The sequence below is a fragment of the Vreelandella hamiltonii genome, from assembly GCF_014651775.1.
GTDB lineage: Bacteria > Pseudomonadota > Gammaproteobacteria > Pseudomonadales > Halomonadaceae > Vreelandella > Vreelandella hamiltonii.
Map to the genome: position 1 here is coordinate 1 of NZ_BMXN01000021.1, position 57671 is coordinate 57671.

52 protein-coding genes, 1 tRNA gene, 1 other RNA gene and 1 pseudogene (1 of these 55 running past the window's edge) are annotated in these 57671 nt (G+C 60.5%); 37 read left to right on the forward strand and 18 right to left on the reverse strand.

Translation table 11 applies throughout. The annotated features are described in order from the left end of the window. Positions 1-204 precede the first annotated feature (204 nt). The 3 genes from IE091_RS14620 to IE091_RS14635 all read left to right on the forward strand — a co-directional run bounded on the left by IE091_RS14620 (position 205) and on the right by IE091_RS14635 (position 4383). Entirely contained in the window at positions 205-1458 is a 1254-nt protein-coding gene (locus IE091_RS14620; protein WP_189463980.1) for an IS256 family transposase, read from the forward strand. 1271 nt (positions 1459-2729) lie between these two features. Beyond that, positions 2730-3359: a hypothetical protein gene (locus IE091_RS14630; RefSeq protein WP_189463981.1), complete on the forward strand. Its 630-nt coding sequence runs from the start codon at positions 2730-2732 to the stop codon at positions 3357-3359. A gap of 34 nt (positions 3360-3393) precedes the next feature. Then, positions 3394-4383, forward strand: a complete 990-nt coding sequence (locus IE091_RS14635; protein WP_189463982.1) for a hypothetical protein — start codon at positions 3394-3396, stop codon at positions 4381-4383. A 56-nt stretch (positions 4384-4439) separates the two neighbouring features. Here the strand turns inward: IE091_RS14635 and IE091_RS14640 are convergent, their stop codons facing one another. Next, positions 4440-5201, reverse strand: coding sequence for an SDR family oxidoreductase (locus IE091_RS14640; RefSeq protein WP_081193327.1), 762 nt, complete (start codon positions 5199-5201; stop codon positions 4440-4442). Positions 5202-5361: 160 nt separating this feature from the next. Between IE091_RS14640 and IE091_RS14645 the strand changes: the two genes are divergently transcribed. The 4 genes from IE091_RS14645 to IE091_RS14660 all read left to right on the forward strand — a co-directional run bounded on the left by IE091_RS14645 (position 5362) and on the right by IE091_RS14660 (position 8920). After that, positions 5362-5844 carry an FxsA family protein gene (locus tag IE091_RS14645; RefSeq protein ID WP_189463983.1) on the forward strand — a complete coding sequence of 161 codons (483 nt, stop codon included), beginning with the start codon at positions 5362-5364 and terminating at the stop codon, positions 5842-5844. Between the two features lie 229 nt (positions 5845-6073). Beyond that, entirely contained in the window at positions 6074-6367 is a 294-nt protein-coding gene (locus IE091_RS14650; protein ID WP_016913703.1) for a co-chaperone GroES, read from the forward strand. Positions 6368-6431: 64 nt separating this feature from the next. Further along, on the forward strand, positions 6432-8075 hold the full coding sequence (gene groL / locus IE091_RS14655; RefSeq protein ID WP_016913702.1) for a chaperonin GroEL: 1644 nt from the start codon (positions 6432-6434) through the stop codon (positions 8073-8075). Positions 8076-8185: 110 nt separating this feature from the next. Further along, complete coding sequence (locus IE091_RS14660) at positions 8186-8920, forward strand: RNA methyltransferase (RefSeq protein ID WP_189463984.1); 735 nt, start codon at positions 8186-8188, stop codon at positions 8918-8920. A gap of 71 nt (positions 8921-8991) precedes the next feature. Here IE091_RS14660 and IE091_RS14665 read toward each other — a convergent pair whose 3' ends face one another. Continuing rightward, complete coding sequence (locus IE091_RS14665; protein WP_016913700.1) at positions 8992-10338, reverse strand: Na+/H+ antiporter family protein; 1347 nt, start codon at positions 10336-10338, stop codon at positions 8992-8994. 295 nt (positions 10339-10633) lie between these two features. Between IE091_RS14665 and IE091_RS14670 the strand changes: the two genes are divergently transcribed. The 7 genes from IE091_RS14670 to IE091_RS14695 all read left to right on the forward strand — a co-directional run bounded on the left by IE091_RS14670 (position 10634) and on the right by IE091_RS14695 (position 15837). Further along, positions 10634-12025, forward strand: coding sequence for a GntP family permease (locus IE091_RS14670; protein ID WP_189463985.1), 1392 nt, complete (start codon positions 10634-10636; stop codon positions 12023-12025). 63 nt (positions 12026-12088) lie between these two features. Further along, positions 12089-13297 carry an MFS transporter gene (locus IE091_RS14675; RefSeq protein WP_081193335.1) on the forward strand — a complete coding sequence of 403 codons (1209 nt, stop codon included), beginning with the start codon at positions 12089-12091 and terminating at the stop codon, positions 13295-13297. Then, on the forward strand, positions 13294-13422 hold the full coding sequence (locus tag IE091_RS18585) for a hypothetical protein (RefSeq protein ID WP_254893766.1): 129 nt from the start codon (positions 13294-13296) through the stop codon (positions 13420-13422). The genes IE091_RS14675 and IE091_RS18585 overlap by 4 nt, the downstream gene beginning before the upstream one ends. A 103-nt stretch (positions 13423-13525) precedes the next feature. After that, positions 13526-14293 (forward strand): DUF1538 domain-containing protein, encoded by a 768-nt coding sequence (locus IE091_RS14680; protein WP_016913696.1) that lies wholly within the window; start codon positions 13526-13528, stop codon positions 14291-14293. Then, positions 14290-15078: a Na,Li,K/H(+) antiporter subunit UmpB gene (gene umpB, locus IE091_RS14685; RefSeq protein ID WP_081193337.1), complete on the forward strand. Its 789-nt coding sequence runs from the start codon at positions 14290-14292 to the stop codon at positions 15076-15078. The genes IE091_RS14680 and umpB overlap by 4 nt, the downstream gene beginning before the upstream one ends. Continuing rightward, complete coding sequence (locus IE091_RS14690) at positions 15068-15427, forward strand: P-II family nitrogen regulator (RefSeq protein ID WP_016913694.1); 360 nt, start codon at positions 15068-15070, stop codon at positions 15425-15427. Before umpB ends, IE091_RS14690 begins: the two co-directional genes overlap by 11 nt. Before the next feature lie 2 nt (positions 15428-15429). Next, positions 15430-15837, forward strand: a complete 408-nt coding sequence (locus IE091_RS14695) for a CBS domain-containing protein (RefSeq protein WP_016913693.1) — start codon at positions 15430-15432, stop codon at positions 15835-15837. On the opposite strand, the gene IE091_RS14700 is transcribed toward IE091_RS14695, so the two are convergent. From IE091_RS14700 to IE091_RS14710, 3 genes are read right to left on the reverse strand one after another with little or no spacing between them, the layout of a single operon-like run. After that, on the reverse strand, positions 15834-16763 hold the full coding sequence (locus IE091_RS14700) for a metal ABC transporter permease (RefSeq protein WP_308428140.1): 930 nt from the start codon (positions 16761-16763) through the stop codon (positions 15834-15836). The two genes, IE091_RS14695 and IE091_RS14700, sit on opposite strands and share 4 nt — an antisense overlap. Positions 16764-16777: 14 nt before the next feature. Next, on the reverse strand, positions 16778-17602 hold the full coding sequence (locus IE091_RS14705; protein WP_189463986.1) for a metal ABC transporter ATP-binding protein: 825 nt from the start codon (positions 17600-17602) through the stop codon (positions 16778-16780). Positions 17603-17608: 6 nt separating this feature from the next. Next, the gene (locus tag IE091_RS14710) at positions 17609-18529 is read right to left on the reverse strand and encodes a metal ABC transporter substrate-binding protein (RefSeq protein ID WP_100730582.1); all 921 of its coding nucleotides are present in this window, start codon (positions 18527-18529) and stop codon (positions 17609-17611) included. Between the two features lie 152 nt (positions 18530-18681). Between IE091_RS14710 and mntR the strand changes: the two genes are divergently transcribed. The 6 genes from mntR to IE091_RS14740 all read left to right on the forward strand — a co-directional run bounded on the left by mntR (position 18682) and on the right by IE091_RS14740 (position 23890). Continuing rightward, entirely contained in the window at positions 18682-19158 is a 477-nt protein-coding gene (gene mntR, locus IE091_RS14715) for a manganese-binding transcriptional regulator MntR (RefSeq protein ID WP_026001669.1), read from the forward strand. A gap of 75 nt (positions 19159-19233) precedes the next feature. Further along, positions 19234-20082, forward strand: a complete 849-nt coding sequence (locus IE091_RS14720) for a MurR/RpiR family transcriptional regulator (protein WP_189463987.1) — start codon at positions 19234-19236, stop codon at positions 20080-20082. A gap of 289 nt (positions 20083-20371) precedes the next feature. Then, the gene (locus IE091_RS14725; RefSeq protein WP_189463988.1) at positions 20372-21409 is read left to right on the forward strand and encodes a TRAP transporter substrate-binding protein; all 1038 of its coding nucleotides are present in this window, start codon (positions 20372-20374) and stop codon (positions 21407-21409) included. 18 nt (positions 21410-21427) lie between these two features. Then, the gene (locus IE091_RS14730; protein ID WP_189463989.1) at positions 21428-22000 is read left to right on the forward strand and encodes a TRAP transporter small permease subunit; all 573 of its coding nucleotides are present in this window, start codon (positions 21428-21430) and stop codon (positions 21998-22000) included. After that, positions 21997-23145, forward strand: coding sequence for a TRAP transporter large permease (locus IE091_RS14735; protein WP_189463990.1), 1149 nt, complete (start codon positions 21997-21999; stop codon positions 23143-23145). The genes IE091_RS14730 and IE091_RS14735 overlap by 4 nt, the downstream gene beginning before the upstream one ends. A gap of 4 nt (positions 23146-23149) precedes the next feature. Next, positions 23150-23890, forward strand: coding sequence for an aspartate/glutamate racemase family protein (locus tag IE091_RS14740; RefSeq protein WP_229800856.1), 741 nt, complete (start codon positions 23150-23152; stop codon positions 23888-23890). On the opposite strand, the gene IE091_RS14745 is transcribed toward IE091_RS14740, so the two are convergent. From IE091_RS14745 to IE091_RS14755, 3 genes are all read right to left on the reverse strand, one after another. After that, positions 23891-24676 (reverse strand): DUF3750 domain-containing protein, encoded by a 786-nt coding sequence (locus tag IE091_RS14745; RefSeq protein WP_189463991.1) that lies wholly within the window; start codon positions 24674-24676, stop codon positions 23891-23893. A gap of 162 nt (positions 24677-24838) precedes the next feature. Continuing rightward, an RNA gene (ffs, locus tag IE091_RS14750) (signal recognition particle sRNA small type) lies at positions 24839-24935 on the reverse strand. 45 nt (positions 24936-24980) lie between these two features. Next, a tRNA-Met gene (locus IE091_RS14755) sits at positions 24981-25054 on the reverse strand. 206 nt (positions 25055-25260) lie between these two features. Between IE091_RS14755 and betI the strand changes: the two genes are divergently transcribed. The 11 genes from betI to IE091_RS14810 all read left to right on the forward strand — a co-directional run bounded on the left by betI (position 25261) and on the right by IE091_RS14810 (position 40049). After that, the gene (betI, locus tag IE091_RS14760; RefSeq protein WP_479694288.1) at positions 25261-25869 is read left to right on the forward strand and encodes a transcriptional regulator BetI; all 609 of its coding nucleotides are present in this window, start codon (positions 25261-25263) and stop codon (positions 25867-25869) included. A gap of 10 nt (positions 25870-25879) precedes the next feature. Continuing rightward, a complete protein-coding gene (gene betB / locus IE091_RS14765; RefSeq protein ID WP_189463993.1) occupies positions 25880-27349 on the forward strand; it encodes a betaine-aldehyde dehydrogenase in 1470 nt (489 codons plus the stop codon). 55 nt (positions 27350-27404) lie between these two features. Continuing rightward, complete coding sequence (betA, locus tag IE091_RS14770; protein WP_189463994.1) at positions 27405-29108, forward strand: choline dehydrogenase; 1704 nt, start codon at positions 27405-27407, stop codon at positions 29106-29108. Positions 29109-29304: 196 nt separating this feature from the next. Beyond that, positions 29305-31791: an acyl-CoA dehydrogenase gene (locus tag IE091_RS14775; protein ID WP_189463995.1), complete on the forward strand. Its 2487-nt coding sequence runs from the start codon at positions 29305-29307 to the stop codon at positions 31789-31791. Between the two features lie 439 nt (positions 31792-32230). After that, positions 32231-33331 carry an ABC transporter ATP-binding protein gene (locus tag IE091_RS14780; protein ID WP_189463996.1) on the forward strand — a complete coding sequence of 367 codons (1101 nt, stop codon included), beginning with the start codon at positions 32231-32233 and terminating at the stop codon, positions 33329-33331. Then, entirely contained in the window at positions 33324-34427 is a 1104-nt protein-coding gene (locus IE091_RS14785; protein WP_189463997.1) for an ABC transporter ATP-binding protein, read from the forward strand. Before IE091_RS14780 ends, IE091_RS14785 begins: the two co-directional genes overlap by 8 nt. Further along, positions 34417-35304 carry a carbohydrate ABC transporter permease gene (locus IE091_RS14790; RefSeq protein ID WP_039178292.1) on the forward strand — a complete coding sequence of 296 codons (888 nt, stop codon included), beginning with the start codon at positions 34417-34419 and terminating at the stop codon, positions 35302-35304. The genes IE091_RS14785 and IE091_RS14790 overlap by 11 nt, the downstream gene beginning before the upstream one ends. A gap of 1 nt (position 35305) precedes the next feature. Beyond that, positions 35306-36199, forward strand: a complete 894-nt coding sequence (locus IE091_RS14795; RefSeq protein ID WP_039178294.1) for a carbohydrate ABC transporter permease — start codon at positions 35306-35308, stop codon at positions 36197-36199. Positions 36200-36212: 13 nt separating this feature from the next. Beyond that, positions 36213-36485 carry a DUF2160 domain-containing protein gene (locus tag IE091_RS14800; RefSeq protein ID WP_039178296.1) on the forward strand — a complete coding sequence of 91 codons (273 nt, stop codon included), beginning with the start codon at positions 36213-36215 and terminating at the stop codon, positions 36483-36485. Positions 36486-36570: 85 nt separating this feature from the next. After that, positions 36571-38310: an ABC transporter substrate-binding protein gene (locus tag IE091_RS14805; RefSeq protein WP_189463998.1), complete on the forward strand. Its 1740-nt coding sequence runs from the start codon at positions 36571-36573 to the stop codon at positions 38308-38310. A 92-nt stretch (positions 38311-38402) separates the two neighbouring features. Further along, positions 38403-40049, forward strand: coding sequence for a glycerol-3-phosphate dehydrogenase/oxidase (locus tag IE091_RS14810; protein WP_189463999.1), 1647 nt, complete (start codon positions 38403-38405; stop codon positions 40047-40049). A gap of 86 nt (positions 40050-40135) precedes the next feature. On the opposite strand, the gene IE091_RS14815 is transcribed toward IE091_RS14810, so the two are convergent. The 7 genes and pseudogenes from IE091_RS14815 to IE091_RS14845 form a co-directional block, all read right to left on the reverse strand. Further along, complete coding sequence (locus IE091_RS14815; protein ID WP_039178304.1) at positions 40136-40360, reverse strand: hypothetical protein; 225 nt, start codon at positions 40358-40360, stop codon at positions 40136-40138. 529 nt (positions 40361-40889) lie between these two features. Then, a complete protein-coding gene (gene glpK / locus IE091_RS14820; RefSeq protein WP_189464000.1) occupies positions 40890-42374 on the reverse strand; it encodes a glycerol kinase GlpK in 1485 nt (494 codons plus the stop codon). Positions 42375-42509: 135 nt separating this feature from the next. Beyond that, complete coding sequence (locus IE091_RS14825) at positions 42510-43268, reverse strand: DeoR/GlpR family transcriptional regulator (RefSeq protein WP_016913669.1); 759 nt, start codon at positions 43266-43268, stop codon at positions 42510-42512. A gap of 103 nt (positions 43269-43371) precedes the next feature. Continuing rightward, positions 43372-45203: pseudogene (locus IE091_RS14830) on the reverse strand (SLC13 family permease). 182 nt (positions 45204-45385) lie between these two features. Beyond that, a complete protein-coding gene (locus IE091_RS14835) occupies positions 45386-46195 on the reverse strand; it encodes an enoyl-CoA hydratase-related protein (RefSeq protein WP_039178312.1) in 810 nt (269 codons plus the stop codon). Continuing rightward, positions 46192-48363, reverse strand: coding sequence for an acetate--CoA ligase family protein (locus tag IE091_RS14840; protein ID WP_039178315.1), 2172 nt, complete (start codon positions 48361-48363; stop codon positions 46192-46194). The genes IE091_RS14835 and IE091_RS14840 overlap by 4 nt, the downstream gene beginning before the upstream one ends. A gap of 55 nt (positions 48364-48418) precedes the next feature. Beyond that, a complete protein-coding gene (locus IE091_RS14845; protein ID WP_039178479.1) occupies positions 48419-49228 on the reverse strand; it encodes an enoyl-CoA hydratase/isomerase family protein in 810 nt (269 codons plus the stop codon). A gap of 180 nt (positions 49229-49408) precedes the next feature. Here IE091_RS14845 and IE091_RS14850 point away from each other — a divergent pair, with 180 nt between their 5' ends. Further along, positions 49409-50305, forward strand: coding sequence for a MurR/RpiR family transcriptional regulator (locus IE091_RS14850; protein ID WP_189464001.1), 897 nt, complete (start codon positions 49409-49411; stop codon positions 50303-50305). A gap of 21 nt (positions 50306-50326) precedes the next feature. On the opposite strand, the gene IE091_RS14855 is transcribed toward IE091_RS14850, so the two are convergent. After that, the gene (locus tag IE091_RS14855) at positions 50327-51304 is read right to left on the reverse strand and encodes an NADPH:quinone reductase (RefSeq protein WP_189464002.1); all 978 of its coding nucleotides are present in this window, start codon (positions 51302-51304) and stop codon (positions 50327-50329) included. A gap of 244 nt (positions 51305-51548) precedes the next feature. Between IE091_RS14855 and IE091_RS14860 the strand changes: the two genes are divergently transcribed. Next, complete coding sequence (locus IE091_RS14860) at positions 51549-52313, forward strand: glycerophosphodiester phosphodiesterase family protein (protein WP_189464003.1); 765 nt, start codon at positions 51549-51551, stop codon at positions 52311-52313. Positions 52314-52315: 2 nt separating this feature from the next. Beyond that, positions 52316-53176 (forward strand): deoxyribonuclease IV, encoded by an 861-nt coding sequence (gene nfo / locus IE091_RS14865; protein WP_189464004.1) that lies wholly within the window; start codon positions 52316-52318, stop codon positions 53174-53176. Here the strand turns inward: nfo and IE091_RS14870 are convergent. After that, positions 53146-53733, reverse strand: coding sequence for a helix-turn-helix domain-containing protein (locus IE091_RS14870; RefSeq protein ID WP_039178328.1), 588 nt, complete (start codon positions 53731-53733; stop codon positions 53146-53148). The genes nfo and IE091_RS14870 overlap by 31 nt on opposite strands. 147 nt (positions 53734-53880) lie before the next feature. On the opposite strand from IE091_RS14870, the gene IE091_RS14875 reads away from it, so the two are divergent. Next, the gene (locus IE091_RS14875) at positions 53881-55107 is read left to right on the forward strand and encodes a benzoate/H(+) symporter BenE family transporter (RefSeq protein WP_308428141.1); all 1227 of its coding nucleotides are present in this window, start codon (positions 53881-53883) and stop codon (positions 55105-55107) included. A gap of 57 nt (positions 55108-55164) precedes the next feature. On the opposite strand, the gene IE091_RS14880 is transcribed toward IE091_RS14875, so the two are convergent. Continuing rightward, on the reverse strand, positions 55165-55614 hold the full coding sequence (locus IE091_RS14880; RefSeq protein WP_189464005.1) for a hypothetical protein: 450 nt from the start codon (positions 55612-55614) through the stop codon (positions 55165-55167). A gap of 251 nt (positions 55615-55865) precedes the next feature. On the opposite strand from IE091_RS14880, the gene IE091_RS14885 reads away from it, so the two are divergent. After that, positions 55866-57596 (forward strand): proline--tRNA ligase, encoded by a 1731-nt coding sequence (locus tag IE091_RS14885; RefSeq protein WP_189464006.1) that lies wholly within the window; start codon positions 55866-55868, stop codon positions 57594-57596. 10 nt (positions 57597-57606) lie between these two features. Then, a protein-coding gene (locus IE091_RS14890) for a transglycosylase SLT domain-containing protein (RefSeq protein WP_189464007.1) crosses the window boundary here: on the forward strand, positions 57607-57671 show its beginning. Its footprint extends 496 nt past the window's final position; the window shows 65 of its 561 coding nt (coding positions 1-65); it begins with the start codon at positions 57607-57609; its stop codon lies beyond the right edge, outside the window.

Here is a 57671-nt window from a genome sequence, read left to right on the forward strand (position 1 = left end):
CAACAGAGCTTCATGGCGAGCCGCAGCATTCTCAAGCTCCATCTCGGCGATGCGCCGATTATCTCCCCGCCCCTGATCAAGGGTAGAGGCCAACTCCGCCTCTGCGAGTTAAGCTCAAGTCTGGTGTATGGGAGGAGATAGGAAGGGTGGCGTATCCTGTTGATTGATCACGACCAAGATCTCAACCAACAGAGTGGATACGCCATGACCGATTCTACCCTCCGGGCTCTTTCACAACCAGAACCCCAGGTCGCTGACCCGCTGCACGAGCTGCTGCGCCAAGGCGCCCGTGACTTGATTGCCAAGGCTTTCGAGGCCGAACTGGCTACCTTCTTGGCGCAGTATGCCGATCATCGGCTCGACGATGGCCGCCAGGCCGTGGTCCGCAACGGGTACCTGCCCGAGCGTACGGTCCAGACTGGCATCGGGGATGTCAGCGTGCAGGTGCCCAAGGTGCGAGACCGCAGCGGTGGAGGCGCTCGCTTTAATAGCAGCCTGCTGCCCTCCTACCTGAAGCGGGCCCGCAGCATCGAGGAGCTGATCCCCTGGCTCTACCTGAAGGGAATCTCCACCGGCGACTACCAGGAAGCCCTGGCGGCGCTGTTGGGCGACCAGGCCAAGGGCCTGTCGGCCAACACCGTGTCACGGCTTAAGAAGCAGTGGGAGGACGAGCATGCCGAGTGGCGAAAGCGAGACCTGGCCGACCGTCGCTACGTCTACTGGTGGGCCGACGGGGTGTACAGCAACGTGCGCATGGATGACCGCCTGTGCCTGCTGGTGATCATCGGGGTCACCGAGCAGGGCCGCAAGGAGCTGGTGGCCGTCGAGGACGGCTTCCGCGAGTCGGCGGACAGCTGGGAGACCCTGCTGACAGGTCTGCGAGAGCGTGGTCTGACCCAGGCTCCCACGCTGGCGGTGGGCGACGGTGCCATGGGGTTCTGGGCGGCCTTGAGCAAGATCTACCCAGAGACCGACCATCAGCGCTGCTGGGTCCACAAGACCGCTAACGTGCTGAACAAGCTGCCGAAGTCGGTACAGCCCAAGGTCAAGGCCGACCTCCATGACATCTGGATGGCCGAGACCCGCTTTGATGCGTACAAGGCCTTCGATCGCACGCTGAAACGCTTCGAGGCCAAGTACCCCAAGGCGATGGCCTGCCTGGCCAAGGATCGGGACGAGCTGCTGGCGTTCTACGACTACCCGGCAGAGCACTGGGTGCATATCCGCACCACTAACCCGATCGAGTCGACCTTCGCCACGGTGCGCCTGCGGAGCAAGCGGAGCCGGAACTGCGGCTCCCGAGCGACGACCCTGGCGATGGTCTTCAAGCTGCTCCAGAGCGCCGAGAAGCGCTGGAAGCGCATCAAGGGGTTCAGCAAGCTGGAACTGGTCGTGAACAACGTCCGGTTTCAGGATGGAGAGCAGGTAACCGATCAGTCAGACAGGACTGTCGCCTGACCGCCATCCACCAGATTTGACTATAACTCGTGTGGTAACCCTGTTGGGCGAAGCGCTGAGCAGCTTGTACGGCATCATGGGCACGGCGGCCCGGACGGAAGCCGTAGCTGTGCTCGCTAAAAGTAGGATCGATCAGCGGTTGTAGAACTTGCAGCAGTGCCTGTTGGATAAGACGGTCAGTCACGGTGGGTATCCCCAGTTCTCGTTCGCTTCCATCTGGCTTCGGAATAGCCACTCGGCGGACAGGCTGAGGATAATATCGACTTGCAAGAAGCTGCTGTCGAATATCGGGCCAGGCCCACCTTAGGTGCTCGGCGGTCTGAGCAATGTCCAGACCATCGATGCCTGCTGCTCCCTTGTTGGCACGCACGCGCTTCCATGCACGTAGCATGTTCTCTCTTGCGAAGGCCCGCTCAAGCAGACCTTGCCCTGCGTCCTCCGACACTTGTCGCGGGAGGCCAGTTTCATCGCTGGAGCAGGACGACAAGGCTTCACCTTGGCATGCCTTCTCCCGCCCCGCAGTCGCGGGCATCTGATGCATTACTGATCTCATCGACAAGACGTTTGACGCTCCTTCTCGTTCAGCCCTTTGCTCCAAAAAAAAAGACGAGGAGCTACTACGGCCTCTGCTGACTTCTCGCTCCGTGGGGTCACGTTGCCCTTTCAGGCATAAGGCGAGATCTCCCCGGGTAAGGACACACTCCTTCACCGCACAACCGCCGGATATACGCTACGTCGCCTTGGCCACAAGAGCTTCGCGGCTTCTTGCCCGCTCGCCCTGCTCGGCAGCGCCTCCTATCCGGTTCTTGTTCATCGGCTCGCGGTTTACGCTCCACGCTTCCTTCCCACGGTTGGTCACCCTTCCGCAGTTGCGCTTCGCTTCGTTCGCTGTGGCCAGCTTACGGGAGGACTTGCACCTCCAGGAGTGCGCCCGTGCCGGGCGCACAAGAGAGCCCAGGCGTGAGGCCTGGGCTACAAATTGTCATTTCATGGCAGCGCCGGTTTTTCTGTATGCCTACCTGTATGCCTAACCAAATTTATCGCCGCAACATATTGATTAATAAAGACAATTCAAGTCTCCCCATCCGCACCAATCACAACTTGTCGTGTGGTACTCTTTACCACTAGCGCAAGATCAAGAATTCGGTAGCGCCATGCTAACCGAATTTTTTTGTTTCTAGCCCTCTATTATTGATTGCTGCTGGCATGCAGTTCATCTTCCGCTATCTTTGCAGTTGACTCATGATGGCAATTGAGAAGGATCTCAACCTATGCAATGGCTCAATGATCACGCTCAAGCTATTTCTGCCGTGGCCAGCGTGTGCACTCTGTTCGTCTGGCTTTTCTACGCGCAGCTGCTCTACAACGGTTACGTTCGTCAACGACGACCCCGCATCATCGTCAATCGTGGCAAGGGAGTAGGCACCGACGCGCTTTGCCTGATCAGCAACATGAGCAGCGAAGCAATTTATATCCAGCATCTCGTGGCGGTGCTTCATACCCCTGAAGGCGCCTACCCTTTGGATATCGTCGAGTATCAGCAGCAAAGTGGCGAGGAAAACGAAGCCTGCTATCGCACCCATCAAGGCCCCTTGCCCTCTGGCGACTACCTGCATATTCAAACGTTTGGCTCGATCGTCCAGCAACTGGCGCGCTACTGGAAGCTGGATGACGCATTACTGCAGGAGCAGACGCTGATGCTGGAGATACGCGTCATCGCCATTTATGGCTCGGAGGACATGCCGGTAGGGGCTGCCCGACGCTTCCACCTCTCGCTCCAGGCAGAGCCAACACGCCAACTGGTGCCGGTTCACCTGGATACGCAGCGCATGAACAGTCGCCGTGACCGTCAACGCGTTGTAGAGTGGGCAAAAGAGATTGAGCTGCACAAAGCGCAATGAGGCACTCAATCGATAATGAACAGGGAAGCCAATGATGAAATTCACCGTTGCCACCATGTGCTTGAGCGTGATACTTACGCCCACTTGTCTGCTTGCTGATGAAACGGACAGCGATTTGCCCGAGTGGGCCGAAGAGCGGGTCGAACCCTTTCGTGCCCGCGTTGGAGACTGGGTAGATAACACCTCTCGCAACATCGATGCCTTTTTTGGTGGCGACGACTCGGCTACGGCGCACAACGACTCTTACTTACGACTGGGGCAAGAGCTGGACTGGATGGAGGGTGACGGCACCAGTGGCGACATCAGCCTGCGCTACCGGATTGACCTGCCGACCACGGAAGATCGCTTGCGACTGATCATCGAGAGTGATCCTGAAGAGTCTCAAGGCACTCTGGCAGACCAGGGATCAGGCCGTCTGTATAACGACCAGCGTGATCGCAGCACCTCCACCTTTGGGTTTGATTGGCTGGAACGGCGTGACAAACGCGAAAACTGGAGCAACCGGGTGGGTGCAGGTATAAGGCTGCGCATGCCACTGGATCCCTACGTCCGATTCACCAGTGAACGGCTGTGGGATATAGGCGACGGGCCTTGGCAGCTTGAGTCCTACAACCGCGTTTCCTGGTTCAATAATGAAGGCTACTCAGCACGTACCTCCTGGGACATTGGCCGCCCCCTGGCAGACGATCTCCACCTGCGTTTCATCAGCACGCTGCAGTGGCGGGAAGAGGAAGATACGCTGGAATTCAGTGAAGTAGCCCAGTTGAATCAGCGACTTAATCGGCGCAGCGCACTACGTTACTCAGCCCTGGCAATCGGCGAAAGTGCCTCCAATCCGCATATAACCAATTACTATCTACAGACGCGTTACCGTCGAGACATTCACAAAGGCATTCTGTTTGGCGACGTCATACCGGAGCTGCATTTCCAGCGAGAAGACAGTTACGAGCCTCGGTGGGCCATGACACTGCGCCTCGAGATGTATTTTCAGCGTGAAATACATCGCAACTATTTCCACTTCTAGCGTTTTGCAGGCTCAGGGGCGATGGCCACACCCGCCACCACCCCGAGCGCCTCGCTCTAAAGCCTCAACCCCCCATCGCACTCGATGATCCGGGCCGTGAAGTAGTCATTTTCGAAAATGAACGCGACGCTGCGCGCGATATGTTCGGGCTGCCCCAGCTGCTTCAACGGCACGCTGCTGGCAATGCGTTCCAGCATGTCGGGTCGCATGGAGGCCGTCATATCGGTCTCGATGAAACCCGGTGCTACGGTACCAGTACGAATGCCATAGCGGGCCAGCTCCTTGCCCCAGGTCACCGTCAGCGCGTGTACGCCTGCCTTGGCAGCCGCATAGTTGCTCTGCCCCATGTTGCCCGCACGTGAAATGCTCGAAATATTGACGATAACACCCGGCTGACCGGCCTCGATCATCTGGGTGACCGCTTCTCGGCCACACAAGAAAACGCCTGTCAGGTTGACATCCAGCACTCGCTGCCAGGAAGACAGCGACATGCGCTTTTCCACTACCCCCTCTTTGGCTTTCACCAGCAGGCTGTCATCGGTAATACCGGCGTTGTTGACACAGCCACTTACCGCGCCCATGCGCTTGGCAATGTCTGCAAAAGACTGCTGCACCGAGGCTTCATCTGCCACATTGGTCACGAACGCCTGCGCTTCGATACCGGCCGCCGACAAGCTCGAGACGGCCTCGTCCAACGCTTCACCGCTCATGTCGAGAAGGGCAAGACGCGCCCCTTGTGCGCCCAGATGTTTTGCCATGGCAAACCCCAACCCGCGGGCGCCTCCGGTAATCGCCACCACTTGCTCATTCAACTGCATGCGTCTCTCCTTTTCGAAACCAGGGGTTGTGCATTGCAGCATAGATAGCCGTCAGCAAAAAATCGACTCGGCCAACGCTTGCGCTCACTGCAGGCAATGCAGATTGTTTTTTATAATTCTGACACCATATTGACTCATTACGTCTGTACTGGAGTCGCTCATGCCCATTCTTCTCTTTATTTCCCTATTCACGCTACTGGACTTTGTGCTTCTTTTTACCGTGGGAAGCCGGATCGAGCTTCTGGCGACGCTGGTACTGGTGCTAGGCACAGGGTTTATCGGGCTGCACTTGATTCGCAAGGAAGGAGTCTCCACCCTGGCGCGTGCTCGCCAGCGTATGCAGATGGGAGAAATCCCCTCCCAGGAAGTGCTCACAGGTGCGGCCCTGATTTTCGGTGGCGCCCTGCTGTTGGCGCCCGGCTTTCTCTCGGATGCACTGGGCATTGCGTGCCTGCTGCCCAGCGCGCGGCAGCTGCTGTTGAAGCTGATGGCCTGGCTAGGCGTCAAGGCCTCGCTGGCCACCCGTCAAGGCCCGGCCCCAGAGCGTGAGCCACCCCATCAGCACGAGCCTGGTTCGTCCTCCTCGGAGGGGCCGCTGGAAGGAGACTTCATCAGCAAGGATGAGTCTTCTCGCAGGCAGTGAACAGAAGCGGGTTAGGCGCACTGATAATCCGCAATTTTTTTATAGCGCCCCCCTTGAAAGGCAGTGACCAGCCCCCACTTTTGAGTCAGCACACAACTTCGGTAATGCCTGATGGCGTTACCATTGACATGAAGGCAACAGGCCTTCGCTTTCCGCGGGCGCTGCCCACGGAAATTCCTTCAAGCTAATGGCCCCAAGGGGCTTTGACACTACTCAGGAGAACGTGAGCATGAATATCCGTCCTTTGCACGATCGCGTTGTGATCCGTCGCGTGGAAGAAGAGCAGAAAACCGCTGGCGGCATCGTGCTTCCGGGCAATGCACAGGAAAAGCCCACGCGTGGCGAAATCCTGGCAGTTGGTAATGGTCGCATTCTTGAAAGCGGCGACGTTCGCCCGCTGGATGTCAAAGTGGGTGACACGGTGATTTTCAAGGACGGCTACGGCGTCGAGAAGCAAAAAATCGACGGCGAAGAAGTTTTGATCATGAGTGAAGCCGATATCCTGGCGGTCGTTGAAGGCTAAGACGCCTCGGCTACCCATTTACGTTCATCGTTCAATTTCAATTTCAATTTAGGAAGTAACGAACATGGCTGCTAAGCAAGTTAAGTTCTCTGATGACGCTCGTAAACGCATGGCGCGTGGTGTAGATATCCTGGCAAACGCCGTCAAGGTCACGCTAGGCCCGAAAGGCCGCAACGTGGTGCTGGACAAGTCCTTCGGCGCCCCGACCGTCACCAAAGACGGTGTTTCCGTCGCCAAAGAGATCGAACTGAAAGACAAGTTCGAGAACATGGGCGCTCAGATGGTCAAGGAAGTCGCTTCCAAGACGTCTGATGCCGCAGGTGACGGTACCACTACCGCTACCGTGCTGGCCCAAGCCATCGTTGCAGAAGGCCTGAAAGGCGTGACGGCTGGCATGAACCCGATGGACCTGAAGCGCGGCATCGACCAGGCGGTCACCGCTGCCGTCAAGGAAATTCAGGCCATGTCCGTGCCCTGCACCGACACCAAATCCATCGCTCAGGTAGGCACCATCTCTGCCAACGGCGACAAGCGCATTGGCGAGATCATTGCCGAAGCGATGGAGAAAGTAGGTAAAGAAGGCGTCATCACCGTTGACGAAGGTCGCGGCTTCGAAGACGAGCTGGAAGTCGTCGAAGGCATGCAGTTCGACCGTGGCTACCTCTCTCCCTACTTCGTCACCAATCAGGACACCATGGCGGTCGAGCTGGAAGACCCCTACATCCTGCTGGTCGACAAGAAAATCTCCAACATCCGCGAGCTGCTGCCGGTGCTGGAAGGTGTTGCCAAGCAAGGCAAGCCGCTGGCCATCATCGCCGAAGACATCGAAGGCGAAGCGCTTGCCACGCTGGTGGTCAACAACATGCGCGGCATCGTCAAGGTAGCGGCTGCCAAGGCACCCGGCTTTGGTGATCGTCGCAAGGCCATGCTGCAGGATATCGCTATCCTGACCAACGGCACGGTCATCTCCGAGGAAGTCGGTCTGACCCTCGAGCAGGCAAACCTGGATCACCTGGGTACTGCCAAGCGCATCACCATGACCAAAGAGAACACCACCATCATCGACGGTGCTGGTGCAGAAGGTGATATCGAAGCACGCGTCAATCAGATCCGCGCGCAAATCGAAGACACCTCCTCCGACTACGACAAAGAGAAGCTGCAAGAGCGCGTTGCCAAGCTGGCAGGCGGCGTTGCCGTTATCCGCGTAGGCGCAGCTACCGAAGTCGAAATGAAAGAGAAGAAAGCACGTGTCGAAGACGCGCTGCACTCTACTCGCGCAGCCGTCGAAGAAGGCGTGGTACCTGGTGGCGGCACGGCGCTGGTACGCGTCATGGCCAAGGTACAAGGCCTGACCGGTGACAACGAAGACCAGAACCACGGCATCAACATGGCCCTGCGTGCCATGCAGGCGCCGCTGCGTCAGATCGTCACCAACGCCGGTGAAGAGTCTGCGGTGGTCATCAACCGTGTGAAAGATGGCGAAGGCAACTTCGGCTACAACGCACAGACCGGCGAATACGGCGACCTGTTCGAAATGGGTGTACTCGACCCTGCGAAAGTGACCCGTACTGCGCTGCAGTCTGCCGGTTCCGTTGCGGGCCTGATGATCACCACCGAGTGCATGATCGCCGACGACCCGGAAGAGAAAGAAGCTGCCCCGGACATGGGTGGCATGGGCGGAATGGGTGGCATGGGCGGCATGATGTGAGCCCCACCACCTCGCTCTGACGTAAAACGTCCTTCAGAACCCCGCTTCGGCGGGGTTCTTTGCGTGTTACCATCCCCTTTCTTCTTGGCAGCTTTCAGGTTCGACGTCCCGTGCTTTCCAATATTCGTATCGTGCTGGTACACACCTTTCATCCCGGCAATATTGGCGCCACCGCCCGCGCCATGAAAACCATGGGCCTGACCCAGCTGGTGCTGGTCAACCCACGTGCTTTTCCTGACGAAGAGGCCACTCGACTGGCGGCGGGCGCTACCGATGTGCTGGACAACGCGCGCTGCGTCAGCACCCTGGAAGACGCCCTGCAGGACTGCGTTCAAGTGGTCGGGGCCAGTGCCCGATTACGCAGCATGCCGCTCCCCCACTTCGACGAACCGGATGACATGGCACATCAGGTCATTGCCAATGCCCATCAAGCCCCCGTGGCGCTGGTGTTTGGCCGCGAGCGTTCCGGCCTGACCAATGACGAGATCCGCTGCTGCACCCACCAGGTCAGCATACCGGCCAATCCGGATTACGGCATTTTGAATCTCTCGCAAGCCGTGCAGATTCTTGCCTATGAAGTGCATCGCGCCTGGCGACGGCGCGACGACAGTGATTTCGTCTATCAACGGCCCCTGGAAGCGGCGCCGCCCAGTCGCGAACAGTTTGGCTACTTCCAGGAACACCTGGGTCGGCTCATGCACGAGAGCGGTTTTTTGACCCAGCCTCACGCACGCACCGAAGAGCAGTTGCAGGCACTGTTCTCACGTGCCCAGCCAAGCCGCAAGGAATTATCGCTACTCCGCGGGCTACTGAGCGCCTTCGAGGCACACCTGCCCAAACAGTAAGCAGCGCACGCCAACCGCCAGACAAAAAAGGCCGCCCGCCATTTGGCGGCCTTTTTCGGATGATGCGCAGATCAAAGCGACATGGCCGCCAGCCAACCAAACGCAATCAGCGGAAGGTTATAGTGCAGGAAGGTCGGCACGACGCTATCCCACATATGGTCATGCTGGCCGTCCACGTTCAGGCCGGCAGTGGGCCCCAAAGTGGAGTCCGATGCCGGTGAGCCAGCATCGCCCAATGCCGCCGCGGTGCCCACCAAGGCCACGGTGGCCATGGGCGAAAACCCGAACTGAATCGCCAATGGGACGAAAATGGCGGCAATGATCGGAATGGTAGAAAACGATGAACCAATGCCCAGCGTGATGAACAGCCCCACCAGCAGCATGACCAGCGCAGCCAGGCCGCGATTGTCACCAAACAGCTCGAAGGCGCCCGCCACCAGAGCCTCGATATCCCCCGTGGCTTTCATCACTTCGGCAAAGCCTGCCGCTGAAATCATGATGAAACCGATGAGTGCCATCATGCGCATGCCGCTGGTGAACAGATCATCGGCCTCACGCCATTTGAAAATCCCCCCCAATGACAGCAGGCCAATGCCCACCAGGCCGCCCACGATCATGGAACCGGTATACAGCTGCAGGCCCAGCGCAGCCACGATGGCGACCCCCGACATGACCAACCCCAGCATATGAGGCTCGGCGGGCGTATGCGCCTGCTCACCCGCAGGTGCGGCCAGCGGCTTGGCGGCGTAGTGGCGCTGACCGCGATAGCTGAACAGCAGGGCGACGACCAGCCCGATGGCCATTCCGCCCACGGGGATCGCCATGGCCATGGGCACCATGCCCCGAGTGATGTCGAGCCCCGCCGCCGCCCCTGCGCTATTCAGGTTGGCCAGCAGTATGTCGTTCAGGAAGATGGCCCCAAAGCCCACTGGCAGAAGCATATAGGGTGCCGTCAGACCAAAAGTGAGCGCACAGGCAACCGCGCGGCGGTCCAGCTGCAAGCGGTTCATGACCACCAGCAGCGGCGGAATCAGGACGGGAATGAACGCAATATGCACCGGGATGGCGTTTTGAGAAGAAATCGCCACCAGCAACACGGCGCCCAGCAGCAGCATTTTCACCCGCGCCTGATGCGCTGCCGTGGCCTCCTTACCCAACAGCTTGATCAACCGCGTGGCCAGCAAATCCGGCAGGCCGGAGCGAGAAATAGCGACCGCAAAGGCCCCCAGCGTGGCGTAGGCCAACGCCACCTGGGCACCGCCTCCCACACCATCATTGAAAGCGCTGAGCGTGTCATCCAGCGACAGTCCACCCGCCAGCCCTCCTACCAGGGCCCCTACCACCAGGGCAAACACCACCGACACACGAAGAAGTGACAGCGTCACCATCACGAGCACTGCAAGAATGACTGCATTCATGGAGATATCCAGAGCTAATGGAACGTCTTTGATACGAAGTCTTCACCAGGTTCTTAAAACCAAGTTCTTGAAACCAGGCCCTTAAAACCAGGTTTTTAAACCATGCCTTTAAAACCAGGCGGCGGATTTTAGCAGATAGCGCGCCCTTCATCAGGCTTATCTGATCCCCGAGTACGCTGGCACAGCGGCTAAGACTTTAGTCACAGCGCTCTTGCTGCTATGCAACAATCCTCCTAGTATCGGGACCTTCATTGATGACCGGCACTGCTAATTTAACAATGTCTTAGGAGCCTGCATGGACATTTTCGCCATTCTCATTTCCCTGATACTGCTGATGTTACTGGCTTACAGAGGCATCTCAGTGCTGCTGTTGGCACCGCTCATGGCGTCGCTGGCAGTCCTGCTTTCCGGTGATGGCGGCCTGCTGCTGCCCATTTACACCGACACCTTCATGCGGGCGCTGGGTAACTACGTCACTCAGTTCTTTCCGCTGTTCCTGCTGGGCGCCCTGTTCGGCCAACTGATGGCCGACTCCGGTGCCGCGCAGTCCATTTCCAACGGTATCGTCAAGCGGCTGGGCACGCATCACGTGGTGCTGACCGTGGTCATGGCCTGTGCCGTACTGACCTACGGTGGCGTGTCACTGTTCGTGGTGGCCTTTGCCATCTATCCCATCAGCCGTGAGCTCTTCCGTCAGGCCAATGTGCCTAAGCGGCTCATACCTGCGTCCATCGCGCTGGGCTCCTTTACCTTTACCATGACGGCCCTGCCAGGCACCCCAGCCATTCAGAATGCCATTCCCATTCCTTACTTTGGCACCAACAGCTTTGCGGCTCCCGGATTGGGCATCATTGCCGGGCTTATCATGCTGGGCCTGGGCACCTACTATCTGCAGTCCAGGGTTCGCAAGGCAGCCGCCAACGGCGAAGGCTACGGCACGCATACCGAGCGTGAAGTCGCCCCCCGGCAGGACGACACGCCCGCCTCCACGCTCCCCTTGGCAGTCGCTTTGATTCCTCTGATCATGGTCATCGGCCTGAACGCGCTGTTTACCTATGGCGTTTTCCCCGCCATGGATCTGAGCTATATCAGCGATGCTTTCGAGAACATCACCCCCAGCCGCCAGACTGGCCTGTGGGCGATCCTGATCTCGCTGCTGAGCGCCTCGGCATGGCTGATCATTACCCGCTGGAACCATTGGAAAGATTTGAAAGACACCATCAACCAGGGCTGCTTTGGCTCGCTGCTGCCGATTTTCAATACCGCCTCCGAAGTGGGCTATGGGGCAGTGATTGCCAGCCTGGCAGGCTTCATGATCATCCGTGATGCCGTGCTCAACGTTTCCGGCAACCCGCTGATTTCCGAAGCGTTGGCCATGAGCGTGCTGGCAGGCATTACCGGCTCCTCATCGGGCGGCCTGTCGATTGCCTTGCAAACCCTGGGTGATGAATACCTGGCCATGGCGCAGCAGGCAGGCATCAATCCCGAACTGATGCACCGTGTCGCCACCCTGGCCGCGGGTGGCATGGACACGCTTCCCCACTCGGGGGCGGTGATCACGCTACTGGCCATTTGCGGGCTGACGCACCGCCAGTCCTATGCCAACGTGGCCATGGTCACTATCGTGCTGCCGATTTTTGCGTTGATCAGCGTGATTACGCTGGGCACGCTGTTTGGAAGCTTCTAAAGCCGCGTAAGCCATGCGATAGTTGGTTAACGTGTTAACCAGCGAACAACAACGAGACCCGTCATGGCCCTTACACGACACTCCTCCCTGCTGCTGATCCTTCTGGCCAGCCTCATCATCTCTACGGCGATGGGGCTGCGCCACGGTTTCGGGTTGTTCCTCGAACCCATGAGCAGTGAGCTTGGCTGGGGGCGCGGGGTCTTTGCCCTGGCGCTGGCCATTCAGAATTTGATGTGGGGCCTGGCACAGCCTTTCACCGGCGCGCTGGCAGACCGCTTCGGCGCGGCCAGAATCATCGTGGCCGGGGGCGTGCTCTACGTGCTGGGGCTGTGCTTCATGAGTCTTTCCACCAGCGCGTTGGGCATGACCCTGAGCGCTGGCCTGCTGATCGGGATCGGCCTCTCTGGCACGACCTTCTCGGTGATCCTGGGCGCTGTTGGGCGGGCGGTGCCTGCCGAAAAGCGCAGCATGGCCATGGGAATCGTCAGTGCGGCGGGCTCGTTTGGCCAGTTCGCCATGCTGCCGGGCACGCTGGGGCTGATCGAGTGGCTGGGCTGGTCGGCGGCCCTGCTGGCCATGGGCATGATTGCCGCCGTGATGATTCCGCTGGGCGCCATGCTCAAGGATCGCCCACGCCCCCATGCGCTGGGCGACCTGAGCCTGCGCGACGCGCTCAACGAAGCCGCCGGGCAAAAAGGCTTCTGGCTGCTCTGCCTGGGCTTTTTCGTGTGCGGGTTTCAGGTGGTGTTCATTGCCGTGCACTTGCCGGGCTACCTGTTCGATAACGGGCTTGCCGTGCAAGTGGGTACCACCGTTCTGGCCTTGGTGGGGCTGTTCAACATCGTGGGCACCTATACGGCAGGCTGGATGGGAGGAATCTGGTCCAAGCCGCGCTTGCTCAGCTGGCTATACCTGATCCGAGGCGTGGTCATCACCGCGTTTCTGGTCGCACCCCTCAGCGCCTACAGTGCCTACGCGTTTGGTATCGCCATGGGCTTGCTGTGGCTCTCGACCGTGCCACTGACCAACGGCATCGTGGCGTCGGTGTTTGGCGTCAAACACCTCTCCATGCTGGGCGGCATCGTGTTTCTGTTCCACCAGTTGGGGTCGTTCATGGGCGTCTGGCTAGGCGGCTACCTTTATGACATGACCGGTCATTACGATACCGTCTGGCAAATCGCCATCGTGCTCTCCGTGGTGGCCGCCGCCTTGCACTGGTTCATCAGCGAAAAACCGCTGGCACGCACCACTCCCAAGCAGGTGACACCATGACACCACAGACTCTTTCGCTAGCGCTGCTGGGGGCGCTGGCCATCGCCGGGGGAAGTGCCCTTGCCTGGTGGGGGTGGCACTCGCTGGATGCGGGCCTGCTGTTGATGGGCAGTCGTTTGTGTTGAACGGTATTTTCGACCCAAAGCTTGCGCCATATCAGGCCTGCTTCATGATCATTTGATTAATATCAAGTCATTGCCCTGACGTTTACGGACTTCCCCAGACTTCATGAATATCGTCACTTCACTGCTTCATCAATTTAAAGACAGCCTCCGGGATTTGCTGCCCGTCGTGGCTGTCATGGCCTTTTTTCAGCTGGTCGTGATCGGTCAGCCGCTACCCGCAAGCCTGGCTTTCCTGGACTTGATCATAGGCTTGTTGTTTGTAGTGGTAGGCCTGACACTATTCATCAAAGGGCTGGAGCTTGGCCTTTTTCCTTTAGGAGAAAACCTCGCTCGAGCCTTTGTCGCCAAGGGCTCGATCGCCTGGCTACTGCTGTTCGCATTTGCTCTGGGGTTTGGCTCCACCGTGGCTGAACCAGCATTGATTGCAGTGGCTGCTCGTGCAGGCGAGGTGGTTGCTGCAGGGGGCCTGATTGCCAACACCGGTGAGTCACAAGCCTCGTTTGCTTTCACGCTACGAATGGTTGTTGCCTGCTCGGTAGGCACCGCCGTCATGCTTGGCGTATTGCGCATCTTCAAGGGCTGGCCGCTGCATTTGATGATTATTGGCGGCTACGCGCTGGTCATGCTGCTGACCCTTTTTGCACCCAGCGAACTCGTCGGTATTGCATACGACTCTGGGGGCGTCACAACATCGACGATTACTGTGCCGCTGGTAACGGCCCTGGGAGTCGGTCTCGCCTCGAGTATCAAGGGCCGCAACCCCATGCTGGATGGTTTTGGCTTGATTGCCTTCGCCTCCGTCATGCCGATTATTTTTGTGTTGCTCTTTGGCATTTTTGGACTCGATTTGGTCAAGGGGATCAATCCATGAATTTGCTTATTACGCTCTGGAGTACGCTACTCGATATCTTTCCTATCGCCGCGATTATTTTTGGTTTTCAATATCTTGTCATCCGCAAACGTGTGAAACGCCTGCCGCAAGTCATCGTGGGCTTTGTCATGGTTTGGGTAGGATTATCACTTTTTCTAGTGGGTCTGGAACAAGCGCTGTTTCCGATGGGAGAGCTCATGGCCGGCCAGCTGACCAATGCTGACTTTCTCCCCGGGCTCGCCGATGGCGCCCAGCGCCACTGGAGCGACTATTACTGGGTATACATCTTTGCCTTTACCATTGGCGCCAGCACCACCATCGCTGAACCCTCGCTGATTGCAGTGTCTATCAAAGCTGGAGAAATATCCGGCGGCACCATTCGACCGTTTACATTGCGCCTCGCCGTCGCACTTGGCATGGCCTTCGGCATCACGCTAGGGGCCTGGCGTATTGTCATGGGCTGGCCACTACAGTGGTTTGTATTGGGTGCCTACACGTTGGTGATCTTGCAAACGTTGCGCTCGCCAAAAAGCATTATTCCGCTCGCGTTTGATTCCGGCGGCGTGACGACTTCTACGATAACAGTTCCTATTATCGCCGCTCTGGGGCTTGGCCTGGCTTCCTCTATTCCAGGGCGAAGCGCACTCATGGATGGCTTTGGGATGATTGCGCTGGCCTGCCTGTTTCCCATCATCACGGTGATGGGCTATGCCCAAATCGCTCAATGGAGAGACCGCAGACTCAGCGTAAGGTTAACCAACGAAGGAAAACGTAATGCGCTTTAAACTCATCGTAGCACTGGTTGAAGACGACTTGACCGATGATGTCCTCAAGGCGGCTCGTGATGCGGGCGCAACGGGAGCGACCGTCATCAATAATGCCAGGGGCGAAGGACTCAAAAAAGCACGCGGCATCTTTGGCATGGAAATCACCGCTCAGCGGGACGTGCTCCTGTTCCTGACCGAAGAGCATATTAGCCGACTCATTCTGGAGTCCATCGCGGAGGTAGGTCAGTTCGATGAGACACCAGGCACTGGCATCGCGTTTCAGATAGACGTTGAAGATGCCGTGGGCGTACAGCATCAAATCAAATCACTGACCGAGGTGCTTGGTCAGCCAGCAGACAGGGAGTGAGCATGTTAGAGCATCAAAGTGCCATACCAACGGCAGAAACGATCATGCACTCACAATACAGGCTGGTCGATGGCCTGTTGACGGTTGCAGAAGGCATCGACGTGATGCGCAAACACAACGTTAACGTCTTGATCATACAACCACGTGACGCAACCGATGAGCATGGAATAGTGCTCGCAACGGACATTGCCAAAAAGGTACTGGCGGCGAATCGCTCGACAGAACGCGTCAGCCTGTACGAAATCATGACCAAGCCGGTCATCAGCGTCCGCCCCGAAATGAGCATACGTAACTGTGCTCGGCTATTTGGTCAATTTGGCCTTTCGCTAGCCCCGGTCACTAATCAACAACACCAGGTCCTTGGCATAGTGGATTACTCCTGTATCGTGACCGGGTGGGCATCCTCTTAACGTCCTAGTTGGCGATGCCGCCAGCGCCGCATCAGCACGCCATGCCGAGGAGAAAACAGCAGCGCCAGGAAGAAGCAGCTGGTGGCGACCAGGACGATGGTGCCTCCCGAAGCCACGTCGAAGGCATAAGAGAGCCATAGCCCCAGTACCGCCGAGCCCACACCGACACTGGTGGAAATCAACAGCATCGTTGTGAAACGGTCGGTCAGCAGGTGGGCGGTGGCGCCAGGGGTGATCAGCATGGCAACGACCAGAATGATGCCTACGGTTTCCAGGCTTGCCACGATGGTCAGGGTCAGCAGCAGAATCAGGCCGTAATGAATGACGCTGGTATTGAACCCCAGCGCCTGGGCCTGCGTGGGGTCGAAGGCATAGAGCATCAGCGGCCTGAAAGCGAGCCATATCACCAGCAGCGCCACGACGCTGGCAGCCAGCGTGAGCATCAGCGCCGACTGCTGTACGCCCAGCACGTTGCCGAACAGGATATGCATCAGGTGCGTGCTGGAGGCCATCTTGCTGATCAGCACGATGCCCAGCGCAAAAGCGCCGGTGAACATGATACCCATGGCCGCGTCCGATTTGATGCGCGTATGGCGCTCGATGGCACCGATACCCAACGACGTCAGCGCCCCCGTCACGAAAGCCCCGATGAAAAACGGCAGCCCCAGCAGGTAGGCAATCGCCACGCCAGGCAACACCGCATGTGAAATCGCATCCCCCAGCAGCGACCAGCGCTTGAGCACCACATAGCAGGAGAGCAGACCGCAAATGGCGCCCACCAGCATCGAGGTCAGCAGCGCACGCTGCATGAAGGCGTACTGAAACGCATCGGAAATGGCGTCGGGTAACAGATTGATGGGCACCATCAGCGCCGCCAGCAGGCCAGCGATCAGCGCGCTGGCCATGCTATCCAGTGTATCTAACATGTTGAAATTGACCGTTATTGAGGCATCAAAGCAGGAGCACTGGTCTGTTGCAAGGTAAAGGAATCTGGCGCTGGCTGGGCGCTCACCGCCAGTTCGGCCAGCCTGCGGTCGCTGAGCATTTCATCCGGGGACCCCGCCCCGCGGATGAAGCGGTTGATCAGCACCACATGGTCCACATAGCGGCGCGCTCCCGGCATGTCATGGGTCACCATGACAATGGTCCTGCCCGCTTCTCGCTCCCGCTTGAGCACATCGAGAATCAGCTGCTCGCTGGGCGGGTCAACGCCCGCCAGCGGTTCGTCCAACAACAGGATACTGGCCTGCTGGGCCAGGGCCCTGGCCAACAGCACACGTTTTTTCTGGCCGCCCGACAGCGCCCCAATGGGACGCTCGGCCATGTCCAGCATATTCACGTCCTGCAGCGCCTTGCGCACGACGTCACGGTGGCTCGGAGCCTGCCAACGCCCAGGCAGCAGACGCCGCCATAGAGGGTCATGGCGCATGTGGCCGTAGCGCGCCGTCATTACGGTGTCCCATACCGAGATGGGAAAGTCCCACTCGATCGCTTCACGTTGCGCCATATAGGCGATACCGCCAGCTTTGCGGCGCCGCTGAATGGGCTCTCCGAACGCCATCACCTGGCCACGCAGCGGCTTCATGCTACCGGTCAGCACATGAAACAGCGTCGACTTGCCAGCCCCGTTCGGCCCGACGATAGCCGTCCAACGCCCCGCCGGCAAGCTCAGCTGAATGTTTTCGAGCACCGGCTGGCGCTGATAGGCGGCATAGACCCCCGATACCTCAATGGCCGCCGGAGGTAGTGACGAAGCACTGTTCATGATGACCTACTCGACACCCAGATAACGGCGCAGCAGTTCGGCATTGTGGCGCTGCATGGCAAAGTAGTCACCCGCCACACCGTCCGGCTCGCTGAGTGAGTCCACGTAAAGTGGGCCTGCCACCGGCAGCCCCGTATCACGGGCGATGCTGGTCACATGACGGTCAGAAATGGTGCTTTCCCAGAACAGTGCGGCGGGCTGGCGCTCGTTGATCAAATCGATGATGCGCATCAGCTGGCGTGGAGAGCCTTCGGTTTCGGCATTGGTGCCCCAGATGCCATCGTGCTTGAAGTGAAAGGCATCGGCAAAGTAGAGAAACGCCGCCTCGCTGGACAGCAGCACACGCCGTTCTTCGGGAATTGCCTCAAGGGTCTCTTGCAGTTCGACATACAGTGCGTGCAGCTCGTCTTCCAGCGCGCTGGCACGCTGGTGAATCTCTCCCGCCTGCTGTGGCAAGCGCTCTTCCAGGGCGTTGGCAATGGCCTGCACGTAGGCGCTGGCGGCACGCGGGTCCATCCACAGATGCGGGTCGATATCGCCTTCCATGTCGCCTATCGCAATCGACTGCGTGGGATAGCCCGAGTCCTCAGCCACGGCCAGCACGGGCACGCCTTGCGATACCGTGGCTTCCACCTGGCGCATCCACTGCTCCAGCTGGTAACCGTTGTAGAAGACGATATCGGCCTTCTCGAGGGCCGCAAAATTATCCGGCGTCAGCTCCCACTCATGCACTTCAGCGTTGATGGGCGTCAGCACGGTCACTTCAGCATCGTCACCCGCTACCCGCTGCACCAGATCGCCCAGCACCGAAAAAGTGACGGCCACGTTGATGGGCGGATGCAACAGCTCGTTGGCATACGCCGAGGACGTGCTCGCACCGAAGGCCAGGGAAGCCCCCATCAACATCCATCCGTAAGATTTCGCCATCGCCAACTGCTCCCGTGTAAACTCACATATGATATCACTGTAGCTCAAAGAAAAAGCCAAGTGCAAATAGTTTAGCCTTGGCTAACAATTATCCGTCCAAATGCGCTACCATCACCAATCAACGATGCCACTAACCTTGATAAATATTGCCAATGAGTGATCACGACCCGCGGCACGCTCCTGCCTCATGTGAGAAAAGCGGTGACGCCCTACCGCCAGTGGAGCAGCACGCTCAGCAGTATGAAACCGTGCGCAACGCTCATGAAACCGAGCTCATCGAAGATTACGTGGAGCTGATCGGTGATCTGTTGCGGCACCGCGGTGAGGCCCGAGCAGCAGACATCGCCAATCGCATGGCCGTCAGCCAGGCCACCGTGTCGAAGATGATTCGGCGACTCAACGAGCTGGGGCTCGTCACCAGCCAGCCTTACCGATCGCTGTTTCTGACCGAAGAAGGCCAGAAAGTGGCCGAAACCTCCCGCGCCCGGCACGACATCGTGCTGCATTTCCTGCGCGCTCTGGGCGTCGAAGACAGCACCGCGCGCATCGATGCCGAAGGCATGGAGCACCACGTGAGTGATACGACCCTGGCCATCATGAAGCGCTTCACCGAGCAACAGTCGCAGTGATCACTGACGCGGCCATCTTGTCCTGATGCCTGATAACCCGCATCATTCAAGAAACCGTGGTTTCAGGATACTGTCATGTCGCCCGCTTCGAAAGAACGCTCCTTTCTTGCCCGTGTTCGCCATGCACTGCCCTCCCTGCATCCGGCAGAGCGGCGGCTGGGTGAATTCGTCTGCGACTTTCCCGGCGAGTTGGCCAGCTACAATGCCCAGGAGCTGGCACGCTTTGCAAAAGTTTCCAAGGCGACGGTATCGCGTTTCGTCAGGCGCTTGGGTTATGACAATTACGAAGCCGCACGCAGGCATGCCCGCGAAGAGCAGACGACGGGGTCGCGCCTGTTTCTCCCCGCTCAGCGTCTCGGCCAATCCGAATCCTGGCTTGCCCAGGGGCTGACCTTCAGCAAGGACAACCTGGACAGAACCTTTGCCGCCATCACCCAGACCGATATCGACGCCGTCGCCAACGCATGGCTGGCGGCACGTAAAATCTGGGTCGTTGGCTATCGCGCTAGCCGCCCGCTAGCCGACTACCTGCGCTGGCAGCTGTTGCAAGTGACCGGAGACATCGCCGCCATTCCCGGCCCTGGCGAAACCCTGGGCGAGCACCTTGCCGACATTGGCCCGGAAGACAGCGTCATCGTGCTGGGGTTGCGGCGCCGAGTTGCGACGACCGAACAGCTGCTGAGCAGCGCCAGGGAGTGCGGGGCCTCGCTGGTGTATATCACCGATGAAGGCACGGAGCCCCACCCTTCCGCTACCTGGCATTTTCGCTGCCATACGCACGCTTCCGGGCCGCTGTTCAATCACACTGCGGTCATGACCCTCTGTCATCTGCTGATCATGCGCACCATCGAGCTGGCCGGAGACGCCTCGCGGCAGCGTTTGAGCCGCATCGAAACCCTCAACGACCGCTTTGAAGAGCTTTAATCGAGCCATTTCGACGAGCGCCTGCTTTTACTGAAGCACTCTTCTAGTTCATCACCCCATCAACATGCACTTTCAAGGTGCATTTTTGTCTCTCACGCCCCATGTCGTGTTACCCCATTTTTCGGTCAACGCGTGGTTTCTGCCTGTTTTATATATGAAATTTAAATTTCATAGCTCTTGTGGCATGAAATATGGATCTACTTAACAAACGCTGCGCAGGATGCGCGGTGAGCAACACGCCCAGCCTGGCGTACCACATCGCACCCACTACAGATAACAGGAAGCCTCCATGTTCAAGCGCACTCTTCTCATGACCGCCCTTTCCGCCGCTGTGATCGGCAGCGCCGCCCACGCCGATACGCTGTCTCTCAAAGTGCTCGGCCAACCTGCCGGTTCGGGGCTGATTGCCCAGAACAAGGAGCGCCCCTTCTTCGAAAATTTCGCCGAGCACAGCGGCCTGGAAGCCACGGTTCAGTACATTCCGGTAGATGTGGCAGGCATTCCCGATACGGACGGGCTACGCATCCTCAACTCCGGTCTTTTCGACATCGTCTCGCTGCGCGGCCCCCAGGTCAGCCGTGACGAGCCCTCGGTGCTCGGGATGGACCTGATCGGCCTGAACACCAGTTTCGAGACTGGCCGGGACAATGTCATGGCCTTTTATGATTATGTGGATTCACGCCTGCAGTCCCGCTTCAACGCCAAGTTATTGGGCGTATGGCCTGCCGGTCCCCAGGTCATCTTCTGCAACAAGGAGATTTCCGGCCTGGAGGACTTGAGAGGCCTGCGCGTGCGGGTGGGTGACCAGAGCGCAGCCAACTTCATTGGCCAATTGGGCGCCACCGGCATTTCGATGCCCTTCGGCGACGTGCAACAAGCGCTCTCTCGGGGCGTCGTGGATTGCGGCATCACCGGCCCTGCCTCGGCCAACGCCGGCGGCTGGCCAGAGGCAACGACCACCGTGTTGCCCATCGCTCTACAGCTGGCCATCAATGGCTACGCCATCAACCTGGACACCTGGAACCGCCTGGATGAGACCCAGCAGTCCCAGCTGGAAACGGCCATTGCCGAGCTCAGCGACGACATCTGGAGCTACTCGGAAGCGCTTTACGAAGATGCCATGCGCTGTAACGCCGGTGAGTCGCCCTGCGAGTTCGGCAACCAGTATGCGCTGACCGAAGTCGACGTTTCCGACGCCGATCTGGCTGCCGTCACCGCCGCAGTAGAGGAAGTGTCCCTGCCACTATGGGCCACCCAGTGCAATAACGTGGCCGCCGACTGCGAAGCCACCTGGCGCGAAACGGTCGGCGCTCAGCTTGGCCTGTAACGTTACCAGGAGACCCGTATGACTTTTTGTGCTCGCCTGATGGGGATCCTGTTCGGCACGTTCATGCTACTGCTGGCCGTGCTGATCACGATAGAGACCCTGATTCGCAAATTCTTTTCGCTGTCGTTTGGTGGCGTCGATGAGTTGGGAGGCTACGCCATTGCGGTGGCGGCGCCTCTGGCCTTCGGCGTCGCCATGATCGAGCAGTCGCATATTCGCATCAATCTGCTGCACATGCGCCTGCCCACCACCGTCAAAGCGATCCTCAATGCCCTGGCAGCCCTCTCGTTGGGGCTGCTGGCGGCCTTTCTGCTGTACTTTACCGTGCAGACCGTACTCGACACGCATAACTACCGCTCCATCGCCCAGACCCCCTGGGCCACGCCGCTGATCTACCCTCAAGCGGTCTGGCTGGTGGCCATGGGCATCTTTGCGGCGAGCGCGGCCCTGCTGGCCCTGCAAGCCCTGCGCCTGCTGATCCGGCGAGACTGGCCCGCACTGAACCAGCGCTTCGGCCCTGCTTCAGCCAGTGAAGAACTCGAAGCTGAACTGGCCGATCTCGAGCAGCGTGAAAAAGGAGCACAGCCATGAGTATTCCGGTCATTGCAGGGGCGTTCATGGTTATGCTGGCCCTGATGCTGCTCAGCCTGCCAGTGGCGGTGTCGATTTTGCTGGTGGGCGTGGCGGGCGGCTATCTGATGTACGGCGCCCCGCTGGTGAACATGATGGGCGGCGTCGTCTGGAGCAGCCTGAACAGCCCGTCGATGCTCGCCATTCCACTCTTCATGCTGCTGGGGGAGCTGCTGTTACGCGGCGGCATCGCGGACCGCATGTATGCCGCGCTGGCGGTGTGGTTCAATCGCCTGCCGGGTGGTTTGCTGCATACCAATATCGCTACCTGCACGCTGTTCTCCGCCACCTCCGGCTCCTCGGTGGCCACCGCGGCCACCGTAGGCACCATCGCCCTGCCGGCGCTCCAGCAGTATCGCTACCCCATTCGTCCTTCGCTGGGCTCGCTGGCAGCGGGCGGCACGCTGGGGATTCTCATTCCCCCCAGCATCAACCTGCTGGTGTATGGCCAACTGGCCAATACCTCCGTCAGCCAGCTCTTTGCTGCCGGGTTGATACCGGGCATTGCACTGGCGCTGCTGTTCTCGCTCTACCTGTGGCTCGCCCACGGCAAGGCGGGCAAGGCATCGCTGGTCGAGGTCAATGTCTCGCTTCAGGACAAGCTGTCGCTGTCGAAGCACCTGATTCCTCCCGTGGTCATCTTTGGCGTGGTCATGGGCAGCATCTACGGCGGCCTGGCCACCCCCACCGAATCCGCCGCCATTGGCGTGGTCATCGCCCTTGGCTTCATCGCCGTTGGTGGCAAGCTGACGCTGGACCTGTTGATTCACTGCTCGCTGCAGGCGGCCAAAACATCGGGCATGGTGATCATCGTCTTGATGTGCGCCCTGCTGCTCAACGTCACCATCTCGATGCTGGGAGTTACCCAAGCACTTACCCAGTGGGTCGCCTCCTTCGGCCTGACGGCAGTAACGCTGCTGCTGGTGCTGTTCGTGTTTTACGTGATTCTGGGCACCTTCATGGACGCCATGTCGATGCTGGTGCTGACCGTACCCATTACCGTGCCCATGGTCATGGCGGTGGGCATCATGGTGTTGTTCACCTTTGCCATCATGATTTGGCCAGGCATCGTCATGTGGCTACCCGACCTTCTGGCGGGGCGTTGAGGCAATGACGAACAAGACAGGACTCAGCCATACAGCCCCCATCGGCAGCATGTGCCAAGCGTCGCGAATCGACACCTCGCGCATTCTGGTCATCAACCCCAACACCAATCCCCAGGTCACCCGGGAAATACGCCGCCTGGTACGGCAGTGCTCGCCTGAAGGGGTTCAAATGGAGGTCACCAATCCACTGGCGGGGCCTATCGCCATCGAAAATGCAGCGCACAAGGCCACCGCCACTCGGGAGGTCATGGCGCTGATCCAACAGCGCCAGTCCGCCGACGACGTTGGCTACATCATGGCCTGCTTCGATGATCTGGCGGTTCAAGAACTACGCGATGCAACACAGCGCCCAGTGGTGAGCCTGGCCGAGGCAGGCATGCGCGCCGCTGGCCAGCATGACCGCCCCTTCACCGTCATCACCACGTTCGAGGGCGCCGTGGAAACCATCCGCGCGCTGAGCCGTGGCTATGGCCTGGACGCGCGCTGTCGGATCGTGGCCACTGGCATGGGGGTATCGGAAACCGCGGCCCGCACGCCGCAGGCCGAACAGCGCTTGCATGACGCCATCGTGAGCTCGCTCGACCAGGGTGCCAATGCCATCGTGCTGGGCTCCGGCGCCTTCGTGGGTCGAGCGGCTCTGCTGAGTGAGCGGTATGGCATCGATATTACGGACGGGCTAAGCGACGCCATCCGCTACGTGCACACTCCTTTACTAACGTTGAGCTCCGAGGCTCCAGCAGGTTGATCACCCCTGCGGCTCTGCCTGCTCGGCAGCATTCCCCAGCACCCGAGCAGGCAGGCCCACCCGGCCCACGCCAGGCAGCTTCAAGGCCGGCCTGAGAATATCGACGCCCAGGCTCATGCCCAGCACGTTGAGCTCCACGCCCTCTTCCAGCGCCAGCATCAACCCCAACACCCCGCCCAGCGAAAACTGATACCCGGTGCCGCTGGGCACAGGGGCTACTACGCTATCGAACAGGAAATCCTTGCCCACGGCGGTGACCGGCAACGCCACCGCCAGGCCCTCCACTTCACGGGTGAGCCATGCAATGAAACTGTTGCTGTTGGGGCCGGGCCACACCCGGTATAAATCGGCCTGAGGGTAACGGCCAATCGCCTCTTCTATCTGGGTAATCAGCTGCCCCGCTTCATCGCCGCGATAATCGGCCAGCAGTTCGGGCGCATGACCAAACCACGCCCGATCCGGCGTATCGGTGCTCGACACCACGGTGGGCCGACGCCAACTGAGCACCTGGTGCAGGCGGTAGTCGCTGGCATTGTCAGCTTTGGTAGCCACCCAGATATGCACCCCAAACGCGCCCCGCCAGTGATACGCCCGTGCAGCGTACACTTGCACCACCGCCTCGGGATGGGCGTCCGGGTCTGGGGCCAACCCCGCCGATGAGCGGTCCAGATTCGACCAGTGGCCATCGGTAACCACCTGGTTACTGGCCAACATCCAGGCGGGCCCGGCCAACAGCAGTGCCAACAGCACCACCACGCCCGCTATCCAACGCAGTAGACTTTTCATGAGCTTTCCGAAGTGACAAAGAGACGTTTCTGGCACGCACGACCACTCAGAAAGCGCAAAAGGCCATCAGGGTGCCAAATGGAGCCGCGTACGGGCAACAGAATCTCGACCCACAGGGAATCAAGCGAAGCAAAACTAAGGGGGAGGATATAATGGAGGCGGCCCCAAAAGCCACATCCCGGCACACGCAGCCACCACTACCGTTGCTCCCTTCCGGGCCTGGCGGGGTTCGCAGTTTAGCGTTGCGGGAGGACCTAAGGGGCCACCATGACGGCACACAAGAGAAGCGTACCTGGCTGACCGGTGGCTACGCCCTGATTTGAACAGGGGACCCCATCATTATGAGTGATGTGCTCTAACCAGCTGAGCTACGTAGCCTTTCCGACATCAGCGGGTGCAGATTATGCCAATCTCGTTGGCAAAAGGCAAGTCACTCGCCTCAGGTATTTCATTTCACGATGAACAAGACAGCACGCAAGTACCGTCAATTGCCTTTTATTAATTGAACGTTCAATAAAAAAGTGCCATGATAATTTTCATCATCCTCGAAGAGTGTTCAGGAGATCGCCGTGCCTAAGGTGGGAATGGAACCAATACGTCGTCAGCAGTTGATCAAGGCCACCATGGCCGCCATTGACGAAGTGGGTCTGGCGGAAGCGACAGTCATGCGCATTGCCCGGCATGCCGGAGTCTCGGCAGGCATCATCAGCCACTATTTCGGCGGCAAGGATGGCCTGCTCGAAGCCACCATGCGCCAGATACTGACCGACCTGACCGATGCCGTTGCGGCGCGCCGCCAGGCGCTGGACGACGACTCGCCCCGCGCTCATATTGGCGCCATCATCGAAGGAAACTTCGACCGCTCCCAGGTGACCGGCCCTGCCGCCAAGACCTGGCTCGCTTTTTGGGCCAGCAGCATGCACAAGCCCGCGCTGCAACGTCTACAGCACGTCAACGACCGTCGGCTATATGCCAACCTGTGTCATCAGTTCCGGCGCGTCATGCCGCATCGCGATGCGCGCAACGCCGCGCGCGGGCTGGCTGCCATGATCGATGGTCTTTGGCTACGCGGCGCCCTGGCGCCGGAAGGGCTCGATGCGCTGGAAGCACGGCAACTGGCTCACGCCTATCTGGATCAACTGCTGGCCCACCACGGCTGCCTGAAGCACACCACCGCTGACGCATCATATTAAGGAGAACCCCATGGCCCATCAGGACGCACTTCCTCTATATATCAATGGCCGCACGGTCGCGGCGACGTCAGGTGACACCTTCACCGTCACCAACCCCTACGATGGCTCGCTGCTCGCCACCGTTGGCCAGGCAAGCCAGGGCGATCTCGACGAGGCCGTACGCACCGCGCAGCAAGGCCAGCGGGTCTGGGCAGCCATGACCGGTATGGAACGCTCACGCATTCTGCTGCGCGCGGTGGCACTGCTACGCGAACGCAACGACGAGCTTGCCGAGCTGGAAACCCGCAACACCGGCAAGCCCATCAGCGAAACTGCCAACGTCGATATCGTCACCGGCGCCGATGCGCTGGAGTATTACGCGGGCCTGGCCCCCGCCATCGAGGGCAGCCAGATACCGCTGCGCGAAAGCTCGTTCGTTTATACCCGCCGGGAACCGCTGGGTGTGATCGGTGCCATCGGCGCCTGGAACTACCCCATTCAGATTGCCTGCTGGAAAGCCGCCCCTGCGCTGGCGGCGGGTAACGCCGTGGTCTTCAAGCCCAGCGAGGTCACGCCGCTGACGGTGATGAAACTCGCCGAAATCTTCACCGAGGCAGGCCTGCCGGACGGCGTCTTCAACGTCGTTCAAGGCGACGGAAAAGTCGGCGCCATGCTCACCGAGCACCCCGGCATTGCCAAGGTATCCTTCACTGGCGAAGTGGGCACCGGCAAGAAAGTCATGGCCGCTGCCGGTGGCTCCACGCTCAAGGACGTGACCATGGAGCTGGGCGGCAAATCGCCGCTGATCGTGTTTGCCGATGCCGACCTGGACCGCGCCGCCGATGCCGCCATGATGGCCAACTTCTATTCGAGTGGCCAAATCTGCACCAACGGTACCCGTGTCTTCGTCGAGCGCAGCGTCAAGGAAGCCTTCGAAGCCAAGCTGGTCGAGCGCGTGGCGCGCATCAAGGCCGGTGACCCCATGGACCCCAGCATCAATTTTGGCCCGCTGGTCAGCTTCGAGCATCAGGAGAAAGTGCTCTCCTACATCGCCCTGGGCAAAGAGCAAGGAGCCCGCGTACTGGCCGGTGGCGAACAGTGGAATAGCGGCCCATGGGCCAACGGCGCATGGGCGGCCCCCACGGTGTTCACCGACTGCACCGACGACATGCGGATCGTGAAAGAGGAGATTTTCGGTCCGGTCATGTCAGTGCTGGCCTTCGATGATGAAGACGAGGTGATTCACCGCGCCAACGACACCCTGTACGGGCTGGCCGCCGGGGTGTTCACCGAGAGCCTCAACCGCGCCCACCGAGTGATTCACCAGCTGGAAGCCGGCATCTGCTGGATCAACACCTGGGGAGAGTCGCCGTCGGAGATGCCGGTAGGCGGTTACAAGGAGTCGGGCATTGGTCGCGAGAACGGCGTCGAGACGCTCAATCACTACACCCAGACCAAGTCCGTACAGATCGAGATGGGCCCGTTTGAATCGGTATTTTAAGGCGCCCACCGCCACCGTTTGATGCTCTTTATGTCGTCTTTGCCAAGGTAAACGAATGTCGCAAGTACGTGAATTTGATTATATCGTCATTGGCGCTGGCTCAGCAGGCAACGTGCTGGCCACGCGCCTGACCGAAGACAGCGATGTCAGCGTGCTGCTGCTGGAAGCAGGCGGCCCGGACTACCGCTTCGATTTTCGCACCCAGATGCCCGCCGCGCTGGCGTTTCCGCTACAGGGTAAACGCTACAACTGGGCGTTCGAAACCGACCCCGAACCGCATATGGACAACCGCCGCATGGAGTGCGGCCGAGGCAAGGGGCTGGGCGGGTCTTCCTTGATCAACGGCATGTGCTACATTCGCGGCAATGCCCTCGATTACGACCACTGGGCCAAGCAGCCCGGGCTCGAAGAGTGGGATTACCTGAGCTGCCTGCCCTACTTCAAGAAGTGCGAAAACCGTGACATCGGTGCCAATGAGTATCATGGCAGCGATGGCCCGGTGAGCATCACCACGCCCAAGGCGGATAACAACCCGCTGTACCGGACCTTCATCGAAGCGGCCAAGCAGGCGGGCTACCCGGAAACCGAAGACGTCAACGGCTATCAGCAGGAAGGGTTTGGCCCCATGGACCGCTTCGTCACGCCCAAGGGGCGGCGCGCGTCCACGGCCCGTGGCTACCTGGACACCGCCAAACAGCGCAGCAACCTGACCATCGAAACCCATGCCGTTACGGACGTTATCGAGTTCGAGGGCAAGCGTGCCGTGGGCGTCCGCTACGAACGGAAGGGCCAACCCACGCAGGCCCGGGCACGTCGTGAAGTGCTGCTGTGTGGCGGTGCCATTGCTTCGCCGCAGATTCTGCAGCGTTCAGGGGTGGGCAACCCGGAGTGGCTGAAAGAGCTGGGCATCCCCGTGGTGCATGAACTGCCCGGCGTCGGCGAAAACCTCCAGGACCATCTGGAGATGTATATTCAGTACGAGTGCAAGGAGCCCATCTCCCTCTACCCGGCGCTGAAATGGTACAACCAGCTGAAGATTGGTGCCGAGTGGCTGTTCAAGGGAACCGGCATTGGGGCCAGCAACCAGTTCGAATCCTGCGGGTTCATCCGCACCAACGACGAGGAGGAGTGGCCCAACCTGCAATACCACTTCCTGCCCATCGCCATCAGCTACAACGGCAAAAGCGCGGTAGAGGCCCACGGCTTCCAGGCCCACGTCGGTTCCATGCGCTCCGAGAGCCGTGGCCGCATCCGGCTGACTTCCAAAGACCCCCACGCCGCGCCCAGCATCCTGTTCAACTACATGGCCAAGGAAAAGGACTGGCAGGAGTTCCGCGATGCCATACGCCTGACCCGCGAGATCATCGCCCAACCCGCCTTCGACGCCTACCGTGGGCGTGAAATTACCCCCGGCCCCGAGGTACAAAGCGATGCCGAGATGGACAGCTTCGTCAAGCAGCACGCCGAAACCGCCTACCACCCCTGCGGTAGCTGCCGGATGGGCGAAGACGCCATGGCCGTCACCGATGCCCAGGGCCGCGTGCACGGCCTGGAAGGGCTGCGAGTCGTGGATGCTTCGCTGTTCCCGGTGATTCCTACCGGTAACCTGAATGCGCCCACCCTCATGCTGGCCGAAAAGATCGCCGATCGCATTCGCGGTCGCGAACCCCTGCCCCGCGCCCAGGTCGATTACTACATTGCCAATGGGGCACCTGCCAAAGGAGCGGTCGCCAAAGGAACGCCTGCCACACAGGCCTGACCCGACCTGCACTCGCTGATCCAGCAACCCGCGCCATGGCATTCGCCATGGCGTTTTTTTATGCCGCAACTGAGCTACAGTGAAGGGTATAAAGCGAACGTATAAGGCCGAAACGCTTGCACACTGCCAAGCGATTCTGCGAATATTCAAACATACGTTTAAATACCTTCAAGACCACCCACCTATGGAGAACCCCATGCTCACCCTACTACTCATCGTGCTGGCCGTGGCTGGCCTGCTGGTGGTGATGCGCCGCGAGGCAGGCGCACCTCCTGCCCTGGCCCTGCTGGGCGTACTGGGCCTGGTCGGCATCGTGCTGGGCGCCCCCGTAACGGGCACTCTGCTGCTGATCGGCGCATTGGCTGTGGCCGTGGCCGGTTTGCCCGCCCTGCGTCGCCTCTGGTTGACCCCACGCATCTTTGCAACCTTCAAGAAAGTGGCCCCCAAGGTGTCTGCCACCGAACGCACCGCGCTGGAAGCGGGCAGCGTCTCCTGGGATGGAGAGCTGTTTTCCGGCAAGCCCCAGTGGCAGTCGCTGCTGGATTTCAAGGATGACGGCCTGAGCGAAGAAGAGCAGGCCTTTCTGGATGTGCAGTGCGCCAAGGCGGCAGGCATGTGCAACGCCTGGGACATCGCCAAGGAGCGTGCCGACCTGCCCCAGCAACTGTGGGATTACCTGAAACAGGAAGGCTTCTTCGGCATGATCATCCCGAAGGAGTATGGTGGTCTGGGCTTCTCTGCCAAGGCGCAATCCATGGTACTGCAGAAGCTTTCCGCCAACGAAACGCTGATGGTGACCGTCGGTGTCCCCAACTCCCTGGGCCCCGGCGAGCTGCTGCTCAAGTACGGCACCCAGGCACAGAAGGATCACTACCTGCCTCGCCTGGCCGATGGCCGTGAAATCCCCTGTTTTGGCCTGACCGGCCCCCGCGCAGGCTCCGACGCCACCTCGCTGCCGGATACCGGCGTGGTCTGCAAGCAGGTCATCGATGGCCAGGAAGTGGTCGGGGTGCGCCTCAATTTCGAGAAACGCTGGATCACCCTGGCGCCGATTGCCACTGTAGTGGGCTTGGCATTCCGCCTGTTCGACCCGGAAAAGCTGCTGGGCGACGAAGAAGACCGTGGCATTACGCTGGCCTTGATCCCGCGTGACACGCAGGGCATGGAGATTGGCCGCCGCCACCACCCCATCGGCAGCCCCTTCATGAATGGCCCGATCAAGGGCAAGGACGTGTTCGTACCGCTGGACACCATCATCGGCGGCCCGGACATGATCGGTCAGGGCTGGCGGATGCTGGTGGAGTGCCTGTCGATTGGCCGCTGCATCACGCTGCCTTCGGGCGCTACTGGTACCGCCCGCTATGCGCTGGGCTGGAGCGGCGGCTTTACACGGGTACGTCGTCAGTTCAACGTGCCGGTTGCCGAAATGGAAGGCGTACAGGAGCCGCTGGCTCGCATGGCCTCGCTGGCCTACATCTCTGCCGCCACGGTATACCAGACCGCCAACCTGATCGACCACGGCGAAAAGCCCGCCGTCCCCTCGGCCATTCTGAAAAGCCAGCTGACCGAGTTCCAGCGCGTGCTGCTCAGCGATGCCATGGACGTTCACGGCGGCAAGGCCGTGACCCTCGGCCCACGCAACTACCTGGGCATCGGCTATAGCGCCAACCCCGTCGCGATCACCGTGGAAGGGGCCAACATCATGACCCGCAACCTGATGATCTTTGGTCAGGGCGCCATCCGCTGCCACCCCTACGTGCTTGAGGAGCTGGCCGCCAAGGATGCCAACGACGCAAAAGCATTCGACAAGGCGTTCTTTGGTCATGCGGGCCTGATTTTCGGCAACGCGGCCCGCGCCTTCACGCAGGGCCTCGGCCTCGGCAAGCCCAGCGTACCGTTCAGCGGCCCGGCCGTTGGCTACGCGCAGGACATCGCGCGCCTGTCAGCCGGCTTTGGCCTCTGCGCCGACGCCGCCATGGCCAGCCTGGGCTCCACGCTGAAGAAGCGCGAAATGCTCTCGGCACGACTGGGCGACATTCTCTCCAACCTCTATCTGGCGTCCATGGTGCTCAAGCAGTGGCACACCGGCAACAAGGTAGAAGGCGAAGAAGCGCTGCTGCACTACAGCCTGCAGTTCCTGCTCAACCGCGCTGAACAGGCGTTTGTCGAGATCTTCGACAACCTGCCCAACCGCGCCCTGGGCAAGGTGCTGAAAGTGGTCGTCATGCCGACGGGCCGCCGCTGGAACAAGCCCCATGACGACCTGGCCCGCGACATCGCTCATCGCGCCTCTACCCAGAGTGCCCTGCGCAGCAAGCTGCTGAGCAACACCTGGGACAAGGATGACGGCGCCGAGCGCAATCCGCTGGCCCGCTACAATGCCCTTCTGCAAGAGTACGAGCGCGCCGAGGCCATCTACCGTACGGTGAACAAGGCCTATGCCAAGGGCGAGCTGCCGCAAACGGCGCTCCACCCGGAAGCACGTGTGGAAGCCGCGCTGGAGAAAGGGCTGATCAACGAGGAAGACGCCACGTTCATGCGCACCTTCGAGGCCGAAGTGCTCGAAATGCTCACCGTGGATGACTTCGCCTACGATGCCTTTGCCAACGACAAGGCGACGCTGATCGACCACAACGCGGCGCCTGCCAAGGCCACGCCGCAAGCAGAAACCAGCGTCAAGTAAACAACGACGCTTGAGCGTGAATGAAACCGGCCTGACACAGGCCGGTTTTTTCGTTTATTGCCTTCCAGAGTTCAAAAACGAAACGTACAGCGCCATTTTGCTTTCCTTTGGCACCGCCCCGCCTTCTGCTCCCCCTCCTCTCCCTTCCCACACCCACAGCGCATATATTGTGATGGGCTCTCTACGCCTAAAAGCGAATATATGAGCACCCAAAAAAGCGTTGCACGTTCGAAAATGATCAACTAGCCTTTCGTTAATGAAAATATCGCCTTGGTCGGTGGCCTAGAACAATAGAAAAACGGAGAACAAGCTGCTCGACCGATCTGCCCGCGCGATAGACACACTCGTTTTCGCACTACCTGTTCATGACAACAGCTATAACAACACGCATAGCAATATCCATAGCAATATTCATAACAACGACGCTAACGAGATCGGCATGTCCTTACATCTGCAAAACATCGACCACGTCGTCGGCGGTGACCCTCATATCACGGGGGTCGATCTGGCGCTGGAACCGGGCTCTTTCAACGTGCTGCTGGGCAGGACCCTGGCAGGCAAGACCACGCTGATGCGCTTGATGGCCGGCCTGGAACAACCCACCCGCGGGCGCATTTACATGGATGGCAAGGATGTCACCGGCGTTTCGGTACGCAAGCGCAACGTTTCCATGGTGTACCAACAGTTCATCAACTACCCCAGCCTGACGGTGCGCGACAACATCGCCTCACCGCTGAAGCTGGCCAAGACGCCCCCCCAGGAGATCAAACGGCGGGTCGAAAGCATTGCGGAAATGTTACATATCGAGCATTTGCTGGAGCGCTACCCCCAGGAGCTTTCCGGGGGTCAGCAGCAGCGCACCGCCATGGGCCGTGCGCTGGTCAAGGATGCCGACCTGATCCTGTTCGACGAGCCACTCGTCAACCTCGACTACAAGCTGCGTGAAGAGCTGCGCGACGAACTGCGCGAGCTGTTCAAGGCGCGCAACTGCATTGCCGTGTACGCCACCACCGAGCCCAATGAAGCGCTGGCCCTGGGCGGCAACACCGCCGTGCTGCACGAAGGGCGCCTGTTGCAGTATGGCCCCACCGAACGAGTCTATCGGCAGCCCAATGGCCGTCACACTGCCGAGATGTTCTCGGAGCCACCCATCAACATCGTGCCCGGGAAGCTGACCAGCGCCGATATCACCTTCGATCAATCCCTGCACTTTCCCTGCGACCCAGACCTGCAACGGCTGCCCGCCGGCGACTACGACTTCGGCGTGCGCGCGTCGCACATTACCCTGGAGCGGCGCTCGGCCAACGATCTGGCGCTGGACGTTCGTGTGGACGTGGCCGAAATCAGCGGTTCGGAAACCTTCCTGCACGTTCACCACGAGCGCTTCCCTCTGGTGCTGCACCTGGCGGGCATTCACGAGTTCAATGTCAACGACGCCATCCAGGTCTTTTTCCCGACCCACCAGCTGTATGCCTTCGACAAGCAAGGCAATACGGTGCACGTTCCCGCATCGGCCCAGGGAGGTGTGACCCATGGCTGAAATCACGCTACAGGGGCTCGCCCATAGCTATACGAAACAACCTTCCGGCCCTGAGGATTACGCCATACGCCAGATGGATCACGTGTGGCACCAGGGGGGCGCTTACGCCCTGCTTGGCCCTTCCGGCTGTGGCAAGTCCACCTTGCTGAACATCATTTCCGGGCTGCTGGAACCTTCCGAAGGTGCCGTGCTGTTCGATGGACAACGGGTCAATGAGCTGCCTCCTGAAGAGCGCAACATTGCCCAAGTGTTTCAGTTCCCGGTGATCTACGACACCATGACGGTGTACGACAACCTGGCCTTTCCGCTACGCAACATGAACACCCCCGAATATCGGGTAGACCCCAAAGTGCGAGAAGTCGCCGATATTCTCGATCTGACGCCGCTGCTGTCCCGCAAGGCCAAAAACCTCACTGCTGACGAAAAGCAGAAAGTTTCCATGGGCCGCGGGCTGGTACGCGATGACGTCTCTGCGATTCTGTTCGATGAACCGCTCACAGTCATCGACCCGCAGCTGAAGTGGAAACTGCGCCGCAAGCTCAAGGAAATCCACGAGCGCTTCAACATCACCATGATCTACGTCACCCACGATCAGTTGGAGGCGTCCACCTTCGCCGACAAGATCGCCGTGATGTACGACGGCCAGGTGGTTCAATTCGGTACACCCCGGGAGCTGTTCGAAACGCCCGCCCATACGTTCGTGGGCTACTTCATCGGCAGCCCCGGCATGAACTTCATGTCGGTGACTCACCACAACGATCAGGTGCTGTTTGGCGAGCAGCTCATGCCGGTGAGCCCCGCGCTTCGCGCGCAGATTGCAGCCGCCCCTTCCAGCAACGTCAAACTGGGCATTCGGCCGGAGTTCATCAGTGTCAGCAACACTCCGGTCGCAAACTCGCTGCCCATCGACGTGCTGAACATTCAGGACCTGGGCACCTACTCCCTGCTGAGTTTTGCCCTCAACGGCGAGCACTTCAAGGCGCGGCTGCCCGAAGGTCATGCCGTGACAGGTGACAAGGCACACGCGCTATTACCTCAAGCGCATATGGGCCTGTACGTAGACGAATACCGGGTGGAGATCGGCCATGAACAATAAAGTCTATAACAACCGTGCCTGGCTGCTGGTGTTGCCGATGCTGGTGCTGGTGGCGTTTTCCGCCATCATCCCGCTGATGACCGTGGTCAACTATTCTGTGCAGGACGTGCTGGGCCCCAATGCGCGCTTCTTCACCGGCACCGAATGGTTTGAAAGCATCCTCAACGACTCGGCGCTGCGGGCAGCTTTCGTGCGCCAGATTCTGTTTTCTCTGACCATCCTGGCCATTCAGGTGCCCTTGGGCATCGGGATTGCGCTGATCATGCCCAAGCGCGGCTGGCAGGCGTCGGCGGTACTGATACTGATCACGCTACCGCTGCTGATCCCATGGAACGTGGTGGGCAGCATCTGGCAGATCTTCACCCGGGGCGACATCGGCCTGATGGGCTGGGGCCTGCGTGAGCTGGGCTTGAACTACAACATTACCCGCAACGCCAGTGATGCCTGGGCCACCATCATTCTGATGGATGTGTGGCACTGGACACCGCTGGTGGCCATGCTCTGCTACAGCGGCCTGCGCTCGATCCCGGAAGCCTACTATCAGGCGGCCCGTATCGACCGCGCTTCCAAATGGGCCATCTTCCGCTATATCCAGCTGCCCAAATTGACCAACGTGCTGGTGATCGCGGTGCTGCTGCGCTTCATGCATTCGTTCATGATCTATGCCGAACCCTTCGTGCTGACTGGTGGTGGCCCAGGCAGCTCGACCACCTTCCTGAGCCAGTCGCTGGCCACCATGGCCATTGGCCAGCAGGACCTTGGACCATCGGCGGCCTTTTCGATCATCTACTTCCTGGTGATCCTGCTGGTGAGCTGGGTGTTCTACACCACCATCATGCACATGCAAAAAGACAAGAACACCCAAGGGGGGGCATGACATGTACCGTCTGGACAATGCCCAGCAGGGCGAGAAATTCAATACCATCTTCAGCCGCACCACCCCGGCACAGCGCCGTCGTCGCAACGCTCGCAGCCGCTGGCGCTCGCGCTTGCTGCTGGGCCTGTATCTGTTCCTGATGATCCTGCCCATCTACTGGCTGATCAACATGTCGCTGCAGACCAACAGCGAAATCCTCGGCTCGATGACCCTGTGGCCACAGAATCTGACGTTCGATAACTACCTGCGGATTTTCAACAATCCCAGCTGGTACATGGGCTACGTCAATTCGATGGCCTATGTGTCGCTGAACATGCTGATCACCATCTGCGTGGCACTACCGGCCGCCTACGCGTTCAGCCGCTATCGTTTCATCGGTGACAAGCACCTGTTCTTCTGGCTGCTTACCAACCTGATGGCACCACCCGCGGTGTTTTTGCTGCCCTACTTTCAGCTCTACTACTCGGTAGGCCTGTTCGACACCCACATTGCCGTCGCGCTGGCCCACTGTCTGTTCAACATCCCGCTGGCCATCTGGATTCTGGAAGGCTTCATGAGCAGCGTCCCCAAGGAGATCGACGAAACGGCCTACATCGATGGCTACAGTTTTCCGCGCTTCTTCGTGACCATTTTCCTGCCGATGATTCGTTCGGGCATCGGCGTGACGCTGTTTTTCCTGTTCATGTTCTCCTGGGTAGAGCTGCTGCTGGCCCGCACCTTGACCGCCACGGATGCTCAGCCAATCGGCATGATCATGACTCGTACGTCCACCGCATCGGGCATCGATTGGGGCACCCTGGCCGCGGCCGGCGTGCTGACCATCGTGCCGGGCATTCTGGTGGTCTATTTCGTCCGTAAACATATCGCCAAGGGCTTTGCCCTGGGTCGCACCTGAAGGAGCAACGGCCATGTCCTGGATGGTATGGACCACCCCTACTGCCATTTTCTTTTCATCGATCGCTGCCATGCTGGCGGGGATGACCCTGTGGGAGATTCTCTCGCCCACCATCGAACGCAAGGGCTTTCTCCCCATCAGCACCACGCGGGGCGACCGGCTGTTCATCGGCCTGCTGTCGGCAGCGTTCATTCACCTGGGCGTGATTGGCTTCACCACGCTCTCGATCTGGATTGCACTGGCACTATCAGCGGTTTGGCTGCTGGTGTTGATGCGCTGGGGCTGAGCGCCTACTGGGCGGTCTCGGCGTACTACCGCGGTACCAAGGATGCTTACGTTATCAGGGAAGAGCACAACAAAACGAGGTCAACATGCGTAATAACAACTTCAAACTCACTACCCTCGCTGCCAGCCTGCTGCTGGCCTCGGGGGCCCTCATGGCCGACGACCAGGAAGCACGCGCCATCGCCGAACGGCTGGTCGATGAGCACTTCCAGAACTCTACCCTGAGCCGCGAGGAGCAGATAGAGGAGCTGCTGTGGTTCGCCAAGGCTGCCGAGCCGTTCCGAGGCATGAATATTCAGACCGTCGCCGAGGGTCTGACGACCCACGTCTACGAAAGCGAAGTGCTGGCCCCGGCGTTCAGCGAGCTGACCGGTATCAACATCACCCACAACATCATCGGCGAAGGCGATGTGGTGGACACCATGCAGAACCAGATGCAGTCCGGCAACAGCATCTATGACGGTTTCGTCAACGATACCGACTCCATCGGCACGCATATCCGTTACGGCACCACCATCAACCTGACCGAGGCCATGGCCAACGAATGGGCAGACTACACCCTGCCTACGCTGGACCTGGACGATTTCATCGGCCTGCAGTACGGCACCGGGCCTGATGGCAGCGTCTTCCAGCTACCGACCCAACAGTTCGCCAACCTCTACTGGTTCCGCTATGACTGGTTCCAGCGTGAAGACCTGCAGGAACAGTTCCGGGACATCTACGGTTACGATCTGGGCGTTCCCACCAACTGGACGGCCTACGAGGATATCGCCGAGTTCTTTACCGTCCACGTGGGCGAGATCGATGGCACCAAAGTGTATGGCCACATGGATTATGGTCGCCGTGACCCCTCGTTGGGCTGGCGTTTCCACGACTCCTGGCTGTCGATGGCCGGCATGGGCAGCCCAGGGGTGCCGTTTGGTAATCCCGTCGACGACTGGGGCATCCGCGTGAACGAGGAGAGCCAGCCGGTGGGCGCCAGCGTCAGCCGCGGTGGTGCCACCAACTCACCGGCGTCGGTATTTGCCATGCAGAAAGCCGTGGATTGGCTGCGTGACTTTGCGCCCGCCGAAGCCCAGGGCATGACGTTCGGTGAAGCCGGGCCGGTGCCTGCGCAGGGTCACATTGCCCAGCAAATCTTCTGGTATACCGCCTTCACTGCCGACATGACCGACCCCTCCGTGGCCGTGACCGATGACGAAGGCAACCCGCTGTGGCGCATGGCACCCTCGCCCACGGGCCCGTATTGGGAAGAAGGCATGAAAGTGGGTTATCAGGACGTAGGTGCCTGGACCTTCTTCGACTCCACGCCCGAAGACCGTCGTACGGCGGCCTGGCTGTTCGCCCAGTTCACCGTGGCCAAAACCACCTCGCTGGAAAAACTGATGCACGGCCTCACACCCATTCGTGAATCCGACATCTTCTCGGACCAGATGACCGAAATGGCCCCCAAACTCGGCGGCCTGGTGGAGTTCTACCGCAGCCCCAACGAGTCCAACTGGACACCGACCGGCACCAACGTGCCTGACTATCCGCGCATGGCACCGCTGTGGTGGCAAAACCTGGCACCGGTCATGAGCGGTGAAGTCACGCCCCAGGAAGGTCTGGACAAGCTGGCGGCCGACATGGACAACACCATGAATCGCCTGGCTCGGGCCAATGTGTTCGACAGCTATGCCCCGGTACTCAACGAAGAGCGTGACCCCCAGTACTGGCTGGATCAGGACGGCGCGCCCAAACCAAAACTCGACGATGAAATGCCGAAGGGTACCACCGTGCCCTACGACGAAATGATGGAAGCCTGGATGGCCGCAGGCACTCGCTGAGCCCTTGGGCGGGCGCAAGCCCGCCCATCGTTTCGGCAGTCAGTGACGACCGCGTGCCAACCTGGGGCTTTTTCTTGATAAGTGGATCCGCCATGAAACTGCGTAACCGTAATGTAGAGAAATTGCACACCGATGACTTTGACGCACTGATCATTGGTGGTGGCATCAATGGTGCAGCCACCGCTGCGGCGCTGGCAGGCAAAGGCGCCAAAGTGGCCCTGATTGACCGTGGTGACTTCGCTGGCAGTACCAGCATGCACTCCTCCAACCTGGTTTGGGGGGGAATCAAGTATATGGAAAGCAAGGACTTTGCCCTGGTGCGCAAGCTCTGCAAGAGCCGTAACCACCTGATCAAGAGCTACCCTTCGACGGTGGAAGAAATTCGCTTTTTGACCACCATCACCCAAGGTTTTCGGCACTCGCCCCGCTATCTGTGGGCGGGTACCTGGCTGTACTGGCTGATGGGCAATGGCTTTACACGCCTGCCCCGCCTGCTGTCTCCCAGGAAACTCAAGCAGGAAGAGCCCATCATCGATATCAAGGATGCCGTGGGCGGGTTCGAATATTCCGATGCCTACCTGCACGACAACGATGCCCGCTTCGTCTTCAACTTCGTGCGCCATGCGTTGAACTACGGTGCCGTCGCCGCCAATTACGTCGAGTCGCTGGGCGCCGAACGCGATGGCGAGCACTGGGTCACCCGCGCCCGCAACGTCATGGACGGCACGACCTTCAATATTCGCTCCAAAGTGTTGATCAACGCCGCCGGGCCGTGGGTAGACCAGCACAATGCCCTGACGGGCCAGAAGACCACCCATCAGCACTTGTACTCCAAGGGCATTCACCTCATCGTGCCCCAGCTCACGGCGACCAAGCGCGTGCTGGCCTTCTTTGCCGATGATGGCCGTCTGTTCTTCGTAATCCCCATGGGCAATCGTACCTGTATCGGCACCACCGATACGCACATGGAAAACCCTGAGGTCGATGTCACGGCAGACGACATCGCCTTCGTGCTGGAGAACATCAACAAACGGCTGACACTGGACAAACCGCTGACCCAGGATGACATCATCTCCACCCGCTGCGGCGTGCGGCCGCTGGCCATCAAGGCCGAACAAGGCAGCGACCGAGACTTTCTGCAGCTGTCACGCAAGCACGTCATCGATACCAACCCGGAAAGCGCGCATATCAGCATCTTTGGCGGCAAGCTGACCGACTGCCTGAACGTGGGCGATGAAATTGCCGATGAAGTCATGAAACTGGGCGTTACCCTGCCCGACCCCAGCTTTCACTGGTACGGTGAGCCGCCCGAGCCGGTCAAGCAGCAGTTCATGGACCAGGCCAAGCGCATGAATCTGGACGCCATGACGGCCGCCACCTCCTCCGAGCCGCTATCGTCTCGGCTGTGGCGACGCTACGCCGAACAGGCCATCCCGATGCTGGAAAAGATCCGCCAGGACCCTTCGGAGGCCGATATTCTCATCGAAGGCACCGAGTACATCCGCTGTGAAATCGAGCATGCCCGAGACCATGAAATGATCACCCAGCTGGAAGATTTTCTGCGTCGTCGTGCCAAGGTATCGATGGTGGTTCACCACGAGCAGCTACGCCACTCCAGCGGCTTGCAAGAAGCCTGCCGCGTGCTGTTCGGCGAAGAGGCCGAGGCACGCCTGGCCACCTACTTTGCGGAAAACCGCGATACCTCTCGTCCCCCCAGCGAACCCGCCAGCCTGGCGTAAAAGCCGCGCTTGCGGTGAACGCCCATCAAAAAAAACCCCTGCCATCGCTGGCAGGGGGCCAATCAGTTCAGTAAGCGAGTGACGACCTACTCGTCGTGTACCACCGCCAGTTGAGAGTCGCCGGCCAGCACTTCATCCCAGGCCTCTTCCAGGGTACACCCCAGTCGGCTGTCGATGGTGTCGATGACCTCGACCGCGTGTTGCAGCGACTCGCGGTTGCCTTTTAGCGCCAGGACCAGTTTGGCCAGATCCTGTTTACTGAAAGCGCTAGCGATACGGTCAGCTTGTTGGCTCAATTCGATGCAGTTCATGGTAAGTCCCTCATGGTATGCTCAGCCGCTGCCTGTTACGGTTCACGGAGTGTGGTAATCAAGCAGCCATCTTATTAATGAAGAATGATGACATTGCTACTCATGCTGGGCCGGGTAAGTGCCCAGTTCGGTAACTGCGAAACGGTCACAAGCGTTACAAGACCTTCGCCTTTGGCGCTTTGGTAAAACATCAGCGCCTCGGTGTGTAGCAAGGAACCCTGCGGCATATCGGGATAACAAGACACCGCCCTGATCCATGACTTCACTATGGTTCACGGGTGCAATACTCACAATGCACCCTTGGCAGCAGGCGCGGTTGTAGCTTGACTACAGAAACGTCAAAACCATGAAAGTGCTGATGGTTACTTTCACAAGCGCAGTTAAACGACTGTTTTAAATGAAACTTGAAAAACAAGTAAGAGTGCTAACAAAAACCTGAATACTGAAAAAACATAATAAAAAAACGCCACCCTTGTTTGGGCAGCGTTTATTGCTTGAATCCAGGCAGCAAATAGGCGCGATATAGAGGCTACGTGGAGCGCACGCGGGAAACGGCATCCAACCAGCCCTGATAAAGCTGTTCGCGAGTCGCCTCCTCCATGCTGGGCGTGAAGCTCTTCTCGCAGCGCCACAGCTGTTCGATCTCTTCCAGGGTGTCGTACCACCCCAGCCGCAGTCCGGCCAGATACGCCGCCCCCAGCGCCGTGGTTTCCAGAATCGTCGGTCGATCCACCTGCACGTTGAGCATGTCGGCCAGAAACTGCATCACCCAGCTATTTTTCACCATGCCGCCATCGACACGCAGGTTGCCTGGCGCGGCATCCATGTCATCGTTCATGCAGAGCTGAAGGTCTCGAGTCTGGTAACACACCGCCTGCAGCCCGGCCGCGACGATTTCGGCGATCCCGGTATCCCGAGTCAGGCCAAAAATGGCGCCGCGGGCCTTGGGGTCCCAATGGGGGGCACCCAACCCGGTAAAGGCAGGCACCAGGTACACGCTGTGGCCGCTACGGGTTTTCTGGGCCAAGGCTTCGGTTTCCGAGGCGTCGGCAAACAGGTTCAGTCCGTCACGCAGCCACTGCACGGTCGCCCCGGCCACGAAGATACTGCCCTCCATGGCGTAGGTGGGCTTGCCATTGATCCGGTAACCCACGGTGGTCAGCAGGCGGTTGCGGGAAACCGACGGCGTATCGCCGGTATTCACGATCATGAAACAGCCCGTGCCGTAAGTGCTTTTGCCCATGCCGGGCTTGAAGCAGGCTTGCCCGACCAGGGCTGCCTGCTGGTCACCCGCAACCCCGGCGATGGGCAAGGCAGCTCCAAGCCAGTGGGCTGCCATCGTGCCAAAGTCGTCGCTGGAGTCTTTCACGTCTGGCAGCATATTGGCGGGCACGTCGAACAGCGCCAGCAGCTCATCGTCCCAACGCTGCTCATGAATATTGAACAGCGCCGTACGCGAGGCGTTGGTGGCATCGGTGACGTGCTGCTGGCCTTCGGTCAAGCGCCAGATCAGGAAGCTGTCGATGGTACCGAAGGCCAGCTCACCCTTGGCCGCCCGTTCGCGGGCGCCCTCGACCCGATCGAGTATCCAGGCCAGCTTGGTGGCAGAGAAGTAGGGGTCGATCAGCAGGCCGGTTTTGGCCTGCACCGCCTCGGTATGGCCCTCGTCCCGCAGCGCCTGACAGCGCTCGGAGGTGCGCCGATCCTGCCAGACAATGGCGTTATAGAGCGGCTTGCCCGTGGCGCGGTCCCATACCACCGTGGTTTCTCGCTGGTTGGTGATGCCGACACCGTCTATCTGTTCGGCACTGACCTGGGCCTTGGCCAGCACCTCTCGGCAAGTCGCCACCACGGAGTCCCAGATATCCTCCGGGTCGTGCTCGATCCAACCATCCTGGGGAAAGTGCTGGGGAAACTCCTGCTGGGCAACGGCCGCTACCTGGCCCTGGCGGTCGAAGAGAATGGCACGAGAGCTGGTGGTACCTTGATCGATGGCAAGAATGAAGGAGGACATGTCGTGTTCACTTTGTTGTAGGGTTCTTTCGATTTTGTCGGTTTTATTTCGTTTTATTATGCTCCAAGGCTACGCCAGCGGCTCGCAATGCTCAAGTATGAAACTGGCCAAGGTGGCGACGCCTTTCCCGCTGGGTCAGGCGATGTGCAGCGCCACATCGTGCTGGGTAAGCAGACGGGTAATCGACTCCGGCGGCCGACGGTCGGTGAACAGCGCATCCAGTTGCGAAAGATTGCCCTGACGCACCACCGGGTTACGGTGAAATTTCGAGTAGTCGGCGGCAAGATACACCCGGCGAGAATTGGCGATAATGGCCTGGGCCACGCGCACTTCCTGGTAGTCGAACTCCAGCAGCGAGCCATCTTCATCGATACCACTGATACCGATGATGCCGTAATCCACCTTGAACTGATTGATGAAGTCGATGGTGGCTTCACCAATGATGCCCCCATCCCGCGAACGCACCTGCCCCCCGGCGATAATCACCGTGAAGTCTTCCTTGTGCTGCAGGATGGCAGCCACGTTCAGGTTGTTGGTGATGATTTCCAGCCCCTGGTGCTCCAGCAGCGCCTGGGCAATCATCTCGTTGCTGGTACCGATATTGATGAACAGTGAAGCATGGTGAGGAATATGCTGGGCCATGCAGCGGGCAATCCGCTCTTTCTCTTCCAGGTGCAGCGTCTTGCGCGTGCTGTAGGCGGTGTTCACCGTGCTCGACTCGACCCCTACACCGCCATGCACGCGCCGGACGCGCCCATCATTGGCCAGGGTATTCAGGTCGCGCCGGATGGTCTGGGGCGTTACCGCAAAATGTTCGGTCAGTTGCTCGATGCTCATGTAACCATGCTGGCGCACCAGCTCGACAATGGCATCCTGGCGATACTGCTGGTTCATAAGCCCGGCCTGTTCGTTATTGGTTGATCCATGTGCGTAATAGATTAGCAAAATTTTCGATATCCAATCACGCGAACATGACCAAAAGCCGATGAAACGGCGCTTATAGCGGCCAGACCCACAGAATCATCGGTATCGCCACGCACATCACCACCAGCGAAAGCGGCAATCCCAGCTTCCAGTAATCACCAAAGCGGTAGCCCCTGGCCCCAGCACCAGGGTGTTGGACTGATGACCGATAGGCGTGAGGAAGGCACAAGAGGCGCTGACGGCCACCACCATCAGGAAGGGGTCCAGGGAAACGTCGAATCCATTGGCCAGGCTGGCGGCAATGGGCGCCATCAGCAGCGCGGCAGCGGCGTTATTGACCACGTTCGACAGCAGCATGGAGAGCAGAAAGAGCCCCGCCAGGGAGACGATCACCGGCCACTCCAGGCCAAAGGTCAGCAGCGCGTTGGCAATGATCGCTGCCCCGCCGCTGGTTTCCAGCGCTTCGCCCACGGGCAGCATGGCCGCCAGCAGCACGATCACCGGCCCGTCGATGGCCTGATACCCCTCTCGCAGCGGCAGCACGCCGATCAACAGCGACACCAGCGCCGCCGTGCTCATGGCCACCGCAGCGGGCAGCAGATCAAGCAGCATGGCGATAATGGCCAGCACGAAAATACCGATAGAGAGCAGCAGTTTGCGCGGCTGGCCCAGGTTCAGCTCGCGGTTGGCCAGCGGCAGGCAGCCCAGCGTGGCCAGGCTGTCGGCGATCTCGTTTTCACTGCCCTGCAGCAGCAGGACGTCGCCGGTTTGAAAACGAATGTCACGCAGCCGCTGCTTGAGTCGGGCGCCGTCACGGGCCACCGCCACCAGATGCAGGCCAAACTGATGATGCAGGCGCAGTTGGCGCACGCTGCGATTGACCATCATCGAGTCGTTGCGCACCACCGCCTCGATCAACTGCAGCCCTTCGGTATCGACGGGCTGGCGCTCCTTCGCCGCTTGTTGCTCATCGCTTTCGTCTTCTTCGGCGTCGTCAGGCTCGGCAATGACGCTCAGGCCCACCTTGTCTTCCAGCAGCCTCAATTCATCGGGGCCTGCCTCCAGCAGCAGGATATCGCCCTCGCGCAGTACGCCGTGGAAACGGTAGCCTGCCCGCCGGTCATCGTCGCGCACCACCGCCAGCACGGGAATGGTCTCTTCCAGCTCGTCGCGCAGCTGTTGCAGCGTCAGCCCATTGGCTTTAGAGGCCTCGCTGACCTTGAGTTCGACCAGGTAATTGGCGGTGTCGAACATGTCATCACCCGCCGACTGGGCATTGCGTTTGGGGGTGAATCGCCAGCCCACCAGCACAATGAAGGCCAGACCCACCAACGCCACCGCAGCACCCACGGGCGTAAAGCTGAACATGCCGAAATTTTCGCCCGTGATATTGCCACGATACGCCGAGATGATGATGTTCGGCGGAGTACCGATCAGGGTGGTCAGGCCGCCCAGCAGCGAGCCGAACGCCAGCGGCATCAACAGCAGCGAGGGCGAAGTATCGTGTTCTCGCGCCAGGCGCATGGCCACCGGCAGCAGCAGTGCCAATGCCCCGACATTGTTCATGACCCCCGACAACAGCACCACCGTGCCCACCAGCACCAGCAGCTGCAGCAGCAGCCGCTCCCCGACCTTGAGCACCTGATGGGCAATGACGTCCACCACCCCTGAGCGTTCGAAACCACGGCTCAGCACCAGCACGGCGGCAACGGTGATCACCGCCGGGTGGCCAAAGCCCATGAACGCATCGTCTGCGGGTACCAGCCCCAGCATGACCGAACCCAGCAAGGCCGCCAGGGCCACCAGATCATAGCGAAAACGCCCCCAGACAAACGCCGCCAGGGTGAGTCCAAGAACCACAAAGACCAACGTGCTGGGCGCAAGCCCCAAACTTTCCATGGACATAGAGTGCCATCTCCCTGAGCGTTACAGCGGCGCGACTCCCTCCGCCATCTTCTCATTACATTAGACGATCGCAGTCATGCCGTACAGCCTCTGGATAACCGTCATTCACTGCGCAGAGAACCGCAAAACGCTCGGCAAAACCGAGCGTTAGAGGCGTACCGGGGGGAGGTGCAGGTTCAGCGTCAGGCTGGGCGATGCAGGCGCGCCAGCAGGCGTTCGACGGCCTCCAGGTGCTCGGGCTCGTTATGGCACAGCCCTTGGAACACGGCGCAAACGTCCAGAAAGGCTTTCAGTTCCATGTCCGGTGCCATTTTCATCAGCCGCTTGGTCAGGCGCGTGGCCTTGGGGGGCTGGCTGGCCAGACGCGCTGCATGGGCCATGGTAGCCTCCATGAGCTGTTCAGGCTCGACCACTTCCAGCACGACGCCGTAGGCAAGCGCCTCGTCGGCATCGATCACGCGGCCCGACAGGGTCAGTTCGAAGGCACGCTGATAGCCGATCTGGCGCTGCAGGAACCAGGCGCCGCCATCGCCGGGGATGATGCCCAGATTGAGAAACGTCTCGCCGAAGCTCGCCTTGCGGGAAGCAATACGTAAATCCGCCATATTGGCCAGGTCGAACCCGGCACCGATGGCCGCACCATTCACGGCGGCAATGATCGGCACTTCCACCTGGGCAAGCGCCAGCGGCATGCGCTGAATACCCTGACGATAACGCTCGGCGACTTCTGCCACGTCGCCAGCGAAGTCGCCGCTGCGGTTGGCCATGTCCTTGACATTGCCGCCTGCACAAAAGGCGCTGCCCGCCCCTGTGATGACCAGCACCGATATCTCTGGGCAAGCATTGACCCAACGAGCCGTGGCCACGATGTCATCCACCAGTGCCGTGCCGGTCAAGGCGTTGCGCACGTCATGTCGGTTCAAGGTCAGCGTGGCGACCCGCTCGTGCAGCGTCAGGGTGGCATCGGTCAAGCTGGGCAACGTCATCGTCATTGGTCGCGCTCCACGATAATGCGGGCATCCACGATGGCATACCCGGTAGGGTGCCCCTGCGGATAGGCCAGCACGGGGTTCAAGTCGAGTTCCTGAATTTCGGGGTAGGCCTCCACCAGCCGCGAGACCTGCATCAGTAGAGCCACCAGGGCCGGTTTGTCCACACCGGCAGCGCCGCGCACGCCGTCGAGGACTTTCTGCGCCTTGATCTGTTCCACCATGGCGTAGGCATCCCGCTCGCTCAGCGGCAGAGCCCGGAAGGCAACGTCTTCCAGCACCTCCACGAAAATGCCGCCCAGGCCAAACATCACCACCGGCCCGAATACCGGGTCACGGAACATGCCGATGATCACTTCGACCCCTGGCTGGGCCATGGGGCTCACCAGCACGCCTTCGAAGCGGGCCCGGGGGTCGTAGGCATGGGCATTGTGCTGGATGGCCTGGAACGCCTCGCGCAGCGCCTCTGCCCCGCTCAGGTGGAGCTTGACGCCGCCCGCATCGGATTTGTGCAGAATGTCCCGCGACACCACCTTCATGGCCAAGGGCTGCTGGCCTGCCTGTTCGATGACCGATGTCAGCTCATCGGCCTGGCTTACCCACCACTGGGGTGGCACGGCAATGCCGTGTTCGGCCAACAGTGCCTTGGCTTCGAACTCGAACAGGTCGCGCCCTTCCGCTCGGGCCCCGGCGAGCAGCGCGGCTCCCTTGGCCGTGGGCTGCCAGGGCGTCTCCAGGCGCCGAACCTGCGTCAGGTACTCGCCTCGCTCGCCCAGCGCCGCCAACACCCTGACCGCGTGTTCGATGGAGGCATACACCGGCAGCCCTGATTCATGCAGGTGGCGTAGCGCAGGCGGCTTGATGGGCGCGTACAGGCTGTACACCACCAACGGCTTTTCGCTGCCCTGGGCCAACGCCAGCAGTTGCTTTGCCCCCTGCAGCTCATCGTCGGCCAGCGACTCGGAAAACCGCAGGCTGTAGCCACCAAACATGCCCACCAGGAAGACGCTGTCGACGCCGGGGTCGGCCATCACGATCTCGACACAGCGAGCCAACAGCGACGGGCAGGCATCCGAGGAGCCCGCCACATCCACAGGGTTGTCCAGCGCCGCCTGAGGAAGCAGCACCTCTTCCAGAGCGTGACGCGTTGACGGTGCCAGCGTCGCCAGGCTCAGCCCAGCTTCGGCGAGCCGGTCGGCGGCGATGGTGGCCTGGCCGCCGCCGTCGGAAATCACCGCGACCCGCTTGCCGGGCGCCTGCTGCAACTGCCCCAGGCCTTCGGCGACCGGCAGGATCTCGTCGGAGTACTGCACCACGCTGACACCCACCTGACGCAGCAGGTCTACCGTCATCTGGTAGCTGCCTGCCAGGGCGCCGGTGTGCGAGCTGGCCGCTTTTTGCCCCTGCTCGGTGGCGCCGGATTTGTACACCACCACCGGCTTGTGCGCCGTGACCTGGCGGGCCACGTCCAGAAAGCGCCGTCCATCCCGAAACCCTTCCACATACAGGGTCGCCACTCGGGTATGCGGGTCCTCACCGAGATAGCGCAGGTAGTCGTTGAAACCAATGTCGCTTTGGTTACCGGGGCCAATATAGCTACTGAACCCCACCTGGCCGTTATGCTGTGCTTCCAGGGCCAGCGCCAGCAGCATATTGCCCGATTGCGAGACGATACCGATGTCGCCTGCCCTGACATTGGCCAGGTCCAGCAGGTTGATACGCTGATGCAAGTTGAACAGACCGGAGGTGTTGGGGCCGATGATGCGCACCCCATGCGCCTCGGCCGCCGCCATCATCGCTTCCTCCAAGGCAGCCCCTGCCGCCCCGGTTTCGCCGAACCCGCTGGCCAGCACTACCGCGCCCTTGATCCCCTGACGGCCACACTCGGCAATCAGCGCCGGTACGCTGGCAGCCGGCGTACACAGCAGAGCCAGCTCCGGCGTACCCGGCATGTCCGCCAGTGATGGCCAGGCCGGAATGTCGAGGATCTGCTCCGCCTTGGGGTTGATCGGGTAGATCGCCCCCTCATAGCCGCCCTTGATCAACCCCAGCAGGGCTTTGTAGCCGCGCTTGGTCGGGTCGGCAGAGGCACCGACGATAGCGATACCCGTTGGGGAAAGCAGTGTGTGCAGCGGGCTGCGGGAGCCGTGTGATTCGTTGAAGCGGTTCATGACGTGACCTGTAGGGCAAAACGGACGATAAAAGGATTGCAAGGTGGCAGCCGGCTCATTTGCCCTGAAAACGCGGGGCACGTCGTGCGGCAAAGGCATCGACCCCTTCTTGCCAATCGTCGGTGATCGAGCAGGTAAACACGGCGTCCAACTCCTGCTGAAGCTGGCTTTCCATGCTGGTTTCGCTGGCGCGATTGAGCAGCGGCTTGAGCATCGCCATGGAGACCGGCGCCTGCCCGGCCAGCCGAGTAGCCAGCGCCTGGGCCTGGGCCATCAGCTCGGCTCCCGGATGGTTGGCCAGCGCCAAACCGATCCGAGTGGCCTCCACGCCATCGATGCGGTCGCCCAGATACAGCAGGCGGCGCGCTTGGCCCAGGCCCACCCACTGCGGCAGGCGCTTCGAAACACCGCCCCCGACACAGGTGCCAATACTGGTTTCAGGGAAGCCGATCTGGGCGTCCTCGGCCATGACGATGAAATCACAGGCCACGGCCATTTCTGCCCCCGCTCCCAAGGCATAGCCATTCACGGCCGCCACCACCGGCTTGCCCAGCTGGTCGATGGCTTCACAGGCATCATTGCCCAACTGCAGATAAGCCCGCCGCTGAAACAGCGAGCGCTGGGCGCTGCCATGGGCTTTCATGTCCGCGCCGACACAAAAGGCGCGCCCCTCTCCGGTCAGGATCACCGCTCTTACCTGCGCTGCGTGCTGGGCAAAGCGCAGGGCGTCGAGCAGCTCTTCATAAAGGGTTTCAATCACCGCGTTCAGCCGGTGGGGTCGGTTGAACCGCAGGGTCAGCACGTGTTCATCCAGAGAGATCAGGAGCGTTTCATAGGTGGGCAGCGCGGGCGCGTCGGCAGACATGATGCTGTTGGTAACCTCGTTCGGAAAAAACAAATAAGGAAACGATTGTTCCTTTAAATAGGAAAAGAGAAACAAACGTACTGCCGAACGATAGGACACTGCTGGGGGATAATCAATACATTCGTGACAAAAACATTTATCATTGGCACAAACGTTTTACACTTCATCAAAGAGAGCCCCATGCCTGACCACGCCACCCGCCCTGCGCCCCACCTGGAAAGCGTCCACCGGCAGCTGGCCGAGCACTACGCCAAGCTCAGCCCACAGCTCAAACGGGCGGCCAGCTATGTGTTGGAACACTCGACGGAAATGGCGTTTCAGTCAGTGCGTAAAACGGCCCAGGCCGCGTCGGTGACGCCTTCCACTCTGGTTCGGCTGGCCAAGCGGCTGGGCTTCGAGAGTTACGAGTCGTTTCGGGAGGTTTTTCAATCGGCGGTGCAGGCTGCACCGGTCGAGCTGAGCGGCCGTGCCAGTCGGCTCAAGCAGCAGGTGCGCAACCCGCAAGAGGCGCTGTTCGTGGAGGTGGGTGATGCCGCTTTCGACAATATTGGCAGGCTCTTCACGGCGGATAACCAAGCGCGGGTAAAAGACGCCGCCGAGCGCATACTGGCGGCTCGCCGGGTGGCCGTGATCGGCTTTCGCGATACCTTTGCCTGCGCCTACCACTTTGCCTACGTGGGGCGTATCGCCATGCCCGACGTGACGCTGATTCGCGGACAGGAAGGTGGGCTACTGACGGAGCTGGCGCCCTTCGACGAACAGGACGTGGTGGTGGCTTTCGGCTTCGAGCCTTACTGCGCCGAAACGGTCAAGGCGCTGGAGATTGCCCGCGCCAACGGCGTGCAGGCCATCGTGATCACCGACACCCTGCGCTCACCGCTGGTGCCTGGCGCCAGCGTGACGTTCACCGTCGCCAACGCCACGCCTCACTTCTTTCCGTCGCTGCTCTCGGCCATCACGCTCAGCGAAGCGATTCTGGCCGAGTGCGTGGCCGTCGGCCCCGACCAGCTGGTGGATAACGTGGCCAGCTTCGAGCGGCGCATGCGCCAACTGGGGGCCTATGTCGACGTGGACTAGCCCCCGGCTCAGGCGAGCGACTCAGGGCAGCAGAATGGTCGAGCCGGTCGTCTTGCGGCTCTGCAGCGCATCCTGGGCCTTGCCTGCTTCCTGCAAGGGGTAGCGGTTGGCGACATCGATGCGAATCTTGCCGCTTTCGATCATGGCGAAGAACTCTTCGCACATCATTTCCAGGCGCTCGCGAGTATCCGCATAGCCGTTCAGGCTGGGGCGCGTGACGAACAGCGCTCCCTTTTGATTCAGGATACCGATATTGACGCCGTCCACCGGGCCGGACGCGTTACCAAAGCTGACCATCAGCGAGCGCGGCTTGAGACAATCCAGCGACATCTCCCAGGTGTCCTTGCCCACGGAGTCGTACACCACATCACACATTTCACCGTTGGTCAGCTCGCGCACCCGCTCGACGACGTTCTCTTCGGTGTAGTTGATGGTGGCCCAGGCGCCATTGGCCATGGCCAGGTCAGCCTTCTCCTGAGAGCTGACGGTGCCGATCAGCTTCACGCCCAGCGCCTTGGCCCACTGGCAGGCAATCGAGCCCACGCCCCCGGCCGCCGCGTGGAACAAAATGGTCTCGCCGCCCTTGAGCGGCTGGGTTTGACGCAGCAGGTACTGCACCGTCAAGCCTTTCAGCATACTGGCCGCCGCCGTTTCGAAGTCGATGAAATCCGGCAGCTTGACCACCTTGGCCGCGGGCAGCGTGTGCAGCTCGGCGTAGGCGCCCAGCGGGCCCTGGGCATACGCCACGCGGTCACCTACCTTGAGATGCGTGACGCCCTCGCCCACCGCATCGACGATGCCTGCGCCCTCGGTGCCCAGGCCAGAAGGCATGCTGGGGGCCGGGTACAAGCCTGTGCGGAAATAGATATCGATGAAGTTCAGGCCAACGGCCTTGTTGGCGATACGAACTTCACCGGCAGCCGGTGCGACAGGCTCGACCTCGACCCACTCGAGTACGTCGGAGCCACCGGTAGTGGAAAACTGAATACGCTTGGACATCAAAAAACTCCTGTGATTGGCGATGGGGTATCACTTGTTATGAATTATCGTTTGCCGTGAATGATCGCGTTGAATACCGCTGACCGAAAACACATGACGGGGACGGCACGGGCCCGCTATCCAACCGCGTCGGGGCGCTGAAATCAAGTCGTCCAACCCTCTGGCCGACACACGCCTGTCACGGGTACATGCTAGACTAAGGGCCATTTTATAACACGCCTGGTCACCACAAGACGGATCGTCCATGACCCATCCTGCCATTGAAGTACCCACCCTGATTGCCCACCGCGGCTACTCTGCGGCCGCCCCCGAAAACACCCTCACCGCCGTGCGCGCCGCTCATCAGGCGGGAGCGCGCTGGGTTGAGCTGGATGTTCAACTGCTGGGAGACGGCATGCCCGTGATCTGGCACGACAGCGATGTAAGCCGCTGTTCGGACGGGCGCGGCGAGCTGGCCAGCATGACCTGGCGCCAGGCCCAGGCGCTGGATGTGGGCAGCTGGTTCGGCGACCGCTTTGCGGGGGAACGCATGGCCAACCTGGAGGCCATGCTGGCGCTGCTGAATGAGCTGGAAATGGGCGTCAATCTGGAAATCAAGGTCAACAAGGGGCGCGACCCCATTGCCCTGGTCGATGCGGTGCTGCCCATGCTGCTGGCAGCGCTACCTGCCGAGCGCTGCATCGTCTCCTCTTTTGACGGGGCCGCACTGGCCCACAGCCGTCGGCATGCGCCCCGAGAAGCTCTCGCCCTGGGCGCGCTTTACGGCAGTTTGCCCAAGCAGTGGCGCGCCCAATGTGCCGCCATCCAGGCGTTCAGCATTCACCCCCACTGGCCCCGGCTGAAGCGCACCCAGGCCGCTGCCATGCGCCGGGATGGCTATCAGATCCTGTGTTATACCGCCAACGATCCCAGTGCGTTTCAAAGCCGCTGGGCCTGGGGCATCAACAGTGCCATTACCGACGAACCAGCCGCTTTCCAGCGCTATCTCGACAACCGAAAAGAAGGATGACAATGAAGTATCTTGGTGCCCATGTCAGCGCGGCCGGTGGCGCTGATCAGGCCGTGCAGCGCGCGGTGGAGATCGGAGCAACGGCGTTTGCCCTGTTTACCAAAAACCAGCGTCAGTGGCAGGGCAAACCGCTCACTGACGAGGCCATCGCAGCCTTCAAGCAGGCGTGCCGCGTCCATGGCTTCGCGCCAGCGCAGATCCTGCCCCACGACAGCTACCTGATCAACCTGGGGCACCCTGAGGCGGAGGGCCTCGACAAGTCGCGGGCCGCCTTCATCGATGAGATGCAGCGCTGCGAGCAGTTGGGCCTGACGCTGCTGAACTTCCACCCCGGCAGCCATTTGAACAAGATCAGCGAAGCCGACTGCCTGTCGCGCATTGCCGAATCCATCAACCTGGCTCTGGATGCCACTCAGGGCGTGACCGCGGTCATCGAAAACACCGCAGGCCAGGGCACCAACCTGGGCTGGCGCTTCGAACATCTGGCCAGCATCATCGAGCAGGTGGACGACAAGCGCCGGGTCGGCGTTTGCATCGACACCTGCCACGCCTTTGCCGCAGGCTACGACCTGCGCAGCGCCGAGGCGACCCGCGCCACGCTGGACGAACTGGGCAGCGTGGTGGGGTTCGAGTATCTGCGCGGCATGCACCTCAACGATGCCAAAAGCGACTTCGCCAGCCGTGTGGATCGGCACCACAGCCTGGGGCAAGGCAACATTGGCCTGGCGGCCTTCACCACGATCATGCAGGATGCGCGCATCGATGGTATTCCCATGATTCTCGAAACCATCGAGCCCGAGATCTGGGCCGACGAGCTGAATTGGCTGCGCGCTCAGGCCCCGGAGGCCGCCCCCGGCAGGTAGTGAATCACATCGTGAAAGCGTAACCGCGACGTACCGTTGTTGCGCATGGCGTGGGGCCGGTCCGCGAAAAAGCGCAGCCCCTCGCCAACGCCCAGGGTTTGCCAGCGCTCGTCGATGCGCAGCTCCATCTCGCCTTCCACCACCACGATGTGCTCCACCACGCCGCTGGCATGGGCGGTGGACTCGCTCATGGCACCCGGGGCCAACTCGATCAGGAACATCTCGAACCCCAGCAGGGGGTCGTAGGGAAATAGCAGGCGTGCCTGCATGCCCGTGCTGTCATCCCCCCACACCGACTCCCACCCATCCCGATGCAGCTCGCCCAGCGCAGGCTTGTCACTGTCGAACAGGGTAGAAAACGACACCCGAAAACCGCTGGCGATCTTCCACAAGGTGGCCACCGTGGGGCTCGACTCCCCACGTTCGATCTGCCCCAGCATCGCCTTGCTGACCCCGGTTTCACTGGCCGCGCGATCGAGGCTCCAGCCCCGCTCCTTGCGCAGCTGCTTCACCGTTCCTGAAATATGCTCGGCAATGGTATGCGGCGTTAAAGCCATGCGACTCTCCTGACGGTCGGGTTCAGATAGCGGGGTTGGTCGAATGGCTATCATGCCAGAAAATGGTTGTGCGTCATAACGCACAATGTTAGCGTGGCCATCCGTGCGCTATAGCGCACGCTCAAAATAACCACGTGGGAGCCACCCATGGACACGCCAACGACGCTGCCCTCTTCATCATCTGCCTCGCCTCATCTGTGGCGGGACATGAGCCTGTCTACGCTGATTGCCGGTTTCGTCGCCGTCATCATCGGCTATACCAGCTCCGCCGCGATCATTTTTCAGGCCGCCGCCGCTGCGGGCGCCTCCACGGCCCAGATCAGCTCCTGGCTATGGGCGCTGGGCATCGGCATGGGCATCACCTCGCTGGGGCTTTCGCTGCGTTACCGCATGCCGCTGCTGACCGCCTGGTCAACGCCAGGGGCCGCCTTCCTGGCCACCAGCCTGCCGGGAATTCCTATCGAAGAGGCCATCGGCGCGTTTCTGTTTTCGGCGCTGTTGATCACACTGTGCGGTGTCACCGGGCTGTTCGAGCGTTTGATGCGCCATATTCCCGGCGCCATCGCCTCGGCCCTGCTGGCGGGCATTCTGCTGCGTTTCGGGCTGGAGCTGTTCAACGTCATGGAAAGCCAGTGGCTGCTGCCGCTGGCCATGCTGGCCGCCTGGGTCGCGGGGCGGCGCTGCTGGCCCTCACTGGCGGTGCCGGGAGTCCTGCTGGTGGGCGTGGGGCTGGCCCTGTGGCAAGGCCAGATCTCGACCCAGCCGATCCCGCTGGCGCCTACGCTGCCGGTCTTTACCGCACCGGTATTCAACCCGATGACGCTGATCAGCATCGGCATCCCGCTGTTCGTCATCACCATGGCGACCCAGAACCTGCCCGCCGTGGCCGTCTTGCGGGCCGCAGGCTATCGCCCTAACAGCTCACCGCTGATCACCTGGACCGGTGGAGCCACCCTGCTGCTGGCGCCGTTTGGCGGCTATGCGCTCAACATGGCGGCCATCAGTGCGGCGGTATGCCTGGGCCCAGACGCCCACCCCAACCCAAAGCGGCGCTACACCGCCGGGGTGGCTGCCGGGGTCTTCTATATCGCCATGGGCATCTTCGGAGCCACCGTGACCGGGGTGTTCAGCGCCTTGCCCAGCGTTCTGGTGATGGCACTGGCGGGCATTGCCCTGCTGAGCACGCTGGGCACGGGCCTGGCGGGCGCTTTCGAGAAGAGCGAACAGCGCGACGCCGCCATCGTGACCTTCCTGCTCACCGGTTCCGGCGTGACGCTACTGGGACTGGGCGGGGCTTTCTGGGGCATGGTGGCGGGGCTTGTGGTACTCAAGATCAGCACATTCAGCGCCCGCGCGCACCAGAAGGATCGCTAAAAAAACGCCCCGCCATCGTGAATGGCAGGGCGTCTATCGGCCAGCGGTGTACGGTGGTTACATCACCGTTGGTTCCATGTTGGCCAGGCGCTCTTCATCGAACACGCCGGACATGCGCACCATGGCCAGCGCTTCATCCAGACTGCTCATCTCTTCGATGACCAGCAGCTCGTTCTCCAGCGTTACCGGCTGACCGGCCTTGTCGGACAGCAACTTCTCCAGCGAGGCCACGTCCATGGCATCGTCGAGATGATGAATATCCACGGACGCACTGTTCTCGCTGGGCAGGTAGATAGTGCCGTTGGAGAAGTCCACGGCGTAGGCGATCACGCCTGGCACGATGAAGAACAGCAGGCCAACGCTATTGGCAATGGCGACCACGGGGTCGACATCACCGCTCAGCTGGCCTTTGCGTTCCGGATAGAAAAGCGTACCGCACCCACTCAATGCCACAATGGAGACACCAACGACCGCCCCCGTCAACCAACGGCGCACTGCTTGCTGCATGGAGGTTCCCTCGGAATTTTCAATGTAACGATAGCCATCGTATGAAGTGACACGCTTGTTATAGGCGCAGGCTATCGCGTTACAAAACGGGTCGAGTTTAGCATATTTCGTGCTAAGCACACGCCCTGACGTCTACACAGGATTTTGCCGCCTTCCCCGCTTGGCCGTACAATGCCGCTTTCAACGCTGGATTAAGCGCAACGCGCTTCTCATACTCAGCACCATCGACAACCCAAGGAATGCTCACGCCCATGCGCGCCAGCCAACTATTGATCGCCACCTTGAAAGAAACCCCGGCCGACGCTGAAGTCATCAGCCACCAGTTAATGCTGCGCGCCGGTATGATTCGCCGTCTGACTTCGGGCCTGTATACCTGGCTGCCGCTGGGCCTGCGCACGCTGCGCAAGGTCGAAGCCATCGTGCGTGAAGAGATGAACCGCGCCGGAGCCCAGGAAGTACTGATGCCCGCCGTACAGCCCGCCGACCTGTGGCAGGAGTCGGGCCGCTGGGAGCAGTACGGCCCCGAGCTGCTGCGCCTGACGGACCGCCACGACCGCGACTACTGCGTGGGCCCCACCCATGAAGAGGTCATCACGGACCTGGTGCGCCGGGAAATTTCCAGCTACAAGCAGCTGCCGGTGAACTTCTACCAGATTCAGACCAAGTTCCGCGATGAAATTCGCCCCCGTTTCGGCGTGATGCGCTCGCGTGAGTTCATCATGAAGGATGCCTACTCTTTCCATCTCGATGAAGCGTCGATGAAAGAGACCTATCAGGCCATGTACGATGCCTACACGCGCATCTTCACGCGTCTGGGGCTCGACTTCCGCCCGGTCATTGCCGATAACGGCTCCATCGGTGGCACCGGCTCTCATGAGTTCCATGTGCTGGCCGACTCCGGCGAAGACGACATCGTCTTCTCCAACGCCTCCGACTACGCCGCCAACATCGAAAAAGCCGAAGCCCTGCCCGCCCCGTTGGGCAGTCAGGTAGAGCGCAGCGCGCCCAGCGAAGAGATGCGTCTGGTCGACACCCCCGATGCCAAGACCATTGCCGCCCTGGTCGAACAGTTCGACCTGCCTATCGAAAAGACCCTCAAGACGCTGATGGTCCACGCCGCAGAAGGTGGCCTGATTGCTCTGCTGGTGCGTGGCGATCACGCGCTGAACGAGGTCAAAGCGGAGAACCTGCCACAGGTCAAGGCACCCCTGACCATGGCCAGCGAAGAAGAGATTCGTGCAGCGGTAGGGGCTGGACCTGGCTCCCTGGGCCCGGTGGGCCTTGACATGCCGATCATCATCGACCGCAGCGTGGCGCTGATGAGCGACTTCGGCGCGGGCGCCAACGTCGATGGCAAGCACTACTTCGGTATCAACTGGGAGCGCGACGCCCCCCTGCCCCAGGTCGCCGACCTGCGCAGCGTGGTAGAGGGCGACCCCTCGCCGGATGGTCAGGGCACCCTGCTGATCAAACGCGGGATCGAAGTGGGCCATGTGTTCCAGCTGGGCCAGAAGTACTCCCAGGCCATGAATGCCAGCGTACTGGGCGACAGCGGCAAGACCAGCCACCCGTTCATGGGCTGCTACGGCATTGGCGTGACCCGTGTGGTTGCTGCTGCCATCGAGCAGAACCACGACGATGCAGGCATCATCTGGCCCAACGCCATCGCGCCTTTCCAGGTGGCACTGGTGCCCATGAATGCCCACAAGTCTCAGCGGGTGCGTGAAGAGTCTGAGCGCCTCTACCAGGCACTCACGGCGGCAGGTCTGGACGTGCTGCTGGATGACCGCGACACTCGTCCCGGCGTCAAGTTCGCAGACCTGGAACTGATGGGCGTGCCGCACCGCCTGGTAATCGGCGACCGTGGCCTGGACAACGGCGAGCTGGAGTACAAGGGCCGCCGCGACAGCGACGCCACCATGGTGCCCGCCGACACGATCGTCGAGTTCCTGCGTGACAAAGCGGGCCTGGCACAGGGCTGATCGCCCCCTCATGCTGCACGGCCTGGTGCGAGCCCTGATCCTGGGGCTCGCAGTGATGGGACTCAGCAGCGCCCT

Coding starts and splice junctions, on each gene's coding strand:
- IE091_RS14675 (WP_081193335.1), top strand. CDS start 12,089: ATGGCCCTTACACGACACTCCTCCCTGCTGCTGATCCTTCTGGCCAGC.
- groL (WP_016913702.1), top strand. CDS start 6,432: ATGGCTGCTAAGCAAGTTAAGTTCTCTGATGACGCTCGTAAACGCATG.
- IE091_RS14680 (WP_016913696.1), top strand. CDS start 13,526: ATGAATATCGTCACTTCACTGCTTCATCAATTTAAAGACAGCCTCCGG.
- IE091_RS14845 (WP_039178479.1), bottom strand. CDS start 49,228: ATGTCTGCCGACGCGCCCGCGCTGCCCACCTATGAAACGCTCCTGATC.
- IE091_RS14850 (WP_189464001.1), top strand. CDS start 49,409: ATGCCTGACCACGCCACCCGCCCTGCGCCCCACCTGGAAAGCGTCCAC.
- IE091_RS14780 (WP_189463996.1), top strand. CDS start 32,231: ATGTCCTTACATCTGCAAAACATCGACCACGTCGTCGGCGGTGACCCT.
- IE091_RS14720 (WP_189463987.1), top strand. CDS start 19,234: ATGTCGCCCGCTTCGAAAGAACGCTCCTTTCTTGCCCGTGTTCGCCAT.
- IE091_RS14700 (WP_308428140.1), bottom strand. CDS start 16,763: ATGTTAGATACACTGGATAGCATGGCCAGCGCGCTGATCGCTGGCCTG.
- IE091_RS14635 (WP_189463982.1), top strand. CDS start 3,394: ATGAAATTCACCGTTGCCACCATGTGCTTGAGCGTGATACTTACGCCC.
- IE091_RS14805 (WP_189463998.1), top strand. CDS start 36,571: ATGCGTAATAACAACTTCAAACTCACTACCCTCGCTGCCAGCCTGCTG.
- IE091_RS14705 (WP_189463986.1), bottom strand. CDS start 17,602: ATGAACAGTGCTTCGTCACTACCTCCGGCGGCCATTGAGGTATCGGGG.
- IE091_RS14880 (WP_189464005.1), bottom strand. CDS start 55,614: ATGCAGCAAGCAGTGCGCCGTTGGTTGACGGGGGCGGTCGTTGGTGTC.
- mntR (WP_026001669.1), top strand. CDS start 18,682: ATGAGTGATCACGACCCGCGGCACGCTCCTGCCTCATGTGAGAAAAGC.
- IE091_RS14775 (WP_189463995.1), top strand. CDS start 29,305: ATGCTCACCCTACTACTCATCGTGCTGGCCGTGGCTGGCCTGCTGGTG.
- IE091_RS14835 (WP_039178312.1), bottom strand. CDS start 46,195: ATGACGATGACGTTGCCCAGCTTGACCGATGCCACCCTGACGCTGCAC.
- IE091_RS14875 (WP_308428141.1), top strand. CDS start 53,881: ATGGACACGCCAACGACGCTGCCCTCTTCATCATCTGCCTCGCCTCAT.
- IE091_RS14810 (WP_189463999.1), top strand. CDS start 38,403: ATGAAACTGCGTAACCGTAATGTAGAGAAATTGCACACCGATGACTTT.
- betB (WP_189463993.1), top strand. CDS start 25,880: ATGGCCCATCAGGACGCACTTCCTCTATATATCAATGGCCGCACGGTC.
- IE091_RS14645 (WP_189463983.1), top strand. CDS start 5,362: ATGCCCATTCTTCTCTTTATTTCCCTATTCACGCTACTGGACTTTGTG.
- betI (WP_479694288.1), top strand. CDS start 25,261: ATGGAACCAATACGTCGTCAGCAGTTGATCAAGGCCACCATGGCCGCC.
- IE091_RS14690 (WP_016913694.1), top strand. CDS start 15,068: ATGCGCTTTAAACTCATCGTAGCACTGGTTGAAGACGACTTGACCGAT.
- IE091_RS14650 (WP_016913703.1), top strand. CDS start 6,074: ATGAATATCCGTCCTTTGCACGATCGCGTTGTGATCCGTCGCGTGGAA.
- umpB (WP_081193337.1), top strand. CDS start 14,290: ATGAATTTGCTTATTACGCTCTGGAGTACGCTACTCGATATCTTTCCT.
- IE091_RS14825 (WP_016913669.1), bottom strand. CDS start 43,268: ATGAACCAGCAGTATCGCCAGGATGCCATTGTCGAGCTGGTGCGCCAG.
- IE091_RS14730 (WP_189463989.1), top strand. CDS start 21,428: ATGACTTTTTGTGCTCGCCTGATGGGGATCCTGTTCGGCACGTTCATG.
- IE091_RS14725 (WP_189463988.1), top strand. CDS start 20,372: ATGTTCAAGCGCACTCTTCTCATGACCGCCCTTTCCGCCGCTGTGATC.
- nfo (WP_189464004.1), top strand. CDS start 52,316: ATGAAGTATCTTGGTGCCCATGTCAGCGCGGCCGGTGGCGCTGATCAG.
- betA (WP_189463994.1), top strand. CDS start 27,405: ATGTCGCAAGTACGTGAATTTGATTATATCGTCATTGGCGCTGGCTCA.
- IE091_RS14665 (WP_016913700.1), bottom strand. CDS start 10,338: ATGAATGCAGTCATTCTTGCAGTGCTCGTGATGGTGACGCTGTCACTT.
- IE091_RS14740 (WP_229800856.1), top strand. CDS start 23,150: ATGACGAACAAGACAGGACTCAGCCATACAGCCCCCATCGGCAGCATG.
- IE091_RS14795 (WP_039178294.1), top strand. CDS start 35,306: ATGTACCGTCTGGACAATGCCCAGCAGGGCGAGAAATTCAATACCATC.
- IE091_RS14670 (WP_189463985.1), top strand. CDS start 10,634: ATGGACATTTTCGCCATTCTCATTTCCCTGATACTGCTGATGTTACTG.
- IE091_RS14860 (WP_189464003.1), top strand. CDS start 51,549: ATGACCCATCCTGCCATTGAAGTACCCACCCTGATTGCCCACCGCGGC.
- IE091_RS14790 (WP_039178292.1), top strand. CDS start 34,417: ATGAACAATAAAGTCTATAACAACCGTGCCTGGCTGCTGGTGTTGCCG.
- IE091_RS14870 (WP_039178328.1), bottom strand. CDS start 53,733: ATGGCTTTAACGCCGCATACCATTGCCGAGCATATTTCAGGAACGGTG.
- glpK (WP_189464000.1), bottom strand. CDS start 42,374: ATGTCCTCCTTCATTCTTGCCATCGATCAAGGTACCACCAGCTCTCGT.
- IE091_RS14855 (WP_189464002.1), bottom strand. CDS start 51,304: ATGTCCAAGCGTATTCAGTTTTCCACTACCGGTGGCTCCGACGTACTC.
- IE091_RS14800 (WP_039178296.1), top strand. CDS start 36,213: ATGTCCTGGATGGTATGGACCACCCCTACTGCCATTTTCTTTTCATCG.
- IE091_RS14745 (WP_189463991.1), bottom strand. CDS start 24,676: ATGAAAAGTCTACTGCGTTGGATAGCGGGCGTGGTGGTGCTGTTGGCA.
- IE091_RS14630 (WP_189463981.1), top strand. CDS start 2,730: ATGCAATGGCTCAATGATCACGCTCAAGCTATTTCTGCCGTGGCCAGC.
- IE091_RS14640 (WP_081193327.1), bottom strand. CDS start 5,201: ATGCAGTTGAATGAGCAAGTGGTGGCGATTACCGGAGGCGCCCGCGGG.
- IE091_RS14620 (WP_189463980.1), top strand. CDS start 205: ATGACCGATTCTACCCTCCGGGCTCTTTCACAACCAGAACCCCAGGTC.
- IE091_RS14815 (WP_039178304.1), bottom strand. CDS start 40,360: ATGAACTGCATCGAATTGAGCCAACAAGCTGACCGTATCGCTAGCGCT.
- IE091_RS14710 (WP_100730582.1), bottom strand. CDS start 18,529: ATGGCGAAATCTTACGGATGGATGTTGATGGGGGCTTCCCTGGCCTTC.
- IE091_RS14695 (WP_016913693.1), top strand. CDS start 15,430: ATGTTAGAGCATCAAAGTGCCATACCAACGGCAGAAACGATCATGCAC.
- IE091_RS18585 (WP_254893766.1), top strand. CDS start 13,294: ATGACACCACAGACTCTTTCGCTAGCGCTGCTGGGGGCGCTGGCCATC.
- IE091_RS14840 (WP_039178315.1), bottom strand. CDS start 48,363: ATGAACCGCTTCAACGAATCACACGGCTCCCGCAGCCCGCTGCACACA.
- IE091_RS14735 (WP_189463990.1), top strand. CDS start 21,997: ATGAGTATTCCGGTCATTGCAGGGGCGTTCATGGTTATGCTGGCCCTG.
- IE091_RS14885 (WP_189464006.1), top strand. CDS start 55,866: ATGCGCGCCAGCCAACTATTGATCGCCACCTTGAAAGAAACCCCGGCC.
- IE091_RS14785 (WP_189463997.1), top strand. CDS start 33,324: ATGGCTGAAATCACGCTACAGGGGCTCGCCCATAGCTATACGAAACAA.